This window comes from Mycolicibacter kumamotonensis (assembly GCF_002086285.1).
In the GTDB taxonomy this organism is placed as follows: domain Bacteria; phylum Actinomycetota; class Actinomycetes; order Mycobacteriales; family Mycobacteriaceae; genus Mycobacterium; species Mycobacterium kumamotonense.
On the sequence record NZ_MVHU01000009.1, the window covers coordinates 56,676 to 112,903 of the forward strand.

Sequence of the window (56,228 nt, forward strand, 5' to 3'; positions counted from 1 at the left end):
CCACCCAGAACAACCACTGTCCCGGGTTGGTGTACGCGTCGTAGTCCAGCCCGTTGAGGGTGCCCTGGCCGGGGCTCCAGTGGATCCCGAAGTTCTTCAAGACGTCGGCGATGAAGGTGTTGAGCGGGTTGACGACGGTCGGGTCATGCGCGAGCTGACTGTTTCCGATGCCCAGCTTCTCCAGAAGGTCGACGAGCCACTGCGGCAACCCCAACGGGTTGTCACCACCGTCGTCACCACTGCCGGACTCCTGGGCGTCGGATTTCAGGATCGGCGGTGCCGCCGAGGGTTTCGGCATCGCTGCCAGCTCGGCTTCGGCAACCGCCTCGTAGGTGGTCATGGTGGCGGCGGCCTGGATCCACATCCGTACGTAGTCGGCTTCGTTGATCGCGATCGGAATGGTGTTGATGCCGAAGAAATTCGTCGCCATCAACGTCGCGTGGGCGGCGTGGTTGGCGGCCAGCTCGGCCAGGCTCGGCATCGCCGCCAGCGCGGTGGTGTACGCCGCCGCCGCCGCTTCATGCCGAGCGGCAGCGACCGTACCCTCGACACTGGACTGCTCCAGCCACGCCAGATAGGGCTGGTGGACGGCCACGTACTCTTCGGCGCTGGGCCCTTGCCACGCCCCGGCCTGTATCGCGGCCAGCGTCGCGTCCAGTTCGGCTGCCGTCGAGGCATATTCAGAGCTCAACAAGGACCACGCCGCACCGGCCGCCAGCAGCGGCCCCGGACCGGGACCGGCCGACAACAACGCCGAATGCACCTCGGGCGGCGAGGCCATCCACACCGGAGCCGTCACCGCGAGCCGGCCCCGATGCGCCGGTGTACACGGTGCAGTCGGGCCGCGAGGGCCTCGATCCCGTTCCCGTCGATGACCCTGCGGCGCTGGGCGCTGCGCCCCAGCCGGATACGGTGCGCGGACACCGGACCCCCTCTCCCCGATAATGGGTTATTGAAAATCATTGTCAATAAGAGTTCCGGCCGAACTGTACCGCGCGCAGGGTCTTATTGACAATGATTTTCATATACGGGTGGCGCCGGCGCGCCATAACCGCAGGGCCGCCCCTCGCCCGGCTCGACTTACCGGACTTACCGGCGCTCCCCACCGAAGAGCACGGCCGCCATCAAGGTGTTGACCCGGGAGCGTTGCTCCGCAGTGTCGTCGAAGTTAACCAGCCGTCCGAGATCGACCACGAGAGCAAGTGCCGCGTGGACCCGGAAGACCGCCTCGGCCTCGGGCGTGCCGATCTGACAGAGCAGGTGGGCCCATTCGTTGACGTTCTGCCGCTGCAGCCCGCGCAGGTGCACCCGGTCTGATTCGGGCAGGTTGGCGAACTCGGCGAAGTAGATGTTGATCAGATCCGGCGCGGCGAACGACAGCGCGGTATAGCGCTCGGCGATGCGGGTGGCCGCCTCACGCGGGTTGCTCGACTCCGCCAGGGCATCGGTGATCATCAGTAGCACCCGGTCGGCGGCCCGCTGGAACGCCGCAGCGAGCAGAGCGGCCTTGCTCGGGTAGTAGCGGTAGGCACTGGAGCCGTTCAGGCCGGCGGCGCTGCCGATCTCCTCGATACTGGCTTCGTAGAACCCGCGCTGCCCGAACACCCGGATGGCCTCGGTGAGCAGCCGTTCCCGCTTGGAAGTGCTCGGCAGGCCCCGCTCGCCCCGCCGTGGTGCCGGATCCAGCGGCGCCGGTGGCAGCTCGGCGGTCAGCACCGACCAGCACAGCTCACCCAGCAGCGAGTGCAGTGTGGTGGCGGCCAAGCGGGTCCGGTGCGCCGAGATACTGCCGATGACGCTCAGCGCCGCCACGACCAGCATCGTGGTGTCCGCAGCGGGCAGCCCGGGGCGCAACGCGCCCAGCGGTTCGGCGATGGCGGCGTTCAGGGCGTCGTAGCTTTCCCGAATGCGCTTGCGGTCCACCGGTTGCAGGTAGCGCCGCTCCCACCGGTAGAACGCGCCCTCATGTCGCGTCCCGATGGTGGTCTCGATGAGTGAGGCGATGATCGCGCGCAGCCGTTCGGGTGCGGGGAGGACCGGGTCGTCGGCGCTACGGGTTGCTGTCAGCAATGACTGCACAGCGTAGTCGGCCGCCGCGACAAGCAACGCGTACTTGTTGGCGAAATGCCGGTACAGCGCCGGCCCGGAGATACCGACTTCGGCGGCGATCTCGTCGACGCCGACCGCGTGGTAGCCGCGGTCGCTGAAGGCGCGCGCCGCGGCTCGGACGATCTGCGCCTTGCGGTCCTTGGGGCGCCGCCGCGCGGGGGTTGTGGCCGCGGATCCACCGCCGGTGGACGCTGGCCGTCCCGTGTTGTTGACAGTTCCGCCCGACACCCCATAAGTTAACCACAATTTACATTTCTGTCTGCGGAGGATGCGACGTGCTGCAAACCCGGTTCACCGACATGCGGAGCTGTCCATGACCGAGAACGCCCCCAAACTCACCGCGACCCGCGAGGGCCGGGTTCTCCACGTGACGGTGACCAATCCCGCGCGGCTCAACGCGATCGACTACGCCACCATGACGGGCCTCGGCGACGTCTTCACCCGAGCCGGCGACGATCCGTCGGTGCGGGCGATCGTCATCACCGGTGAAGGCAAGGCATTCTGCACCGGCGCCGACCTGTCCGCCATTTCCGGCGAGGTCACCCCCGAAGAGGTGATGGATTGCGCCTCCCGGCTGGTGACGGCCATCGTCGAAACCCCGGTGCCGGTGATCGCCCGGGTCAACGGCCCGGCTGCCGGTGTCGGGGTGGGAATAGCGCTGGCCGCCGACCTGGTCTACGCCGCCGAAAGCGCCTACTTCCTGCTGTCGTTCACCAACATCGGGTTGATGCCCGACGGCGGCACCACCGCCCTGATCGCCACCGCCGCCGGGCGAGCCCTGGCCAACGAGATGGCGCTGCTCGGGGAGCGGCTTTCGGCGACAGCCGCCCGCGATGCCGGTCTGATCAACGCGGTGCTGTCCCACGCCGACTTGGACACCAAGGTGCGCGAGGCCACCGAGAAGCTGGCCCACGGACCGCGTCGCGCTCTGGAATTGACCAAACAAGCCCTCAACGCCACCAGCCTTGCCTCCCTCGGCGCCGCACTGGCCCGGGAGAAGGCCGGCCAGATGGAGCTGTTGGGTTCGCCGGACTTCATCGAAGGCGCCACGGCGATGCTGCAGAAGCGAAAGGCGGTGTTCGCCGAATGACCGGCCAGCCACTGCGTTCCCGACGCAATCACTGGATGAATCAGGTGGCGATCCACGCCGAGATGCGCCCCGATGCGGTGGCATTTCGCTGCCGCGGCATCGACACCACCTGGCGCCAGCTGCATGACCGCTCGCAACGGCTCGCGGGCGCACTATTTCGCCGGGGGATCTCCTTCGGTGACCGCGTCCTCATCGTGATGCTCAACCACACCGAGTACATCGAGTCGGTGTTGGCGATCAACGCCCTGGGTGCAATCGCGGTGCCGGTCAATTTCCGTCTCACCGACCCCGAGATCAGCTATATCGTCTCCGACAGCGGCGCCAAGGGCGTCATCACCGACCAGCTGCTCGCACCGCTGATCGACGCGGTGCGCAAGAACACCGTCGGGCTCGAGGTGGCCGTCGTACTCGGCGATGACTACGAGTCGCTGATCACCGAACCGGGGGCACCGCACCCCGGCGCCGATATCCGCGAAGACACCCCGGCGTTGATCATGTACACGTCGGGCACCACCGGTAGCCCCAAGGGCGCCGTCCTTTCCCATTCGAACATGCAGGCCCAGGCCCTGACTTGCATCCAGGCCCTGCACACCCGCCCGGAGAGCGTATATTTCTGCGCCGCACCGATGTTCCACATCGCCGGTCTGGGCAGCATCGCGCCCAACCTGGTGGTCGGCACCAAGACGGTGATCCACCCGCTGGGCGCGTTCAACGCCGCAGAAACGCTCGACGCCTGGGAGCGCGAGCGTGCCACCTCGGTTTTCCTGGTTCCGGCGCAGTGGCAACTGATCTGCGCGGACCCGACTGTGCGGCAACGGGATCTGGCCCTGGAAGTGATCAGCTGGGGCGCCGCACCCGCGTCGGACACCGTATTGCGGGCGATGGCGGAGACGTTCCCGGATGCCCTCAACGTGGCGGTGTTCGGCCAGACCGAGATGTCGCCGATCACCTGCGTGCTCAACGGCGCCGACGCCATCCGCAAACTCGGTTCGGTGGGCAAGGTGATCCCGACCATCGCGGCACGGGTGGTCGACGACGACATGAACGACGTGCCCCCCGGCGAGATCGGCGAGATCGTCTACCGCGGGCCGACGATGATGCAGGGTTACTGGAACAAGCCGGAGGCGACCGCCGAGGCCTTCGCCGGCGACTGGTTCCACTCCGGTGACCTGGTGCGCGTCGACGACGAGGGATTCGTCTACGTCGTCGACCGCAAGAAGGACATGATCATCTCCGGCGGCGAGAACATCTACTGCGCCGAGGTGGAGAACGTGCTATTCGAGCACCCACAGATCCGGGAGGCGGCCGTCATCGGGCGCGCCGACGACCGGTGGGGTGAGGTCCCGGTGGCCATCGTGGCCCTCACCGGCGCGGAGCCACTGACGCTGACCGAGCTGGAACCCTTCCTCAACGAGCGACTCGCCCGGTACAAGCACCCGAAGGACCTGGTGCTGGTAGAGGAGTTGCCCCGTAATGCCAGCGGTAAGGTGATCAAACCGCTGTTGCGCAAGACCTACTCCTAGGAGCGGCAGTGGATCTCAATTGGTCGGCCGAAGAGGCAGCGTTCCGCGACGAAGTTCGCGCGTTCCTCGAAGAGAACCTGACGCCGGACCTGCGTCGCGCGGGACAGCTGATGACCAGCGTGTACGCCGATCACGACGCGAGTATGCGCTGGCAGGCGATCCTGCACGAACGCGGTTGGGCCGCGCCGGCGTGGCCGGTCGAATACGGCGGCTGTGACTGGACGCCGTTGCAGCACTACATCTTCAGTCGTGAATGCGCGCTGGCGGGTGCGCCGATGCTGTCCCCGATGGGGATCAGGATGGTGGCGCACGCGATCATCGGCTTCGGCACCGACGAGCAGAAGGACTGGTTCCTGCCCCGGATTCTCACCGGCGAGGTGTTCTTCTGCCAGGGCTACTCCGAACCGGAGTCCGGCTCGGATCTGGCCTCGCTGTCCATGGCGGCAGTGGATGACGGGGATGAGCTGGTGTGCACCGGCAGCAAGATCTGGACGACCCACGCCGTGCAGGCCAACTGGATCTTCTGTCTGGTCCGCACCTCACGCACCGGACGCAAGCAGGAAGGCATCACCTTCCTGCTGATCGACATGACCACACCGGGTATCGAGGTCCGGCCACTGGTGATGACCTCCGGCGAGGAGGTGCAGAACCAGGTGTTCTTCGACTCGGTGCGAGTGCCCAAGGCCAACGTGCTGGGCCGGATCGACGACGGGTGGACCGTCGCGAAATACCTGCTCAACTTCGAGCGGGGCGGTGCGATGGCCCCGATGCTGCAGGTGTGGGCGGACGCGGTCGCCGAACAGGCTGCCGGACAACCCGGTCCGGACGGCACCCCGCTGGCCGACGATCCGGGATTCCGGCTGCGGCTGGCCGATGCCCGGGTCCGCACCGACATCTTGGAGATCCTGGAGTTCCGCACCATCGCCGCGCTGGCCAAGGGCCACAATCCGGGACCCGCGGCCTCGATGCTGAAGATCCTGGGCACCGAGCTGAGCCAGGCGATCACCGAACTGGCGCTGGAGGCGGCCGGCCCGCGCGGCCGGATCTACCAGCCGCACGCGACCATGCCCGGTGGTCCGGTGCCCGACTACGTCCCGCCGGCAAGCGGCTACGTCAGTGGCCAACCGTGGCAGGCGGTGGCCCCGCTGCGCTATTTCAACGACCGTGCCGGATCGATCTACGCCGGAAGCAACGAGATTCAGCGCAACATTCTGGCCAAAGCAGCACTGGGGTTATAGATGGACTTCTCCTTCACCGATGAGCAGGAACTGCTGCGAGCGACCGTCGGCAAGTTCCTCGCCGAACGCTACGACTTGGAGAAGAGCCGGGCAGCCGCCAAGACGGGAGCCGGCTGGCAACCGCACATCTGGCGCGCCTTCGCCGAGGACCTCGGCATCCTCGGCGCGACGCTGCCCGAGAACGTCGGCGGGCTCGGCGGCGGCCCGGTCGAGCTGATGATCATCACTGAGGCGCTCGGGCACGCGCTGGTGATCGAACCCTTCGTGGAGACCGTCGTTCTCGCCGGCGGGCTGCTGCAAGGCGTCGGCGGTCCGCGGGCCGAGCAGCTCTTGGAGCGGATCGCGAGCGGGCAGGCCGTCGTTGCGGTGGCCGCCGAGGAGCCGACGTCGGCGGGGACGTGGCATGACGTGGCCACCACCGCACGCTGCGACGGCGACCACTGGGTGCTCGACGGAGCCAAGGTCGCGGTGTCGTCGGCACCGATCGCCACCCATCTGCTGGTGACGGCGCGGACGTCGGGCGCCCAGCGCGATACCAGCGGGATCTCGCTGTTTCTGCTCGAATTCGATGCCACGGCACCGGGTCTCGGCGTCGAATCGTTGCGCACCATCGACGACCGTCGCGCCGCCGATCTGGTGCTCGACGGACTGCGCCTGCCCGCTGAGGCACTGCTGGGCACCGCGGATCAGGCCTGGCCGGCGCTGGAGCACACCATCGATGTGGCCACCGCGGCGATCGTGTCCGAGGCGGTGGGCTGCCTGCGGCGGGTGCTGGCCGACACCGTCGACTACACCAAGCAGCGTCAGCAGTTCGGCCAGCCCATCTCCTCGTTCCAGGTGTTGCAGCACCGGATGGTGGACATGTATCTGGAGGTCGAGCAGGCCGTCGCCGCACAGCACTTGGCGATGATGAAGCTCGACGCGGACGGGCAGGACCGTGCCCGGGCGGTCTCGGCGGCCAAGGCGACGGTCGCTCGTGTCGCCCGGTTCGTCGGGCAGAGCGCGGTGCAGCTACACGGCGGGATGGGGATGACCGAGGAATTGGCGGTCGGCCATTACTTCAAACGGCTCACCGCCATCGAGTATCAGTTCGGTTCCCGCGACCGGCACCTGTCCCGGTATGCGGCTCTGACGGCAACCCGGTAACGCACCGTTCCTCCGGTAACGTCGGTGCATGGGCCTGGTCTATTCCAGCACCGTCGAGGCGTCACCGACCGAGGTCTTCGCCTGGCATGAGCGGCCGGGTGCGTTCAGCCGGTTGAACCCGCCGTGGCAGGCGATGCATCTGGTCACCGAAGCCGCCTCGCTACGCGATGGCACGGCCGAGCTGGCGCTTCCGGGCGGACTTCGCTGGATCGCCGAGCACCAGCCCGAGGGCTACGACCCGCCGCGACGTTTCGTCGATGCGCTCGGCGGCCGCGGCCTCGCGTCGCTGCCGGCCCGGTTGGCGGTGAAGTGGCGGCACACCCACCAGTTCGACGATCTGGGCGACGGTAGAACACGGATGACCGATGTGGTCGACACCGCGGTGCCCGGGTCGCTGCTGCGGCCGATGTTCGCCTATCGGCACCGCCAGCTTGCCGACGACCTCGACGCCCACCAGCGTGCCACCGCAGCGGGCCTGCCGCCGATTACGGTGGCGGTTACCGGCTCATCGGGGCTCGTCGGTTCGGCCTTGACCGCGTTCTTGAGCACCGGGGGCCATCGGGTGATCCGGCTGGTGCGACATGCGCCCGGCCATCCCGGCGAGCGGCGCTGGAACCCCGACGATCCAGATCCTGACCTGTTGGCCGGTGTCGATGCGGTGATCCATCTGGCCGGCGCCTCGATCGCGGGACGGTTCACCGCCGGGCACCGCCGTGCGATCCGGGACAGCAGAATCGGCCCGACCCGCAAGCTCGCCGAGTTGGTCGGCGGGCAGACGCCCGGACCGACCGCGCTGATCTGCGCATCAGCGGTCGGTTACTACGGCTACGACCGTGGCGACGAGATCCTCACCGAAGACAGCCGGCGCGGGGAGGGATTTCTCGCCGACGTCGTCGCGGACTGGGAAGACGCCCTGGCCCCGGCCGAGCAGTCCGGCACGCGTGTCGTGCGGATCCGCACCGGCATCGTGCAATCGCCGCGGGGAGGGACACTGCGCCTGATGCGGCCGCTGTTCTCCGCGGGGTTGGGCGGTCGACTCGGCGACGGCAGGCAATGGCTGTCGTGGATCGGGATCGACGACTTGGTCGATATCTATCACCGCGCCCTATGGGACACCGGTCTGTCCGGGGCGGTCAATGCCGTCGCCCCGAATCCGTTGCGCAACAGTGACTACACCAAGACACTCGGCCGGGTGCTGCGCCGGCCCACGATTCTGCCGGTCCCGGCGCTGGGGCCACGATTGCTGCTCGGCGGTCAGGGCGCGCGTGAGCTTGCCTGTGCGAGCCAGCGGGTACTACCGGGGCGCCTAGGCCATGCCGGACACCGGTTCCGCATGCCCGAACTCGAACAGGTGCTGCGGCATCTGTTGGGCCGGGCCACTACGGCCGGCGATGCTAGGGACGGCGATTGAGTACCGCGATGTGCCCGGACAGCACGGTGGCAAATGCGCACCACATCGGATACAGCACGAGTGGTAGAGCACGCGCGCCCCGAACAGCGATCGCGCGGCGCGCCAGATCGGCGCTGCTCGCCGTCAGCGCCGCACTGACCAGCGCCGACGACCCGAAGCGGCGCTGATTGAAGAACACCCACGACCAACCTGCATTGAGAATCAGGTTCATCACCAGCGCGATCTGGTACGCCCGACGCCTGCTGACCGCGCCTCGCGTGTTCAATTGATCGATGGTGGATGCCGACACGGCGGCGATGTCGGCGTACAGCGCCGGCCAGACCACCGGGAAGGCTTGGGGCGGTGGTTGATAGGCGGGCTTGCGCAGCTGCCTATACCAGCCGGATCCAACCTCCGGCGTGGTAGCGCGGGATCCGACGGCAGCGGCCACGGCCACTGCCGAACCGGTGCCCAGCAAGGTGGAAATGCGCACGTGGCTCCTTAAGGTCAATGATGTTTCGTTACGGGTACCGCAATCTCGTTGCGGCGAAACAACGGAATGGTTGTGCAGTGTCGGCCGAGCCGGTCAGGCCGGCGAGAGTGGCAACCGCAGCGCGCCGGGGGCGTGCTCGGGCACGGTCGGGAATCGGGGAAACACCGGCGCGATGCGCCGGTAGGGCTCTCCGAGTGGCGGGCGGGGGTCCGGGTCGCCGTTGTTGGGCCACAACGCCATGGCGCGTTCAGCTTGCGCGGTGATAGTGAAGGAGGGGTTGACGCCCAGGTTGGCGGTGATCGCCGACCCGTCGACGACGTGGATTCCGGGGTGTCCGTACGCCCGCTGGTAGGGGTCGATGACACCGCTTTGCGCGGACTCACCGATCGGGCAGCCACCGATGAAGTGCGCGGTCAGCGGGATGTTGAGCGCGTCGAGGTAGGTGCCGCCGGCGAACCCACCCACCTTTTCGGCCATCCGGCGTGCGACATCGTGGGCGATCGGGATCCAGTCCGGGTTCGGCTCCCCGTCCCCCTGTTTGGTGGTCATCCGGGTGCCGAACACGCCGCGCTTGCGGTAGGTGGTCAGCGAGTTGTCCAGTGACTGCATCACCAGGATGATGATCGAATGTTCCGAGGCGCCGCGCGGGAACATGCTGCGCAGCAGCAGACCCGGGTGCCGCATGATGGTCAGCAGCAGCCGCGCGAAACGCCATGGGCCGCCGTCGATCAGATGGGTCCCCATCATCGAGAGCAGGTTGGATCCCTTGCCGTAGCGGCACACTTCGACGTGGGTGTTGGCCTCGGGGTGGATCGACGAGGTGATCGCCACCCCCTGGGCGAAGTCGTTTCGGTCGGGTGCCAGAACGACCGGCACCTCTTCGGAGTTGGTGCGGGTCAACTCTCCCAGCCGCGGCGACAGGTGCGGCAGTGATCCGGTGTCTCGCAGCTTGTGCAGGAGCCGCTGGGTGCCCAGCGACGCCGCGGCGAAGACCACCTGGCGTGCGGTGAAATCCCGTTTGTGCCTGCGTATCCACGCCCCGGTCCGCACGGTGCTGATGACATAGCCGCCGTCGCGCGGGCGCACGTCGGTGACCATGGTCAGCGGGTGGATCCGGGCTCCGGCGTGTTCGGCCAGATACAGGTAGTTGGTCTCGGTGGTGTTCTTGGCGTTGTGCGGGCAGCCGGTGAAGCATTGCGCGCAAGCGATGCAGCCGGTGCGGGCGGGCCCGGCGCCGCCGAAGAACGGATCCTCGACGGTCTTGCCGGGCTCATCGCCGAAGAACACCCCGACGTTGGTGGGGTGGTAGGTGTCTTCGACCCCCAGATCGCGGGCCACCGCCAGCAACACCTCGTCGGCCGGGGTGGTGTGCGGGGTGGGCGTCACCCCGAGCATCCGCCGCGCCTGCTCGTAGTACGGTGCGAGCTCGGATTTCCAGTCGGTGATGTGTGCCCACTGCGGGTCGGTGTAGAACCGTTCCAGCGGTTCGTAGAGGGTGTTGCCGTAGATCAGCGACCCACCGCCGACTCCGACGGCGCTCGCGATGAACGTCTTGCCGAGCACGGTAAGGCGTTGCGGGCCGAAGCAGCCCAGTCTCGGCGCCCACATGGCCTTGCGGACGTGCCAGTTGTTGGGCGGGAAATCGGTCAGCGCCCACCGCCGGCCCATGTCCAGCACGCCGACCCGGTACCCCTTCTCGGTCAGCCGCAGCGCCGCCACACTGCCACCGAAACCGGAGCCGATCACCACCACGTCGTAGTCATATGTCATTGCGGTCCTCGGTGGCGTGGCTGCGTGCGGGGATGAGCAAGAGCAGCGACAGCACCAGCAGCAGGCTGAGACTGACCACGTTGAGCACCGCGTCAAGCCGGCCGTACATGTGCAGCATGCCGAGGTGGTAGATCAGGTGCAGCACATTGAAAACCGACCAGCTCACCGCCGTGATCACCACGACGGGGCGGTTGCGCAGGTAGTACAGCGCCAAGGCGCTGAGCGCCGCGAAACCCAAGAAGAGGGAGCCGACGTCCTTGACGAAATGCTCGTTGTACGGGCCGAGCACCGGCAACCAATGCATGCCCATTCCAGGAAACGTGCTGTACCAGTTCAGCGGCGCGAAATAGGCCCAAACACCCAGGCTGAGCGCGACGATCGTCAGCAGGATCAGGCATACGCGATGCACGATGAGGTTCATACCGTGCATCATGTCTTGCCCGCTCCGCCGGTAAGGGCGATATTCAGGGGATTCGTCTGGAGGATGCCATGACCGACCGCTATGCCATCCCGCCCGCCGACGTGTTGCGGGCGCGCGAGAAGCTCGTCCTCGACCACTTCCACGACGAGGTCCGCCATGCCTGGGATGACGTGCTGGCCACGTTTCCGCACCCGCACTACGAGATCATCCCGACTCTGACCGTGCACGACGGTGACGCCGAGGTCCGGGAGTACTACCGCGACACCCGCGTCGCCTTCCCCGACCAGGACCACGAGATGATCGCGCTGCGGCACAGCGCCGACGCGGTGATCGTCGAATTCTGGCTTCTCGGCACGCATTTGGGGCCGCTGGGCGATATTCCGGCAACCGGCTCACGGCACCGCACCCGGATGACCGCCTACTTCGTCTTCGACGAGAACGAGAGCCTGGTCGCCGAGCGGATCTACTTCGACACGTTGTCGATGCTCAAGCAGCTCATCGGAGGGCTCAACCTACGCGATCCGCGCAACTGGCCGTTGGTGATCCGCGGGGTGCGCGGCCTGCTCAGGATGTCCGCCGAGCCCGCCCCGGTGCTGGTGAACACCCCGGCCGTCGACCTGGCGGGATGAAATGGCCTGCTCCAGCAGCGCCGAACAGGCGCTGACGGCCGACCATCACCGGAGTGGCTGACACCAACGCCCGCGTAGCAAGCGGTAGCACCAGGTAGCACAACCACGTATAGTTGTTCCATGCCCGCTCAGCCTGAGATCACCCAACGTGACCTGCGGAACCGGTCGAAGGAGATCATGGATGCCGTCCAGCGCGGCCAAGCGTTCACCGTCACCCGAGATGGTCATCAGATCGGCGAATTGGTTCCGCTACGCGGCCGTAAGCGGTTCGTGTCCCGCACGGAGTTCGCGGCGATGTCACGCGGCGCTCCGGCCATTTCGATAGACGCATTCCGCGCCGACCAAGATGCCCTGGCCAACCAGGATGTAAGCGATCCGTATGCCCGCTGAGCATGAACAGGGACTCCTCGACACCAACATCATGATCCTGCGCCGGTGGATCGACCCGCAGCAGCTACCCGAGGCGATGGCGATCAGCGCGATAACCCTGGCGGAGCTGTCGGCTGGACCGCACGAGGTGCGCCGAAACGACGAGCAGGACGAGTACGACGAGCCCACCGAGCGGGCCCGCCGCCTAGACGTGCTCCAGCGTGCCGAGAACGAGTTCGACCCGATCCCCTTCACCGCGGAGTCCGCACGGATCTACGGCCGGTTGTGCGCTGCGGTCATCAGTGCGGGGCGCAAACCGCGCCGCCGAGTCGCCGATCTGATGATCGCCGCAGTTGCGGTCGCCGAAGATCTTCCCTTGTTCACCACCAACGCCGAAGACTTCCGGGGGCTGGACGAATTGCTGACTGTGGTTCCGGTATCACGGCCCGATGTGTCGGGACGTCACACGAGCTGATCCGAACCGCAGGCCCTGATCCCCACCCCCCGGGCTCTGGGGTACCGCAATCCAAGCGAGTTCTCAGTCGAGGACCACCACCATCTTTCCGCCGGCTTCCCCTGCTTCCATGACCCGATGCGCCTCGCGGATCTGGTCGAAGGAGAAGACATGCGAGGGGGCGGCCTGCAAGCGGCCGTCGCGCACCTTGTCGGCGATGTCCTGCAGCGGGACATCCGATAACGCGAACCCCGGGGTGCCGAACACGAAGCTGCCGAAAAAGCTGAGATTGACCCCGCTGGCCATCTGCAGCAGCGGGTTGAAGTCCGCGATCGGGTCCAGTCCGCCGAGCCAGCCGGCCAGACACGCCGTGCCGCCCCGGCGCAGCATGCTCAAGGAGTCCAGAATCGTGCTGTTGCCCACGAGATCGAGGACGGCGTCCACCTGTTTGGCTTCGGCGATGTGGGCACCCAGATCGGGAGTCTCCAGCTCGGCACGGTCAGCGCCGAGCGAGGTCAGCAGCTCGAATCGGTCGCGGTTACGCGTGGTTGCGATGACGTGCGCTTGCGCTTCCACGGCCAGTTTCACTGCCGCCTGGCCGAAAGACGATGTCGCCCCGCGAATCACGATGGTCTGCCCCGCGGTCAGGCTGAGGTTGCGGAACAGGCAGGTCCAGGCGGTGGCGTAGGTTTCCGGCAACGCGGCGAGCTGATCCCACGGCAGTTCTGATTCGATCAGCGCGACATTGCCGGCGCGCACCCGGGTGAATTGTGCGTAGCTGCCGTTGATGGTGCGGCCGAGCCCGCCCATCAGGGCCGCGACCTTGGCGCCGACCGGGAATTCTCCTCCGGGGCAGGAATCGACGATGCCGACGCACTCTATGCCGCTGACTTCTGCGGCCTCGGCCCATTCGCCCCGACGCATGTGCATTTCCGCGTGGTTGATGCCGAATCCCTTGACCCTGATCACCACCTCACCCTGTTTGGGCAGGGGCTTGGGGATCTCGGTGTAGGCCAAAGCCTCCAGTCCCCCGAAGCCGTTGAGCACAATCGCCCGCATGGTCGGGCCGCCGGCGGCTTCTCGCACCACCGCGGGTTGAGTCGGGATCGTTGAGGTCGTAGCCATGGTGGATCTCCTCTGAATAGTGTTGATGTGCTCTATTTTTGGAAAATTTGTGCCAGTTGCCGGGCCAGATCGACGAGATCGCCGGCGATGACGTCGGGTTGGTGGATGCCATCGGCTCGGAGTGGCACGTTGCCGGGGCGCGCGATCAACGCGCCGCGGAATCCGGCCGCCTGCGCGCCGATGGTGTCCCACACGTGTGCGGCGACCATCATGCAAGCCTCTGGCCGCGCACCCATTTCTCGTGCCGTGTGTTGATACAGCTCCGTTGCGGGCTTGAAGACCCGCAGCTCGTCGACGCTGAACAGGTGCTCGAAATAGTCGCCCAGGCCCGCATTTTCCAGCGCCGTCGGACGATCGGCGTGGGTCGGCGAGTTGGTCAGCGCCGCCAACCGGTAGCCGTCGTCGCGCAGTCGTGACAGCCCTTCAGCGACGTCGGGATGTGCCGGTATGGCGGCCATCGCGTCGGTCAGGGCCGCCACGTCCTCGTCGGCCAGCTGCACACCGTGTATGTCGGCGAGCATCCGCACCACGGACCGCCCGAGGGTGAAGAAGTCCGTATAGCAGTCCGCCAAGGACACGGCCATCGAATACATGACAAGTTGGCCGAACCATTCCCGATGCATTCCGGGACGGCCGAAAAACCTTGCGAACAGGGGCTCTAAGGCTTCGATGTCCAGGAGCGTCTCGTTGACGTCGAATACCAGGACCGCGGGCCGATCGATGTCGGCCATGCCGGTCACAGCCCGTCGATCCGGTGCAGGAAGTCCTTGACCAATCGCGCGACCTCATCGGCGGCGGTCTCCAGCAGGAAGTGGCCGCCGTCGAGCAGATGGATTTCGGCGTCGCGCGCGTCGCGGCTGAACGCCCGGGCTCCGTCTGGGCCGAAGATCGGGTCCCCGTGTCCCCAGACGGCCAGGACCGGGACTCCACTGGTGCGCAGGTAGTCGTGCAGCGCGGGATACATCGGCGGATTGGTGGCGTAGTCCCGAAACAGCGCGAGCTGAATCTCGTCGTTTCCCGGGCGCGACAGCAGGGAGCTGTCCAGCGTCCACGCGTCGGGGCTGACCAGGGACTCATCCGGTGCACCGGTGAGGTACTGCCATGCGACCGACTCCGGTTCCAGCGCCGTGCGGATGGCCGCCTCCGTCTCGGCCGTCTGGTCACGCTGGTAGTCCCAGACGGTCTTCCAGAACCCCTCGATGAAGCCCTCGTCATAGCCGTTGCCGTTCTGCGTGACGATCGCGCTGATGGAGTCGGGACGGCTGAGCGCCAGTCGCCAGCCGATCGGCGCGCCGTAGTCCTGAACGTAGATCGCGTAGCGGTTCAGCCCGAGCTGGTCCAATAGCCGCTGGGTGAGCTGCGCGAGATTGTCGAAGGTGTAGTCGAATTCGGTCACCAGCGGCATGTCCGAGTAGCCGAACCCGAGATAGTCGGGGGCGATCACGTGGTAGTCGTCGCCGAGGTGGGTGATGAGGTCCCGGAACATGTGGGAGCTCGTGGGAAAACCGTGCAGCAGCACGATCGCCGGTGCATCGGCGCTGCCCGCCTCGCGGTAGAACAACCGGCGACCGTCGACGGTGGCGTAGTGGTGTCGCACCGTGGAAACCATGGCTAACTCCTTAAATAGATTTTGATAGTTAGGAGTCAAGCACCTCTGGTGTAACCTGTCAATAGATTTTTGGAGGTTATATGGATATCGTTGCGGCCGGACCCGGCGACGAAACGCTGCTCTTGGACTTGCTCAACTCCACCCCCGTCATCGACGGCGTGGCCCGCGACGAACTCGAGGACCCGGTCACAGCACAAGCCTGGTTGGATTCCCACAACGCCGGCCCGGCAAACGAACAGCAGCTACAGGAACTCATCGACGTGCGGGATGCGCTGCAAGACGTGGTGCGCGGGGACCGGACGCCGCAGGCGTTGGCGCCGTTCCTCACCGGAGTCGGGCTGTCCCCCACTCTCAGCGACGAGGGCCTCACCTGGACACTGACCACCCGCGGAACGTCGCCGGTCGCGGCGCGGGCGTTACTGGCCTGGGACGCGTTGCGGATCTCCAGTCCCAAACGACTTCGCCCGTGCGCCAACGACGAATGCCGGCTGTTCCTGATCGATCGCAGCAAGCCCAACACCGCGCGGTGGTGCTCCATGGCCATCTGCGGCAACCGCATGAAGGCGCGTCGGCACTACCAGCGGACCAAGACCACGACCGGCGATTGAGCTTCGACGACGACCTGGCGCCCACCCCCGCCGCCATGCACTAGATTCTCAACGCCTCTCCCTGCTGGTCACGCGCCCCCGGGGACGTGTCGAAAACCTCAGCATCGCTGATCAGCATCGGTTGACTTCCTGGCCTCGGAACGCGAGGACACCGATTCCGGAACGCGCGGTCAGCAACCATCCCGTCGGGTCGGCCGCGCGTTTGGCGGCGACTGACGCAAAGCATGATCCGTTCACGCACGCCGGGATAAGCCCTGATGGTGGCAAATGCCGAGACACTTGATAGCGAATCCACTATCATGGAGCAATGGTGAAGGCCGGAGTTCCAACCTCGAGCGAGACCGCCGCGGCGCTCGTGCGTGAAGCCCGCCAGCGGCGGAACATGTCGCAGCGCGATCTGGCGCACGCCGCTGGCGTGCCGCAGTCGACCGTGGCGAATGTTGAGTCCAATAGGCAGCAGCCTTCTGTTGCGATGCTTGAGCGCCTTCTCACCGCGGCAGGTTTTCGGCTCGAACCGCGGCTAGTCAACACGGTGCGACCCGGTCAGCTACTGGAGCGGCACCGCGATGGGGTCGCACGCCTACTCGGACGCTACCCTGTCGCGCGCGCCTGGGTCTTCGGTTCCGTGGCGCGCGGTGATGATCTCCCCGGCTCCGACCTCGACCTATTGATCGAGCTGACGCCCAACGCTTCCTTCGCCGATTACGTCGGCCTTGAAGACGAACTCACCGAGCTCTTGGCATGCCCAGTCGACGTCGTCACCACCAGGGAGCTGGAGTCCAATGACCTGTTACGGCGCCGGGTAAACCTTCACCGACGCCGGCTGGACGTCGCGGCCTGAGATGGACGACCGTAACGCCGAACAGCTGCTCTACATCGACGCGACACTGGCCGAGATGATCCAGCTTGCGTCGCGTGGCCGTCAGGCATACGACTCCGATATCGCGGTCGCCCGCGCGTGCCAGTACAACATCATCCGGCTCGCGGCCGACCTCGAACGCCTCGGTGAAGAATGGATCGCAGCCCGTCCCGGCATCCCCTGGCGCTTGATCAAAGGCATGCGCAACCGCATCGCCCACAACTACTGGACCGTCGATAACGACATCGTCTGGGCGGTCGTGGACCAGCATGCCCGAGACCTGAGCACGGTCCTCGCCGACGAGATCGAAGCCGCTCGCTCACAACTCAACGCACAAAACGACGAATCCGGGCCAGGCTGACCCACCGAGCATCGGCGATGAAGGCCGCGTCGACATGATCGACTGCGTAGTCGCCGACCCCTACGTGCGCTGCGACGGCGCCTTCCGCGACACGCACAGCGACCAACTCGGCGCGCCGCCACCACCGCGCACATCGCGCCGCAACGATCCACTAGAGTTCTCAACGCCTCTCCCTACAGGTCCCGCGCCCCCGTAGCTCAGGGGATAGAGCACGGCTCTCCTAAAGCCGGTGTCGGCAGTTCGAATCTGCCCGGGGGCACCACGCGTTGCATGACGCGGCCCCTACTTCCAGAAGGCGTTCATCGGTGTGGCGTACATGTCGTTGTCGGTGAGCGGGGCCAGCGTTCCGGGCGAGGTACGCAGGGCGTCTTCGATAGTGGCCATCAGGCTGTACTGGTTGTAGTAGTCGTCGGTGGTGAAGTTGCCGGACTGCATTCCGCCGAGCGTTATGGCGCCCTGGTTGGGGATGACGATCATCGGGACGTGATTGCCTTCGTTACCGAAGCCCAATGACAGGTTGTTGTTGTCCTCATCGAACGTGATGATGATCGCGTCTTTCTCGTTCGGGTCGGTCCACGTCGCCGAATTCTCGATGGTGGACACCTGCTGCTGCACGAACTGATCGCCGGCCGCGACGTTGTACTGGTGGTCGGTGAACTGGGTGGCAATGAACTGGAGAACGCCGCTGAGCGTATCGACCGGGCCTTCCATGTTGTTGTCCTCATTGGCGGCGATCCAGGTGAATCCCGGGAATGTGCTCGGGTCAGCAAGGTCGTCAGACAATTGCGTCAGCGGCAGCAAATGCTCCTGCAGGTAGTCGGGAGTGTTGCCGTAGACATAGCCGAATTGGGCAAAGGGCAGCTCATCGGCGGAGTAGTCACCCGATGACACGAGGTCGCCCGCCGACGGCATGCTCTGCGCGTAGCCGGCCCACGAGATGCCCGCCTCATCCATTTCCTGCATCAGGCTCGGGGCGTCGATGGAATTCAGCGGGGAGTTGTAGTCGATGCCGAAGTCCGAGCCACCCAAGACGCGGAAGTAGTTGGGATCGCTGGGATGGCTCAGCGCGTAGAAGTTGTCCGCATAGCCATAGGTGTTGATCAGGCTGTTGATGTACGGCGCGTTGGAGCTTCCGACGATGTCGTCGCTGCCCTTGTTCTCCATGTAGATCACGAACACGTGATCCAGTTGGCCGACATCGGATGTCGGCGGGGTCAGCGGCGCCGGGGCGAGGTTGGGATCGCCGACGGTGAACGACTCGTTGTCCGCGTAGGCGCCGTTGTAGTTGCCCAGGTACTGGTTTTCGTCGGTGAAAGTGGTGGTCACCGTCGCGGACACGGCGCCCTCCGGGACGGTCCCGGTGATCTCGCGTTCCTCAAAACCGGTGAAACCCCAGCGATCCCATACCGTGACGGGATCGAGCGAGCCGGTGCCCACCACGTTGCCGTTGGCATCGAGGAAGTTGACCTGCACTGTGGCGTACGACGGGTTCCACGTCTGGCCGCCGAGATCCGCGCTCAGCGCGTACGGCGTTCCGGCCGCGCCGGTGATGTCGACGGTCTGGCTGATGCTGGACGTGGCCACCGGCCCGCCGCCGGCGAAATTGTCGCCGCCGCCCGGAGGCGCGTCCTGCGGAAAGCCGAACAACCCCGACACCGTCGGTAGCGGAAAGCCCACCGGGGAGGGATAGCCGACCGGTGTGCCGTAGGCAATCACGGTCGGGGTGCCGGTCTCGGTCCAGCCCGGTATGGTCACCCCGCTGTAGCCCGACCCGGATGGATCGGCTGTTTCGAAGCCGGGGTTGACCAGCAGGTTCGGACTCATCGGCAGCGCGTCAAGGGCGACCGGGGCAACCGGATCGAGACTGTGCAGCCAGGTGATGAGCTCGGTGTCGAGCTGCGGACCCAACACGGCGCTGACCGAGTCCTGCTCCAGGAAACTGGTAATCGAACTGAGAACCTCGTCGATGATCACGTCGAACTCATCGGCATGGGCCTCGGGGCTGGCAGCCAGCTGGCCCAGCCCCAGGCCCACAAACGCGCTGACCGCTCCCGTTGCCCCCACAGCACGTCGTCGGCGGCGGGCCGTCGCTCGACGTGTGGTTGGCTCTTCCACCCTGAGACGTTGACGAGTCATGGCCTAACCTTCCCCGAGGCAAAGGCAATAAAACGGCAAGTTACCAAGCGGAGACGCTGCCCGACGGCGGAAAAAACCCAATACACAGCACCCTGCCAGGTGGCCCGCCGATCAGCCCCCGAACAGGTCGTTCAGGTCCCAACTCGGCGTATCGGCGATCAGGTCCGCCATGTTCGCCCACTGCTGGGCGGCCTGCTCACCCAGTTCGGTCGGCCAGGCGTCGTTGGCGGTCAAGATCACCGTCGCCAGGTCGTCACGGGCGTTGAGCAGACCGGCCAAGATGCTGGTGTTCGGATCGAACAGCGCGCCGTTGATGGCGGGGATCAGCAGCTGGGGCATCACCACCGACAGCGCGGTCTGGGCCAGCGCCAGCGTGATCGGCAGGTTGATGTCGCTGGCCAGCAGCGGCAGGTTGTTCCACACTGCGGTCAAGCTTTCGGCGGGGTGCTCGAAGAAGCTGTTCATCACCGCATCCCAGTTCGGGCTGAGCGCGTCGGTGAATCGCAGGGCGATCGGGGTGAAGGGCTCGCTGCCGAAGACCGCGTCGTAGTTCTCGTTGCCCATCAGGCCGGCCAGCCCGTTCATCAGCAGGTGCTGGGTCACCCAGTCGGGCTGAGCGTGCATCCGGGACACGTCCAGGGCATAGCCGTAGGAGAACACCCGCTGGGCCATGTCGGCGGCGTATTCCTCGGGGCTGACGGTGGGGGTGTCCGGCGGCAGGTAGCCGGCCACATCGTCGAGCGGGACCACCTGTGCCGTGACGCCCTGGCCGATCGCGGCGTCGGGATCGGTAACGTTCTCGAACCGAGCGAAGATCTCGCCGCGGGTGATGCCACCGGTGTCCAGCCAATTCGCCACGCCCGGATTCGTGCCGGCGACAACGTAATAGGTGTAGCCGTCGGCATCGTGGTAGGTGGTGGTGTGGTTGAGCGTGGTCTGCGCCATCACGTAGGGCAGCGCGCCGCCGTAGACGTTCATCAGCTCGATACCGCTATAGGCCGAATCCACGTTGGGCACCTTGATGATCAGCGCCTCATCGGGTTGCAGGTCGAAATTTCCGCCGGTGACGACCGCACTGGCCAGGCCGGCCCCGTAACTGGTCTCCGGGCCCAAGTCGTGCATGGTGTTGGCGGGGATGTTCATGCCCACCGACGCCCCGCCTTCGATGGCGCGCTGGTTGAACGGGCCGACGATCTGAGCGAAGGCGCTGAACAGCGTGGTGAGCATCGAGTCGATCGACGTGATGCCATCGGAGTTTCCCACCGCCGCCGCGACGGGGTCGGCCCCGTCGTCGCTGGGGAAGAACCCGCCCTCCGGGATGGCGAAGAACGGTGGGCAGTCCGAAACACATTGCAACGTGACGCTGCCCGGCCCCTTGGCCCAGTCGCCGAGCATGTCGCGGATCAGCAGGGACGCAGACCCGCCGACGGTGGCGTCGGTGGAATCCATGAAGTTCAGGGCGCCGGGCGGGGCCTCCGGACCGATGTACACCGTGAAGGTGCCGTCGGGGTTGAGCACCAGGCCGTGGCCGAGTTCCAGGTCCTCGATGGCCTGCGCCGATCCGCCGGTGATGGCCTGGGTGCTGATCGAGAAGTGCTCGGTGCCCCCGCCGAGGGTTCCATGCAGCACATAGGTCGCTCCGGGCGCCAGACCGGCGGTCACGTGGTAGTAGATGTCGGGAGTGAAGTAGTCGAAATACTGCCGGGGGTCGGCGGCATTTCCCGCGATCACCTCGGGTGATTGAAAAAAGACCCCGTTGAACAGTTCGGTGACTCGCGACAGGCCCGCGGTGAGCAATTGGTAGTTGGTGTTCTGCAGCATCGCCATCAGGTTGTCTTCGCTGCCGGGCACCGCATACGGCAGTGCCATGTCGTAGGCGACCGCCTGATTCATCGCCGCAATCAGCTCATCGACGGCCGGCTGGAAGGCAGAGGTCGACGCCAACGCCACCGCGGGCCCGACGGTCACCGGCGAGGTGGCCACCGCCAGCGTCAGCGCGCTGCCGAGTACTGCCGCGGCGGTGGCGACGCCCCCGCGCCGCGCCGAAGCGGAAACCCGGCTCGCGACAGCGGATGGACGCTGAACCCCGACGCTTCCACTAGCGGGCACAGACCCTCCCCGATTTTGTTAACTTCTACTTGTTTTATTCACGGCGAATTCTCATGTCGAACCCTATGTCCGGGCCGGAGCCGATGCAACCGTTCCGCCCCCGGACACCGTCGGCCATGACCGCGAAACCTTTTGCCGACATGGGCCGGTGCCGACAGGTAGGTTGCGCTGCATGTCGAAGCGATGGCTTACCGCGTTCGGCCTGGCGGCGGTGCTGGCATTTTCCGGATGTGGCCTGACGGTGACGAAGTCCAATCCAGACCCGCTGGCGAACCAGGCGCCCCGCAGCACCCCCAACGGCATGGTGCTGGTCTCGCCGGACAACTTCGTGCGTGCCGTCACCGACCAGGAATTCACCAATGTCGTCAACGAGAACGGGTTCGGCCGGTTCTTCCACCAGCGTGATGTGACCCCGATCGACCGCCAACTGGTGGTGCGGTCCAACCGCGACACCTTGTATTCCGCGGCCGTGTTCGACCTGCAGGCCGCTCCCGTGACGATCACGCTGCCCGACCCCGGTGAGCGGTACATGTCGGCGCAGGTGATCAACCAGGACGAGTACGTCACCGACATGTTCTACGGCAGCGGCGACCACACTCTGGACCAACAGCAGGTCGGCACCCGCTACGTCATGGTCGCCGTCCGCATCCTGGCCGACCCCAAGGATCCGGCCGACCTGGCGAAGGCTCGCCGCCTGCAGGATCAGATCATCGTGAGCCAGGAGGACTCCGGCAGCTTCGAAGTGCCGCGGTGGGACCCGGTCAGCCAGAAGAAGGTCAGCGACGCCCTGCTGACCCTGGCCGAGACCATCCCCGACACGCGGGGCATGTTCGGCACCCAGGACGACACCGACCCGGTGCGGCATCTGATCGGCGCCGCCGCCGCCTGGGGCGGCAACCCCGAGTCCGACGCGCTGTACCTCAACGTCACCCCGGCCCGCAACGACGGCAATACCGTGTACCGGCTGACCGTCAAAGACGTTCCGGTGAAAGCCTTCTGGTCGGTCAGTGTCTACAACAAGAACGGCTACTTCACCGAGAATCCGCAGCAGGCCTATTCGGTCAACGACATCACCGCGACGAAGACGCAAGACGGATCGGTGACCGTGCAGTTCGGCGGGTGCCCGGCCGGCCCGGCCACCGTCGCCAACTGTCTGCCGATCACGCCGGGATGGAACTACCTGGTCCGGCTCTACCAGCCCGACCAGGAGATCCTGTCCGGCAAGTGGGTTTTCCCGGCGGCTCAGCCCGAGGAGACGGCCGGCGTCGATACCCGATCGCCCGCGCCGCCTCCGTCCGCGCCGGCACGTCCCTCCCGCTGACGCACCCGGGCACCGTTACTCTGCTGATTGTGGTGTTCATCGGGCCGATGCCGGGCTAAGTGCCGGCGACGCGGCACGCCTACTTCGCGTACGGGTCCAACCTGTGCGCACAGCAGATGGCGCGCCGCTGCCCCGAGGCGTCGGACCCCCGCCCGGCGGTGCTGGCCGACCACGATTGGCTGATCAACCAGCGCGGTGTCGCCACCGTCGAGCCGTTCCCCGGCTCACGGGTGCACGGGGTGCTGTGGTGGGTGTCCGATCGCGACCTGGCCGCGTTGGACAGGGCCGAGGGCGTTCCGGTGCGCTACCGCCGTGATCGGCTGACGGTGCATACCCTCGACGGGGTTTCGCCGGCGTGGGTGTACATCGACCATCGGGTGCAGCCCGGTGCACCGCGGGACGGCTATCTGGAGCGCATCATCGGCGCCGCTGTCCAGCACGGGCTGCCCCCGGGGTGGATCGACTTTCTTCGCCGCTGGGATCCGATCCAGTGGCCGCTGCGTACCCCGCCCGCTAATGACGCGGCGCCGCAGTCACTCTCAGAGCTGTTGGCCGATCCCGACGTCGTCGAGGAGAGCCGATTGCGGTCGCGGTTCGGATTCCTGGCCATTCACGGCGGGGGCCTGGAGCAGATGACCGACGTGATCGCCGAACACGCCGCCGAAGCCGCCGATGCGTCGGTGTATGTGGTGCGCCATCCCGACGGCTACCCGCGACACCTGCCCTCGGCCCGCTACCTCGCCGCGGAGTCCGCGCGGCTCGCCGAATTCCTCGACCACGTCGACGTCGTGGTGTCGCTGCACGGGTACGGCCGGATCGGACGCAGCACGCAACTGCTGGCGGGCGGGCGCAACCGTCGGCTGGCCGCCCACGTCGCCCGATGTGTGGATCTGCCGGGCTATCAGGTGATCACCGATCTGGACGCGATCCCGCTGGGCCTGCGGGGGCTGCACCCGGCAAATCCGGTGAATCAGGTCCGGGGCGGAGGGGCCCAGCTGGAACTGTCACCGCGGGTCCGGGGCATCAGTCCGCGCAGCCAGCCCCCCGGGGAGGACGGCCTGTCGCCGGTCACCTCGGCGCTGACGCGCGGGCTGTCGGCCGCGGCCCGCTCCTGGCGGCTGCAGGACTAGGAGGTAGTCGGTGGACAAACAGTTTCGCTTCGGGGTGGGTCTGCACACGGTGCGGTCTGCAGCTGCGCTGGCCGAGACCGCACGACGGTTGGAGGGATCCGGGTTCGACGTACTGCACGTGCCCGATCATCTCGGCGCCCCGGCACCCTTCCCCGCGCTGGTCGCGGCCGCGGCAGCCACTACGACGATCCGGTTGGGCACCTACGTGCTCAACGCCTGCTTCTACAAGCCGGCGCTGCTGACCCGCGATATCGCCGCCACGGACCTGTTGTCCGGCGGCCGGCTGGAGATCGGGCTGGGCGCGGGCTATGTGCAAGCGGAATTCGAGGCCGCCGAGCTGCCGTTCCCCAATGCCGCCCGGCGCATCGAGTACCTCGAACACGTGACGACTTACGTGTCCACCCACCAGCCGCGGGTGCCGATCCTGATCGCCGGCAGCGGTGATCGGCTGCTCAGGGTGGCGGCCCGGCACGCCGACATCATCGGGCTGACCGGCGCACCGGTGGCCGGCGCCGATGACGCCCTGGCGGAGCGGGTTTCCTTCGTCCGCGCGGCGGCCGCCGACCGGTTCGAGGCCGTGGAACTGAATCTGGCCGTCACGGCGGTGCCCACCGACGCCTCCGGGATGCCCGACCTGTCGCTGACCCGCCAGTTCGCCCCGACCCTGTCGGATCAAGAGCTGCTGGCCATGCCCGCTGTGCTGTCCGGGTCACCGCACGAGATGGCCGACACGTTGCGGGAATACCGCCGCAGGTACGGGTTGAGCTATTTCACCGTCCAGCAGAATCACGCCGAAGCGTTCGCGAAAGTCATTGCCGCACTGCGATGACCACCCGGACTCAACGCGGGCCCGGCCACCCCGCCAATGCGGCGTCGGCCAGCGCGTGCAGATCCACGCGGCTCGCTCCGCTGCGCGCCTGCACCGCGATGCCCTGACACACCGCGGCGATCCAGCGCGCGAGCACCATGGTGTCGACACCGGACAATTCACCCTCGGCCACCGCGACGTCGAACCGTTCGGCGATCTGATGCACTGTGTCCTCGCGTATTTGGGCCAACCCCGGCCCGTTATCGACAGTCAGGCAGCCGTGCGGGTCACCACTGGTCGCCTCGGCCGCACCGTGGACCATCGCTTCGGCGACACCCCGGGCGGTCGGCAATGCCAGCGCCTCGACGACATAACCTCCCTGACCGGCGAGGTAGCGCTGGACGGCCCGCCGGTAGAGCTTCTCCTTCGAACCGAATTCGGCGTAGATGCTACGGCGGTTGACCCCGGCGGCGGCACTGACGTCGCTGATCGAGACGCTGTCGTAGCCGTGCGCCCAGAACAGCGTCATCGCCGCCTCTTCGACCTCGGCGGGATCGAACTCCCGCGGCCGTCCCACCACCATCGCGCCGCCTTCGTGTGACTCCGGTCACGCCGGGAATGTATCAGACGTTTCACGCCTTGACCTGACCAAACTAAGTAACACATCGGTTCGTAACTAGCGGGAGAGGCCACCACATGAGCACAGCACCCCTGACCGGACGGCGGGCACTGGTCACCGGAGGTTCACGCGGCATCGGCGCGGAGACCGTGCGGCGGCTGGCGGCCGACGGCGCCGCGGTGGCCTTCACCTATTCGGCCTCGACCACCGACGCCCAGAAGCTCGCCGCCGACGTCGCCGCGACCGGAGGAAAGGCCGTTGCGATCCAGGCCGACTCCGCCGACCGCGCGCAGGTCGCGGCCGCCGTCGAGCAAGCCGTCACCGAACTCGGCGGCTTGGATGTGCTGGTCAACAATGCCGCCGTCGCTCATGTGGCGCCCATCGATGAGTATCCGGCCGAGCAGTTCGACCGTCTTGTGGCGATCAACATCGGCGGAATGTACTGGGCGGTACGCACCGCGGTGAAGCATCTGGGCGAGGGCTCCGGATCATCAATATCGGCAGCATCAACGCCGATCAGATTCCGGGCCCGGGCCTTTCGGTCTACGGCATGACGAAGGGAGCGGTGGCGTCGTTCACCCGGGGCCTGGCGCGCGACCTCGGCCCACGCGGCATAACCGTCAACAACGTGCAGCCGGGCCCGATCGATACCGACGCGAATCCGGACAACGGCGGTGACTTCCCCGAGAGCCTGAAGAAGGTGACGGCCCTCGGTCGCTACGGGCAGGTCGGTGACGTCGCCGCCGTCGTGAGCTTTCTGGCGGGCCCGGAATCCGGATTCGTCACCGGGGCGAACTGGAACGTCGACGGCGGCTTCACCGTCTAGCGACTTAACGCGGTGCGTCAGCCCCGACGCAGCGTCGACACCAACGCCCACAGCGAACAGCCCAGCGCCCCGGCAACACTGACCGCGCCGAGGCCCAGCCCGTATCCGACCGTGATCGGAGCGACGACATTCAGCCGGTAGTACCAGACCACCAGCCCGGCGATACCCAGCGAGATCACCAGGGCCGCAACCGATGCCAATCTACTGAAGAGTCCCCGACCGATCATCGCACCGGCCACCAGCAGAACCGCCGCCAGCAGCACGATCAGCTGACCGACGCCGAAGCGCGGCGGCAGCACGATACTGCCGACACTGCCGCCGATCGCACTGGCATGCCCTCCACCGTTGGCCGAGGTCGTCAGCCACGGCAGCCACGCACTGACCGACAGGATCACGGCGAACAGCGCGATGAGCCAACCGGGCCGCGAGTGAGTCATGCCGTGACATTAACCCGCCTCGATGAGTTCACCGCGGTGCGGCATCCTCAGCGTCCGGGTCAGGCCGAGCCGGGCCAGGAAGGCGTCGTCGTGGCTGACCACGATGAACGCGCCGCGGTAGCCGGCCAGGGCCTCGACCAGCTGGTCCACGCTGGCCAGATCGAGGTTGTTGGTGGGTTCGTCGAGCAGCAACAGCTGCGGCGGCGGGTCGGCGAGCAGCAGCTGGGCCAGCGCGACCCGGAACCGCTCACCGCCGGACAGCGTGCCGATCGGGCGGGCCACACCGGCGGCGTCCAACAGGAACCGGGCCAGCTGGGCACGCACGGCCCGCGGCTCGCTGCCGGACACCGCCGACACGGCATCGAACGCGGACACCGTGTCATCGAGGTGATCAAGGCGCTGCGGAAGATAGCCGACCCGATGGGTCAGCAACCGTCCGCTTGCACCGGCCAGCAGCGCCTCCAACAGCGAGGTCTTGCCGACCCCGTTGGGCCCGTCCAGGGCGATCCGTTCCGGCCCTTGCACGATCACCGGCCCAGCGCCGCCCGGCAACTCGGCCAACCGGCGGCTGGACGGCACATCCGGGTCCGGCAGCGTGACGCGGATCCGCTCATCGTCACGGACCCGGACCGAAGCGGCGTCGAAGCCGGCTTGCGCGTCGCGCACCCGCCTGTCGAGACCGGTGCGCAGCCGGCCGGCCGAAACCTGTGCGTTCGAAGCGTTCTGGTTCATGACGATCTTTGCGGCCCGCTTGTTGTCGTAGGAGGACCGGGTCGCCCTGCTGCGTCGGGCGAGTTTGGTCTCGGCCTCGACTCGCTGCCGCTTCTCAACCTTGACCAGCTGTTCGGCGGCGCGGGCGGCCGCCCGCGCGGCCGCCTGCTCGGCGTCCAGATGCGCCCGCCACGCACTGTAGGGGCCGCCGAAGCCGGCCAGCCGCCCGTCGTACAGCTCGGCGATATTGTCCATCTGCTCCAGCAACGCGGTATCGTGGCTGGCCACGATGAGAGCGCCGGGCCACGATCCGACCAGCTGCGCCAACCGTTCCCGGGCGGCGCGATCGAGATTGTTCGTCGGTTCGTCGAGCAGGGTGATCGGGGCGGGCTGCAGACACAGACCGGTCAACGCCACCGCCATCGCCTCGCCCCCGGACAACTCGCCGGCTCGTCGCTCGAGATCGGCCGAACTCAGGCCGATCGGGCGCAGGGCCGCGTCGGCGCGGGCTTCGATGTCCCAGGCGTCACCGAGGATCTCAAAGTGGACCGCGTCGGCGTCACCGCGTTCGATCGCGCGCAGTGCGACGAGTTGCCCGGCGACACCGAGCAATTCGGCGATCGACACACCGACATCGAGCGTGAGCAGCTGCGGCAGGTAGGCCACCTCGCCCACTGTGGCGATCCGCCCGGTGGTGGCGGTGAGCTCCCCGGCGATCAGGCGCAGCAGGGTGGATTTTCCGGCGCCGTTGGCACCGACCAGGCCGGTGCGGCCGGGGCCGAATACACCGTTGACGCCGGCCAGCGCGGTGGTGCCGTCGGGCCAGCTGAAGCCGAGATCGGTCAGGGTGACAACGGAACTGAAGTCAGCAGAGGGTTTGGACATGAGGTCTCCGGAAGAGTCAGCGGGTGCGCTGACAACCGGGGACGCGACTGGGGCGATGCGTCGGTGATCAGCGCGCGGACAGCGGCGCGAGACCGGCGATGCCTGTCACTGTCCAGACCTCCTGTGCGGGGACGCCCGCCACCCTAGCGGTGGGAAGGCGTGGCGTGCAACCGATCAAGCCGGCGCGAAAACCCTGACGAACTTGTGCAGCGACTCGTTGATGTCGCTCTTCAGCGCCGCGGCCACCAGCATGCCGATCGGACCGAACAGCGCCGGCCCGCCCAGGTGGACGTCGAAGCTCACCTTGGCGCCGTCGCCGGCCGGGGCGACCTTGGCCAGCAGCTTGATCTTGACGCCGCCCTTGCCGTCGCCGTTGAGGGTCATCCCCGTCGGGGGCTTGTAGTTCACGATCGTCCACTTGATCCGGTTGGGCATGCCTTTGACCTCGACGATCGACTCGAGCGTCGTGCCCTTTTCCAAGGTCTCGGGCAGCGCACTGCGCCACACCCGGTGGATGGTCAGCCACTCTTTGTAGCGCGACAGATCCGAGGCGTGCGCCCAGGCCTCCTCGGGAGGCAGTGGGACGTCAATGGATCCGGAGAGCTTGGCCATGTGATTCTCTTCTCCTCATATCCCCTTATCGGTGGGTCATTGTGGTCGTTGCCGGCTCCCGCCACAACTTGGGCCGCTCACCGAGCATCGCGCCGCGCGCCCACCACATCGCCTCGATGGCGGCGGCACCCACGGCCCCGACCCCCAGTGCCAGCGACGTCAGCGCGACGTTGGAGGGATCCAGCAGGAACTTCTCCCGCGCCAACGGGATCGCGAAGATACCCACATAGGCCAGGCCGCAGCCGATGACCAGCGCCAGCCGCCACCACTGATAGGGCCGCGCCACCACGGCCAGCACCCAGCCCGCGGTGGTCAGCAGCGTGATCAGCGCGGTGGTGGACGCCTGGATCTGCTGCACCGCGGTGGCCTCGCTACCGCGATAGGCCAGCAGGTAGGAGCTGAATGTTGCGATGCCCACCACCAGCCCGGCCGGCAGTGCTCCGCTCATCACCCGCCGAACGAATCCGGGATGTGCGCGTTCGTTGTTCGGCGCGAGCGACAGGATGAACGCCGGGATGCCGATGGTGAACCAGGCGGCCACCGTGACGTGGATCGGCTGGAACGGATACAGCAGCGGCTTGGTGCCGAACAGCGCCGAAGCCAGCCCGACCAGGCCGACGAGCAGGGCGAGCAGCACCGAATACACCGTCTTGGTCAAGAACAGGTTCGCCACCCGTTCGATGTTGCCGATCACCCGGCGACCTTCGCCCACCACATAGGGCAGGGTGGCGAACTTGTTGTCCAGCAACACGATCTGTGCCACCGAGCGCGCCGCCGAGCTGCCCGCGCCCATCGCGACACCGATATCGGCGTCCTTGAGCGCCAGCACGTCGTTGACGCCGTCACCGGTCATGGCCACCGTGTGGTCACGTGCCTGCAGGGCGCGCACCATGGCCCGCTTCTGATCCGGGCGCACCCGGCCGAAGACGGTGTGCTCCTCCAGCGCGCCGGCCAGCCGCTCCGGATCGGTGGGCAGCTTGCGGGCGTCCATCGCAGCCCCGGACAGTCCCAGTTCCTCAGCCACCGCGCCCACCGAGACCGCGTTGTCCCCGGAGATAACCTTCACCGAAACTTCTTGCGCAGCAAAATATTCCAAAGTGGCACGGGCATCGGGCCGTATCTTCTGCTCCAGCACCACCAACGCCACCGGGGTGACCTGCCCGGGCGCGTCCGGGTGGTCGACGGGCCGGTCGCTGGCCCCCAGCAACAGCACCCGCAGCCCGCGCGCCCCGATCTGCTCGGCCTGTTCGGCGGCCTCCGAGGACGGGTCGAGCAGCACGTCGGGAGCTCCGATCACCCAGTCGCCGTGCTCGGAGAACGACACGCCGCTCCACTTGGTGGCCGACTTGAACGGTGCGCACCCGCTCGGCTCCCAGCCCGGCGGTGTCGGGAACGCCTCGGCGATGGCCTGGATGCTGGCATTGGGGCGGGCGTCCTCGGCGGCCAGCGCGGCCAGCCCCTCGTGCACCGGAAGTTCTTCGGCGCCGGGAAGTTCGGCGACCTCGGCCACCCGCATCCCGTTCTCGGTCAGGGTGCCGGTCTTGTCGGCGCAGACGACGTCGACGCGGGCCAGCCCCTCGATCGCGGGCAGTTCCTGCACCAGGCACTGCCGCCGCCCGAGGCGCACCACCCCGACCGCGAAGGCCAGCGACGTCATCAGCACCAGACCCTCGGGAACCATCGGCACCAGCGCCCCGACCATCGCCAGCACCGAGGCCCGCCAGCCCACGTCGGTGGTGAACAGCTGCGTGTAGATGATCAGCAGACCGGCCGGGATCAGCAGGTAGGTGATGAATTTCAGGATCTGGTTGATGCCGTTGCGCAGTTCGGATTTCACCAGGGTGAACTTGCTGGCCTCCTCGGCCAGTTTTGCCGCGTAGGCCTCGCGGCCCACCCGGGTGGCCCGATAGGCACCGCTGCCCGAGATCACGAAACTGCCCGACATCACCGCATCGCCGATGGTTTTGCCGACCGGGTCGGCTTCACCGGTCAGCAGGGACTCGTCGACCTCCAGATCGGACACCTCGACGACTTCGCCGTCCACGACGATCTGGTCGCCGGGGCCGAGTTCGATGACATCATCGAGCACCACCTCGCGGGCCGGCAGCGACACCGTCCCGGATTGTCTGCGCACCAACGGTTTCGCCTGGCCGACGATGGCCAGCTTGTCCAGTGTCTGCTTGGCCCGGATCTCCTGCACCATGCCGATGACGCTGTTGAAGACGATGAGCAGGCCGAACAGCCCGTTGATCAACGATCCGGTGGTGAGCACGATGACCAGCAGCACGCCCAGGATCGCGTTGATCCGGGTGAACACGTTGGCCCGGACGATCTCGCGCACACTGCGTGCGGCGCGCACCGGGATGTCGTTGGCCTGCCCCTGCCCAACCCGCCGGGCGACTTCGGCGTCGGTGAGACCGGCGGCGCCCTGGGTGACGGTCAAGATCGCCACCACGGCGTGACGTCGCCGGTTTCCTGCGGCGGTTCCAGCTTCGCCTCTCCTCCGTCGAACCTCACTGAACCGCCGGTTTCCTGCGGCGGTTCCAGCTTCGCCTCTCCTCCGTCGAACCTCACTGAACCGCCGGGAGGCGGGACGGCCACCGCGACGCCGGCGGTCTGTGCGGCGGTCAGCAGCCGCTCCACCGGCTCGTTCCACCGGTGCGGCGCCAGGCGGAACGTGCACCAGTGGATGGGCACCAGCGTGCCGCCGTCGAGGTCCTGGTGGGCCCGGACCGCCTCTTCGGGGTTCATGTGGACGTCCGGCCACGCGGTGTTGTAGGCGCCGATCGGCAGCAGGGCCACATCGAACGGTCCGTGCTCGGCGCCGATCTGGTTGAAGCTTTCGGTGTATCCGGAGTCGCCACCGAAGTACACCCGGTGATCGGGTCCGGCGATCACCCACGAAGCCCACAGCGTCAGGTTGCGGGTCAGGAACCGGCCGGCGAAGTGCCGGGCCGGGGTGCAGGTCAACGTCAATTCGCCGAGCGCGGCGTGCTCACCCCAGTCCAGTTCGACGACCCGTTCGGCGGGAATCCCCCACGCCCGCAGGTGCGCCCCCACCCCGAGCGGGACGACGAACGGCGCCCACTGGCTGCGGGCGAGCCCGGTGATGGTGTCGATGTCGAGATGGTCGTAGTGGTCGTGGCTCACCACGATCGCGTCCACCGCGGGCAGCGCCGCCAGCTCCACCGGCGGCGGATGCAACCGCCTTGGACCGACGGCGTCAGACGGCGAGCAGCGGTCGCTCCACACCGGGTCGGTCAGGATGCGATAGCCGTCGACTTCGACCAGCGCCGTGGCGTGACCCAGCCAGGTGATCGACAGCGGTTCGGCGGCGCTGGCGAAATCGGGGACCACCAACGGGATGGGCTCCGAGCGCCGTCGCGCGCCGCGGTCGGCGAACAGCTCCCGCAGCATCAGACGCTGTTGTTCGCGGTCCATGTTGACCGCCGCGACGCGCTCGAGGTTGTGGAAGACCCCGTCGTGGTGGTGCGGCGAGCGGGCGGTCACCGCGGCGATGGCCTGCGGTGCGGCACCCAGCGCGGCGGGCGTGCCGCGCAGCGCGCGAAGCGTCCAGCCACCGGCGGCCAGGGAGGCGGCGCCCCCCAATATCCGGCCCAGCCGAAGTGCTCCGCGCAGCATGCCGCCGAGTCTATGGCGGTGACCCGCTGCACCCGGCTCCGCCGCGTTTGCGATCACCGCTGCACCCAATGGCGGTGACCCGCTGCACCCGGCTCCGCCGCGTTTGCGATCACCGCGCTAAGCGCCCTGGAACTTCGGTGCCCGCTTCTCGATGCGCGCCATCTGGGCCTCGATGACATCCTGGCTGGCCCAGGCCCGGTCGAACAGCTCCTTGTGGATCGGCTCCTGCTCCTGCAGGGCGCCGTCATCGTTGAGCACCCGCTTGGCGTGTTGCAGCGCCAGCGGCGCCAGCTCGGCGATCTCGTGCGCCCAGGCCTGCGCGTCGGCCAGGCCGCCGATCCGGTTGACCATGCCGGTCTGCAGCGCCGTCTCGGCGGTCAGCTTCTCGGCGGTCAGCAGCATCGCGCGGGCCCGCCCGTAGCCGGCCAAGGTGGAGAGCCGGCGGATGCTCCAGTTGTCCAACGCCAGCCCATACTTGGCCACCGGGAACTGGAAATACGCCTCAGGGGTCGCCACCCGCAGGTCGCAGACCATCGCCAATTGCAGGCCGGCGCCGATCGCGGCCCCGTTGATCGCACCGATCACCGGGACCGGGACATCGCCGATGGCCGTGTGCAGTGCGATCAGCTTGTCCGGATAGTCGGCCGCGAACGCGTCGCCGGACAAGTCGGCGCCGGCGCAGAACACGGTGCCCTGCCCGGTCAGCACGATCGCCCGGACGTCGTGGGTGGCGGCGTCGACGATCGCCGCCCGCAGTTCGGTGACGAGCTGGGAGTTCAGTGCGTTTCGCCGCTCCGGGCGCTGCAACTCGATAGTGGTGACGGCTTCGTCGCGGGTAACGTCGATCATGACGCACCAGCCTATTAGCCTCGTGCTGTGAGCAGGACCGGGGCCGACGAACTGCGCGACGCGGTGCTGGACAGCGGATCGTTCATCGGCTGGGATGACGAGCCGATGGCGGTGCCGGTCAGCGAGACCTACGCCGCCGAGCTGGCCGCCGCCCGGGCCGCCACCGGCCGCGACGAAGCGGTCATCACCGGCGAGGGCCGGATCAACGGGCGGCGCGTCGCGGTGATCGCCAGCGACTTCGACTTCCTGGCCGGTTCGATCGGGGTGGCGGCCGCCGAGCGGATCACCTCGGCGATCCAGCGCGCCACCGCCGAGGGACTGCCGTTGCTTGCGTCACCGAGCTCGGGCGGAACCCGGATGCAGGAGGGCACCGTCGCCTTCCTGCAGATGGTCAAGATCGCCGCAGCCGTCGAGCTGCACAAGCGCGCCCACCTGCCCTATCTGGTCTACCTGCGCCATCCCACCACCGGCGGGGTGTTCGCCTCCTGGGGTTCGCTGGGCCACATCACGCTGGCCGAGCCCGGGGCGCTGGTGGGCTTTTTGGGGCCGCGGGTCTACGAGCAGCTCTACGGCGCTCCCTTCCCGCCGGGCATTCAGACCGCCGAGAATCTGCAAGCCCACGGGGTGATCGACGGCGTGCTCCCGGTGAAGTGGCTGCGCCGCACCTGCGCCCGGGCGCTCAAGGTGATTCTCGACGAGCCCGGTCCCGCACCGGGCCGACCGCCCGCCGAGCCGATTCCCGACGTTCCGGCGTGGAACTCGGTGTGCGCGTCGCGGCGCCCCGACCGACCGGGCGTGGGCTTGCTGCTGCGGCACGGCGCCACCGAGCGGGTCTTCTTGTCCGGCACGGGAAGCGCCGAACGGACTGCCAGCATGGTGCTGGCGCTGGCCCGCTTCGGTGGCCAACCGGCCGTCGTGCTGGGGCAGCTGCGCGGCCCGGATCGCCTCACCGACCCGGCTGCGCTGCGAGACGCCCGCCGCGGCATGGCGCTGGCCGCGGGCCTGCGACTGCCGCTGGTCCTGGTCATCGACACCCCGGGTCCCGCCCTGTCGGTGGAGGCCGAACAGGGCGGGCTGGCCGGACAGATCGCGGCCTGCTTGGCCGAGCTCGTCACGCTGGAGGTGCCGACCGTGTCGGTCTTGCTCGGCCAGGGCAGCGGCGGGCCCGCATTGGCGATGGTGCCGGCGGATCGGGTGCTGGCGGCGCTGCACGGCTGGCTTGCGCCATTGCCCCCCGAAGGCGCCAGTGCCATCGTGTTCCGCGACACGCAGCACGCGCCCGAACTGTCGGCAGCGCAGGGCATCCGATCGGCGGATCTGCAGGCGCACGGCATCGTCGACATGATCGTGGCCGAGCACCCCGACGCCGCGGCGGAACCGATCGACTTCACCAAACGGATGTCGGCAGCCATCGCCGTAGAGCTCGACGCATTGCGCTGGGTGCCGTCTGAGCAGCGTATGGCGGCCCGCTTGCAGCGCTATCGCCGGATCGGGCTGCCGGGCTGATCGGCTAACCGGTGATCAGCGCGACCGCCACCGCGGCGAGCACCATTCCGGCCACCTGACGGGGACGCACCCGCTCCCGCAGTACGGTCACCGCCAGGACCACGGTCGCGGCCGGGTACAGCGAGATCAGCACGCTCGCCAGTGACAGCAACGACAGCTGCAGCGCGAACAGCATCGTGACGTTGCCGGCGGTGTCGAGCAGTGCGATCACCAGGGCCAACCGCAGCGGGTTGCCCGTCGGCGCCCGGAGATTTCGGCTCGCCGCCGCGACCACGATCACCAGTGCCGTGGCGGCGCCGCGCGCGAACAACAACGGCCACAGCCCGGCGTCCGGCGGAGTGCGATCCAGGAAGACAAAGTTCAAACCCAGCGCCACGCCCGAGCCGATCGTCAACCAGATCGCTCCGCCGGTCAGCCCCGGCCGGAAGCCACCGTCTCCAGCGTGCCAGCTGATCAACACCACGGCGGCCAAAGCCACCGCGATACCTACGCTGGCGAGCATTCCGGGCCGCTCGCCCAGCACCCGGCCGAAGCAGACGGGCACGCCGGCGTCGACCACCGCCGCCAGCGGCGAAACCACCGAAATCGGGCCGACCGCCATCGCCGCGTAGAACCACCAGATACCAAGGAGCTGGCTGAGTCCACCGAGCACGCCCAGAACCACCGCCGCCGTCGTGACGTGTCCACCGCAGATCAGGGCAAGCACTCCGAGCATCACCATCGACACCGGGGTAGACACCAACACCACCCTCAGCGCGGCGACCCGTCGCGACGCGACACCTCCGACGAAGTCGCTGATCCCGAAACTAGTAGCGGACGCCAACGCCAGCCCTTGGGCGGCCGGCGACCCGATCACGCCCCGGTCCTCAAGGCCTTAGCGTTCGATGTGACCATCACGGCGAGAAGATTAAGTGCGCGTTGAACCTCGCAGCACCGGCGTTTGCGGGATCTTTGCGGTCGAATCGCTGATGTTCGCCTGTCGTTCAATTCGAATTTCGCTGCGCTTAACTGCTCATCGGGCACCCGGCAGGGCCGCTCAAGCCAGCGACCGCTGCCAAGCCTCGTGCAGGGCGGCGTAGTGTCCCTCGGCGCGGATCAACTCGGCCGGCGGCCCGTCTTCGACAACGGCTCCGCCCTCGATGACCAGCACCCGGTCGGCGATCTCGACCGTCGAGAGCCGGTGGGCGATCACCAGGGCGGTCCGGTGCGCCAGCACGCTGCGCAGCGCCCGCTGCACCATCCGCTCGCCCGGGATGTCCAACGCGGATGTCGCCTCGTCGAGGATCAGCACCGCCGGGTCGGCGAGGAACGCGCGGGCGAAGGCGACCAGCTGACGCTGTCCCGCCGAGAGCCTGCCACCGCGCTTGGCCACGTCGGTGTGATAACCGTCGGGCAGGCCGGCGATGAACGTCTCGGCGCCCACGCTCGCCACGGCGGCGGCCACTTCGGCGTCGGTCGCCCCGGGACGGCCGAAGCGGATGTTGTCGGCCAGCGTCCCGGAGAACAGGAAGTTCTCCTGGGTGACCATCACCACGTGCCGGCGCAGCTCTGCCTGGGTGAAGTCACGCAGGTCGATGCCGTCGAACGTCACCGATCCCGACCCCGGGTCGTAGAAGCGGGCAATCAGCTTGGCGATGGTCGTCTTACCGGCGCCGGTGCTGCCGACCAGCGCCACGGTCTGACCGGCCGGGATGCGCAGCGACAGCCCGTTGAGCACCGGCGCATCGGCCCGATACCCGAAACACACGTCGCGCAGCGTGATCTCACCGCGAACCTCACCGGGGGCGGCCGGGGTCGCCGGGTCGGTCACCGCGGGCGTCTCGGCGAGTACTCCCGCCAGCTTCTGCAGCGCCGAGGTCGCTGACTGGAAGGTGTTGAGGAACTGGGTGATCTCCTGCATCGGTTCGAAGAACATCCGCAGGTAGAGCAGGAACGCGGTGAACGTCCCGATCGTCATGTGCCCGTGCAGAACGCGCCAGCCGCCGTAGAGCAACACCACCCCGGTGGTCAGGTTGCCGACCAGTTTGACCCCCGGGCTGAAGACGGCGACCAGTTTGAACGCTTTTTCGTTGACGGCGCGGTAGCGGTCGGCGACGTCGGCGAAGATCTGCTGGTTGCGTGCTTCCCGGCGGTAGGCCTGCACCGCCTTGATCCCGGTCATGGTCTCGACGAACTGCACGATCACCCGCGCGGCGTGTTCCCGGACCGCGGTGTAGGTCTTCGACGACTCGGCCCGGAACCAGCGCAGCAGCGCCACCAGCGGCGGGAAGGCGGCCAGGCACATCAGGCCCAGCCGCCAGTCGAGCACGACCAGCAGCACCGCCGTGCCCGCCAGCGTCAGTGCGGCGCTGACCAGACTGTCGAACCCGCTCGTCAGCATCTCTTGGATCGCGTCGATGTCGTTGGTCAGCCGGCTGACCACCCGGCCCGAGGTGTAGCGGTCGTGGAAGCCGATGTCGAGGCGCTGGAAGTGACGGAACACCCGCTGGCGCAGCTCCAGCAGCACCCGCTGACCGATCCGTCCCGACCACTGCAGGAACAGCAGCCGACTGCCGGCCTGGGTGAGCACGACGGCCCCCAGCGCGACCACGATCACCGTCAACACCCCGGTCGAGCCGTCGGCGGCGATCGGTGGGATTCCGCGGTCGATACCGCGCTGCGCCAGCACCGGAACAGCAAGGCGGGCGGCGTTTTCCACCACGACGATCAACGCCAGCAGCACGACCGCGACGCGGTAGGGGCGCAGCAGCGACCACAGCAGGGCGCGGGCGGCGGCCCGACCGGTATCGGCCGTCACCGCCGGGCCCAGTCGACGAGGTGTTCGGCGCCGTCGTCGATCTCGTCGTCGGCGGCCAGCAGGTAGCGGTAGCGCGGCACCGCGGCCAGCAGTTCGGCGTGGGTACCGACCGCGGTGATCGCCCCCTCCTCCAGCAACGCCACCCGGTCGGCCAGCGCCACGGTGGACGCCCGGTTGGCCACTACGATGCCGGTGATCGGCTCCGGGCCGTCCCGCAATACCCGGCGCAGCGCATCGGTCACGGCGGATTCGGTGTGCACGTCCAGCGCCGACAGAGTGTCGTCGAGCACCACAATCGTCGGTGCGGCAACCAGGGCCCGAGCCAGCGACAGCCGTTGACGCTGCCCGCCCGAAAGGCTCATCCCCTGCTCGCCGATGCGGGTGTCGAGCCCGTCCGGCAGGTCGTAGACGAAATCCGCCGACGCGGTCGCGAGGGCACGGGCCAGCTCCGCGTCGCTGGCATCCGGGCGGCCCAGCCGCAGATTCTCGGCCACCGACATGGAGAACAACGTCGGGTCGTCGAAGGCGGTGATCACCGCCGAGCGCAGCGCCGCCAGCGTCAGCGAGCGGATGTCACGCCCGCCGATGAGGATCTGGCCCTCGGATGCGTCGTAGAGCCGCGACAGCAGCATCACCAGCACCGACTTGCCCGATCCGGTAGCGCCCACCACGGCGACGGTCTCGCCGGGTTCGACGGTGAGGTCGACTCCGCGCAGCACCCACGTGTCGTTGAAGCGGAATCCGACGCCGCGCAGCTCCAGTCGCCCCGACGGCGGCACCGGGTCGTCTCCGTCGGTGATCTCGACGGGCGCATCGAAGATCTCGGTGATCCGGTCGGCGGCCGTCATCGCCTCCTGGGTAGCTGAGAGCAGGAAGCCCAGCGACGACACCGGCCAGACCAGCGACAGCATCAAGGTGATGAACGCGACCAGGGTGCCCATGGTGACCTGGTGGTGCCCGGCCGCGTACGCACCGATGGCCAGCACCACGATCAACGTGAGGTTGGGAATCACCTCCAGCAGCGTCCAGAACCTTGAGGACACCACCACCTTGTCGATGCCCAGGTCGCGCAGGGTCTTGGCCTGCGCGTCGAAGTCGGCGATGACGTAATCCTCACGGCCGAACGCCTTGATGGTGCGCAGGCCCAGCGCGGACTCCTCCACAACGGTGGCCACCTGGCCGGCCTGGTCCTGCGCCCGGCGGGACAGCCGGGTGTACTGCCGCCGGAAGTGCTGCACCACCAGCGTCACCGGCACCATCGACACGGCCGCCACCACGCCCAGCGGCCAGTACAGCAGCAGCAAAATGGTGGTCACCACCACGATCTGCAACGTGTTGAGCAGCAGGAACACCACCACGAACGACAGGAACCGGCGGATGGTCGCCAGATCGTTCATGATCCGCGACAGCAGCTGCCCGGACTGCCAGCGGCCGTGAAACGTCATCGGCAGCACCTGCAGCCGGGCGTACAGCTCTTTGCGGAGGTCGGCTTCCACGCCCATGGTGGCGTGCGCGACCAACCAGCGCCGCACCAGCCACAGCACCGCCTCGCCGACCCCGAGTGCGGCGGCCGCCGTCCCCAGCACCCACAGTCCGCGCTGGTCCCCATGCGCCACCGGCCCGTCGATGACGGCCTTGGTCATCAGCGGGATCGCCACCGTAGCGCCGAGGCTGACGATGGCCACCGTGATCATGCTGATCCACCTCGCCCGGTAGGGCCGCAGGTACGGCAGCAAACTGCGCAGCGCGGAGGCCGGATTCACCCCATCGACCCTAGAACCAAGTCACCGCCCCGCGGCGCATCCCGCGCTTAGCCGCGACATTCAGGCAAAATGGCGGCCATGAACAACCCCGCCAACGCCGCTGCCTCCCCTCGGGTACTGGTAGTCGACGACGACTCCGATGTGCTCGCCTCCCTGGAACGTGGACTGCGCCTGTCCGGTTTCGAGGTGGCCACGGCGGCCGACGGCGCCGAGGCGTTGCGCAGCGCCAAGGAGACCCGCCCGGATGCCATCGTGCTCGACATCAACATGCCGGTGCTCGACGGCGTCAGCGTGGTGACGGCGCTGCGGGCGATGGGCGATGACGTGCCGGTCTGCGTGCTGTCCGCTCGCAGTTCGGTCGACGACCGGGTCGCCGGGCTGGAGGCCGGCGCCGACGACTACCTGGTCAAGCCGTTCGTGCTCGCCGAGCTGGTGGCCCGGGTGCGGGCGATGCTGCGGCGGCGCGGGTCGTCGGCCAGCTCGTCGTCGGAGACCATCACCGTCGGCCCGCTGGAGGTCGACATCCCGGGCCGCCGGGCCCGGGTCAAGGGCGTCGACGTGGACCTGACCAAACGGGAGTTCGATCTGTTGGCGGTGCTCGCCGAACACAAGACTGCGGTGTTGTCGCGCGCCCAACTCCTCGAGCTGGTCTGGGGCTACGACTTCGCCGCGGACACCAACGTCGTCGACGTGTTCATCGGCTACCTGCGACGCAAGCTGGAAGCCGGCGGCGCGCCCCGGCTGCTGCACACCGTACGCGGAGTCGGCTTCGTTCTGCGCACGCAGTGAGGACCACCATGAACGTCATGAACGCGCTGCGGCGCCTCTTCGCCCGCACGCCGTCGCTGCGGACCCGGGTGGTGCTGGCGACCGCCATCGGCACCGCGATCGTGACGGTCATCATCGGGGCCATCGTGTGGGTCGGGATCACCAACGACCGCAAGTACTGGCTGGACCGCAGGCTTGACGAGGCGGCCGGTCTGACGGTGCCGCTGATCGGCCTGGGTGAGCTGCCCCGATCGGCCGCTGCCACCGACGCGGTGATCACCCTGCGCCGGGCGGGTGAGGTGACGTCGAACTCCGCGGTGGTGCTGCCGCAGCTGGAGCCGGGCTACGCCGACACCGAGATCGACGGGGTGCTCTACCGGGTGCGGACCGTCGACATCCCGGGTCCCGGGCCGCGGTCGCTGGCGGTCGGCGCCACCTACGACGCCACCGTGGCCGACACCAACAACCTGCACCGGCGGGTGCTGTTGCTGTGCACGTTCGCGATCGGCGCCGCCGCGGTGCTGGGCTGGCTGCTGGCCGCGTTCGCGGTGCGGCCGCTGCGCCGGCTGGCCCAGCAGGCCCGGTCGATCGACGCCGGCGACGAGCGCCCGGAGATCGAGGTGCGCGGCGCCAGCGAGGCCGTGGAGATCGCCGAGGCGATGCGCGGCATGCTGCAGCGGATCTGGACCGAGCAGGACCGCACCAAGGAGGCGCTGGCCTCCGCACGCGACTTCGCCGCGGTGTCCTCGCACGAGCTGCGCACCCCGCTGACCGCGATGCGAACCAATCTGGAGGTGCTGACCACCCTGGATCTGCCCGACGATCAGCGCAAGGAAGTCCTCAACGACGTGGTCCGCACCCAGACCCGGATCGAGGCCACGCTGTCCGCGCTGGAGCGGCTGGCCCAGGGCGAACTGTCGACGGCCGACGACCAGGTTCCCGTCGACATCACCGAGCTGCTCGACCGGGCCGCCCACGACGCGATGCGGGTCTTCCCCGACCTGAACGTCTCGCTGGTGCCGTCGCCGACGTGCATCATCGTCGGGCTGCCGGCCGGGCTGCGGCTGGCGGTGGACAACGCGATCGCCAACGCGGTCAAGCACGGCGGCGCAACCCAGGTGCAGCTGTCGGCGGTCACCTCCCGCGCGGGCGTCGAGATCGCCATCGACGACAACGGCGCCGGGGTTCCCGAAGAGGAGCGCCGGATGGTGTTCGAGAGATTCTCCCGCGGGTCGACGGCCTCGCATTCAGGCTCCGGCCTAGGGCTGGCCCTGGTGGCACAGCAGGCCGGACTGCACGGCGGCACGGCGTCGCTGGAGGACAGCCCGATGGGCGGGGTACGGCTGATGCTGCGGCTACCGCCGCCGCGCTGACCCGGTGATCGCCTACTTCGTGCCGCCAGCATCCCAGCGGGTGAAGCCAGCCGCCTCGGCCGTCTGCTCGTCGGCGAACCACACCTCGGCGATCGTCTGCCCGTAGGAGGGGCTCTCCGGGCCGTGGTAGAGCATCGAGTCCTCATTGCCCTTGATCGTCCAGCCCGCCGGACCGCTGCCGTCCTCACCCGGCCGCGCTGAACCTTCGCCGTAGGGTGCACCGCCGACCGGGATCACGGTGGTCTCGGCCTCTGTCGACACCGGAACCTCGCGGGTGACCCACCGGATGCTGAACGCGAATGTCAGCAGCAGGCCCAGCACAAAAGACAAGCCCATCAACCAGCCATTGACGCCATGCATCAGTCGGTTCCTATCTCCCGTGAGCCGGGTAGGGCCGCGATGGCATCTTCTCGGCTGATGCGACGGATCGAGACGACCGTGAGTAGCCAGGCGATCGCCGAACCCGCCACGAACGCCAGCAGGTACCACAGCCAGTGAATGACGAAATTCATCGGACTCTCCTTAGCTAACGGTGATCACGACCCGGCGGTTTTGGGCGCGGCCGTCCGGTGTCGCGTTGCTGGCGACCGGGTCGGCCGATCCGAACCCCTTGGCGGTGACCCGGTCGGCGGGCACGCCCTGCGCCACCAAGAAATCGGCGACCGCCTTGGCCCGGCTGGTGCTCAGCGGCACGTTGATACCGTCGTTGCCGGTGTTGTCGGTGTAGCCGCTGACCGTCACCTGCAGGCCGCGGCAGCCCTTCAGCTTCTCCGCGACCCGGCTCAGTTGCTGTCGGCTGCCCGGCGACAGGGCCTGACCGTTGGTCACGAACGTGATCGGGGTGCTCATCAGGGCGGTGATGTCGGCTTGCAGGTTGCCGCAGTCGCCGGCCGGGCTCGCCGTGGGGGTGCGGGCCGGCGCAGGAGCCGGAGAAGCGCTGGGCGACAACGGACTCGGCGTCGGCGGTGGCGGGACTTCGGGCCTACTCGGGGCGGCAGGTGCGCTCGGCGCCTCGACCGCATCGGGCAGGACCACAATGTTGTTGGCCAGCTTCAGGTTTGGCCAGGCCGCTTTCGCGGCCGCCCCGACGGCTGATTTGACCGCACCGGACGTGGCGGTACCGATCAGCGTGACGGCATCACCATTGATTTTGAATTTGAAGTCCGGCATGGTCACTGCGGCTTTGAACACCGATGCCAGGGCGGCGGAATCGGGCACGGCGACGCCCTGCTTAATGATGAGGTTGTCGACGAGTTCCACATCGCTGCCGTACACGCCCGTGAGCATGTCGAGCAGCCATGTCCGCGTGGCGATGTCGGGCAGTTCACCGTTGAGGGTGATGACATTGCCGTTGCGCAGAATCGACAACGGGGCGAACAAAAACCGCTGCGGACTCACGCTGGGCGCCACAGTCGACGGCGCGGCGACGCTGGGTGCATTCGTCTCGAGTTTCGAGCGGTCCGCCATTCCGAGGCCGATCATGGCCAATAGCAAGGGAATTGCCGTCAGGGCGAGGAACCAGCCGACACCGGGAGGTCGACGGTAAAAGCGGGATACCTTTCGCCATGCCGTCAAGGTAGATGTTTCGGGGCCCGGCATGGATCCTCCTAGAAGATCGACAAAGCACCTCGGTGTCCACGACACCGCGAGTGTAGGGGCTTGCGATCAGCTACCGGAGGTATTCAGCCTATTTCGCGCTCTGGCCCGGCGACGGCGCGGCGATCACAAACTTGTCGACGATGTCGGCCCGCGGCCAGGCGCCCCGCGCGGCGTCTGCGACAGCAGCCGCCTCTGACGCCCGCGTGGCGGTGCCGGCCAGCGTCACGGTGTCGCCGGCGATGCTCACTTCGTAATCGCCGATCACCGCCGCCGCTTCGAAAACCGGAGCCGACATGGTGAAGTCCGGTGTGGTGGCGCCGGGCGCCAGACCGAGCCGGTCGACGACGGTGACATCCTCGCTCGAGGTGATCACCGCGTCCAACAGCGCCCGCTTGGCCGCCGGGTCCGCCACATCCCCGGTCACGGTGATCTCGGTGCCGCGGCGGATCACCGAGACCGGCGCAGCGGCACCGGGATCAGTGCCGTCGGGCGAACCTTCCCGCAGCCCACAGCCGATCGCGCCGAGCAGCACCGCAACCAGCGCTGCCGCGATCAACCAGGCGCGCACTCAGCGGGTGCCGAGCAGATCGATCACAAAGACCAGGGTCTTGCCGGCCAGTTGGTGTCCGGCGCCGGCCGGTCCGTAAGCCAGCTCGGGCGGGATCACCAATTGGCGCCGGCCGCCCACCTTCATTCCCGGGATGCCGTCCTGCCAGCCCGCGATGAGCCCGTCGAGCGGAAACTCCAACGACTCCCCGCGGTTCCACGAGCTGTCGAACTCCGTACCGGTGTCGTAGTCGACACCCAGGTAGTGCACGTTGACCAGGGCGCCGGGGGCGGCCTGAGCGCCGTCTCCGACCACGATGTCCTCGATGACCAGTTCGGTCGGGGGCGGGCCGCTCGGGACCGTGATCTGGGGCTTGGCCGAGTTCGTCATGGCGGTTACCGCCCGCCGATGGTGACGTAGTCGCGTTCGGTGTAGCCGGTGTAGAGCTGCCGCGGGCGGCCGATCTTGGAGTCGCCCTCGTCGTGCATCTCGCGCCAGTGTGCGATCCAGCCGGGCAGCCGGCCCAGCGCGAACAGCACGGTGAACATCCGGGCCGGGAAACCGATCGCCCGGTAGATCAGGCCGGTGTAGAAATCGACGTTGGGGTAGAGCTTGCGCTCGATGAAGTAGTCGTCGGTCAGCGCGGCCTCTTCGAGGTCCTTGGCGATGTTGAGCAGTTCGTCGTCGCCGCCGAGCTTGCCGAGGATCTTGTCGGCCTGCTCCTTGACGATGCGCGCCCGCGGGTCGTAGTTCTTGTAGACCCGGTGGCCGAAGCCCATCAGCTTGACACCGTCTTCGCGGTCCTTGACCTTGCGGACGAAATCACCGACGTTGCCGTGCTCGTCGCGGATCTTCTCCAGCATCTCCAGCACCGCCTGGTTGGCGCCGCCGTGCAGCGGGCCCCACAACGCGTTGATGCCACCGGAGATCGAGGTGAACAGGTTGGCCCGCGACGAGCCCACCAGCCGCACCGTCGACGTCGAGCAGTTCTGCTCGTGGTCGGCGTGCAGGATGAACAGCATGTCGAGCGCCCGGACCACCTCGGGGTCGACCTCGTAGGGCTCGGCCGGCAGGCCGAAGGTCATCCGCAGGAAGTTCTCCACCAGGCTCAGCGAGTTGTCCGGGTACAGGAACGGCTGCCCCTCGGACTTCTTGAAGGCGTAGGCGGCGATGGTGGGCAGTTTGCCCAGCAGCCGAATGGTCGAGACCTCGACCTGCTCGTTGTCGGACGGGTCCAGCGAGTCCTGGTAGTAGGCGGAGAGGGCGTTGACCACGCTGGACAGCACCGGCATCGGGTGGGCGTTGCGCGGGAAGCCGTCGAAGAACCGCTTGAGGTCCTCGTGCAGCATCGTGTGCCGCTGGATCTTGCCGGTGAACGTCGCCAGCTGCTCGGCGGTGGGCAGTTCGCCGTAGATCAGCAGGTAGCTGACCTCGATGAAGGTGGACTTCTCGGCGAGCTGCTCGATCGGGTAGCCGCGGTAGCGCAGGATGCCGGCATCGCCGTCGATGTAGGTGATGGCGCTCTTGACGGGCGAGGTGTTGGCGTAGCCGTTGTCGAAGGTGGTGTAGCCGGTCTTGGCGAGCAGCGAACCGATGGCCAGAGCGTCGGACCCCTCGGTGGCGTGGACGATCGGCAGCTCCAGCTCGCCGCCCGGGTACTTCAGGGTGGCGGTTTCGTCGGTTGCGGCCACAAGGAACCCCTTTGCGCTATTCGGCTAACGAGTCGATTGGGTGTGTATAGGAAAAGGTAGTCGGTTGAGGGCCGGCGCGCCCGCCCGGGGCCGGGTATCGCGGCACGTTCACCGCGCCTCCCCCGGTCCCGGCCGACGGTAGCCGATGAAGGCCGGCGCCACGAGCGCGGCGAGCAGCACTCCGACGATCACCAGCACCCCGCCCCCGGCCGCCGCGGCAGCCGTGCCCACCACCGCGCCGGCCGCCCCGTGCACGGCGTCGGCGAGCCGGGGACCACCGGCGACGATCACCGTGAACACCCCCTGCAATCGGCCCCGCATCTCATCGGAGGCGACCTGCTGCAGGATCGTCGACCGGAACGCCGCCGACACCATGTCGGCGGCGCCGCCGACCGCCAGAAACGCCAGCGCCACCCACAACACCCGCCCGGTGTGGCCGTCCGCGCGCCCCACCGCCAGCCCGAAACCGGCCATCGCCGCGCCCCAGACCGCGATCGAGACGACGATCGCCAGCCCCTGGCGGGTGATCCGCGGCAGCCAGCCCGAAAACACCCCGCCTGCCACCGCCCCGACCGCCATCGCCGCGGCCAACAGCGCCATGGTGGTGCCACCCTCGACCGGCCCGCCGAAGTCCGCGGCGGCGATCTGCGGAAACAACGCCCGGGGCAGACCCAGCACCATCGCGATCACATCCACCACGAACGACATCAGCACCACGGTGTTGCCGGCCAGAAAGCGGAATCCGTCCAGCACCGCCGCCACCCCGAAGCGGGAGCTGTCGGGCGAGCCTGCGGGCGGCATCGGGGCCAGCCGGAACGTGGCCCAGATGGGGAAGAGACACGTCAGCGCATCGATCAGGTACAGCGTGGACAGGTCCACCCAGCCGAGCAGCAACCCGGCCAGCAGCGGCCCGACGATCGCCCCGAACTGCATCACGGTCATGTTCAGCGAATTGGCGGCGGGCAGGTCGCCGCCGGCCACCAGCCGCGGAATCGCCGCGGACCGGGTGGGCGAGTTGATGGCGTAGAACGCCTGCTGCACCGACAGCAGGCCCAGCACCAGCCATACCCCGCCGCCGAGCACCGCCTGCACCCACAGCAACAGCGACGCCAGCCCCAGCCCGCAGGAGGCGAAGATCAGCAGTTTCCGGCGGTCCATCGCATCGGCCCAGGCCCCGCCCAGCAGTCCGAACACCACCAGCGGCACCAGCGCGAACAGACCGGCCAGCCCGACGTAGGCCGAACTGCCGGTCAGCGCGTAGATCTGCACCGGGACCGCGAAGATCGTCAGGTTCGCGCCGATGACGGTGGGAATCCCGGCCAGCCACAGCCGCCGGAAGTCCGGGCTGCGCAACGGGGTGGTGTCGGCGAACAGTCTCACGCCGGCCGATCCGGGCTCAGGGCTGCAGACGCTCGATGCGTCCGCCGGTGACCCGAATCCTGTTGTGCAAACGGCCTTCCCGGCCTTGCCAGAACTCCACCACCTCGGGCGCGATCACGTACCCGACCCAGGTGGGCGGGACCGGAATCTGCTTGAGGCCGGCGAACTGGTCGGTCACCGCGGCCAGCTGGTCCAGCAGCGCCGCCCGCGACGCGATCGGCCGGGACTGCTGCGACGCCCAGAAGCCCAGCTGCGATGCCCGGGGCCGGTGCGCCCAGTATTCGGCGGGGATGGCGGCGTCGGTCTTGGTGACCCGGCCACGGATGTGCACCTGCCGGCCCAGCTGATACCAGGGAAAGGTCGCCGAAGCGTACGGTGTCGCGGCCAGCTGCGCGGCCTTGGCCGAACCGTCGTCGGTGAAGAAGGTGACACCGTTCTCGTCGAGGTTCTTGCACAACACCGAACGGCTGAACGGCATGCCGTTTTCGACCGTGGCCACCACCATGGCGTTGGGTTCGGGGATCCCGGCGCGTTCGGCGTCACCGATCCAGTTGCGCAGCAGAACCTCCCAGCCGTCCTCGAGCCAGTCCACGTCGAGGTCGCCGCTGTTGTCCTTCTCCCGGTATTCCACTCGCATCGCCGCCAGGTGCTCGTTGTCGGGGCCCGTCCTGTGCACCGCATAACGCTACGCCCCGGCGCATCCCGGTCGGTGTTACCGGCCGGTAGCCGCCGTCGCGGACCCGAGTGGAAGAATCGGATGCATGACTGCTGCAGTCCCGGATAACTTCGTCGCCGGCCTGGAGGGCACGGTGGCCTTCACCACCGAGATCGCCGAACCTGACAAGGACGGCGGCGCGCTGCGCTACCGCGGCGTCGACATCGAGGATCTGGCCTCCCGGGTCAGCTTCGGCGATGTGTGGGCCCTGCTGGTCGACGGCGACTTCAATCGCCCGCTGGCCCCGGCCGAGGCCATGGAACTGTCGGTGCGCACCGGTGACGTGCGGGTCGACGCCCAGGCCGCGGTGGCGATGCTGGCACCACAGTGGGGCTTCAAGCCGCTGCTGGACACCGACGACGCCACCGCCCGGGACCAGTTGGCACGTGCGGCGGTGATGGTGCTGTCCTACGTCGCGCAGTCGGCTCGCGGCTCGCAGACCGCGGTGCCGCAGTCGGAGATCGACGGCTGCGCCACCATCACCGAGCGGTTCATGACCCGCTGGCGCGGCGAACCCGACCCCCGCCACGTCGAGGCGATCGACGCCTACTGGGTGTCGGCGGCCGAGCACGGCATGAACGCCTCGACGTTCACCGCCCGGGTGATCGCCTCCACCGGCGCCGACGTCGGCGCGGCGCTGTCCGGCGCGATCGGCGCGATGAGCGGCCCGCTGCACGGTGGCGCCCCGGCCCGGGTGATCCCGATGATCGCCGAGGCCGAGGATTCCGGCGACGCCCGCGCGGTGGTCAAGGGCATCCTGGACCGCGGCGAGAAGTTGATGGGCTTCGGACATCGGGTGTACCGCGCCGAGGACCCGCGCGCGCGGGTGCTGCGCGCCACCGCCAAGCGGCTGGACGCGCCGCGCTTCGAGGTAGCTGCGGCGCTGGAGCAGGCGGCGCTGACCGAACTGCGGGAGCGCCGGCCGGACCGGGCCATCGAGACCAACGTCGAGTTCTGGGCGGCGGTGATCCTCGACTTCGCCGAGGTGCCCCCGCCGATGATGCCGGCGATGTTCACCTGTGGGCGCACCGCGGGCTGGTGCGCCCACATCATGGAGCAGAAGCGGCTGGGCAAGCTGGTGCGTCCCTCGGCGATCTACGTCGGGCCCGGGCCGCGCAGCGCGGATTCGGTCGCCGGCTGGGACAAGGTCGCCAAGGGCTGAACCGGTCGGCCGTCACGCCGAACGTGTAATCAGCGCGAATTGAGGCGCGATTTTTCGATCTGAGTACACGCTCGCCGCAAGGCGGATCGGTGGCGGGCTGGGACCAGCTGGCCAATGCCTAACAGCCACCGTCCGACTGCGCCCGCTCGGCCGTCAACACCCCCAGCCAGTCATCTGTAGAGCACCACGGCCGTCCGTTTGGGGCATACCGCCTGGCCAGGTCGGTGACTCGCGCTTGGTCACGCACGACGAAACCGGCACCGTTTAGGGCATAGGTCAGCTCGGCAATGGACATGGCGGTAAGCCACGGCTCGCCACGACGGCGTACCAGTCGGGCGGTACGGCGAGCGCCGGCGAGATGATGCTTTCCCGTGATCGTCTCGGGTTCGCCGAAGTCAGTCACCAGTAGACTTCCGGGCGCGCAGATGTCGGCCAGATCCGCCAAAGTCTGGCCAATCGCCATCCGGGTGAGGTACACGGACACACCGATCCAGACGGTGACGCATGGCCTTGTCGAGTCGAATCCGACCTGATCAAGACGCTCCGCCAGACGATCAGACTCGAAATCGCACGGAACCCAGTGGACCCCCGGCCCAACTGTGCGATTGGCGCGCTCCAGTAACCGCTGCTTTTCCAGCTGGGTGGTCGGGGCGTCGACCTCGAAAATCGCCGGACCGGAACCGGTGCCAGGGACGCGCAGACTGGTGGTGTCAAACCCGGCTCCCAGTAGCACGATCTGATCGATACCCGCCGAAATAGCCTGTTGGAGCACATCATCCGTGTACCGGACACGAAGGACGATGTAGACATGCAACCCCGGCAGATAGCTGTCGAGAGCACGCAGCCATGTCCTGGCGATGACCGGCCTGGCCAACAGCGGAGCGTATCCGCCGGCCAACACCGCCGAGTCGGGGTCGTCGAGCAAACTGCGATGAGGCGGTTGGAGAGATTCGGCAGCCCGCTCGAGCGCGCACGTCTGCGCGGTCAGACTGGCATCGCGTTCACTCGGCGACGAGGCACGGGTTCAACGCCGCCGCAGCGCGCTGAGCAGGTTCTGCAGCAGCGGCACACCGGAGTAGTCCTCGACCTGCTCGAGCATGTCCGGCACCCGGGTGAACTTCACCCGGGGCCGATTCTGCGCGTCGCCGCGGGCGATCTCGGCAGAGTCGATGGCCTTCCAGCCCGCGGCGTCGATCACCTCGGGCTGACGGGCGTGCACCATCCGCGCTACCGCGCGCGGCCCGCCGATCGGCTCACTCAACTGCCCGGCGTTGTAATCGGCCACCAGGGCCTGGATCGTGTTGAGCGAGTCGGACTTGTTGGTGCCGATGAAGCCGTTGGTGCCGCGCTTGATCCAGCCCGAGACGTACGCTCCCGGCACCGGCTGCCCGGTGGCCGGGTCGATGACACGGCCGCCCTCGTTCGGCACGACACCGGCGGCGTCGTCGAACGGCAGGTCGGCGATCGGCGTGCCGTGGTAACCGATCGAGGTCAGCACCAGCCCGGCATCGATCCGGTGGACCTGATCGGTGCCGGTCACGGTGAATTCCACTGCGGCGGCACGGTTCTCACCGAGCACCCGGGCCGGGGTCAGCTGGTAGGCGAACCGGATGCGGGGCCGGGTGGGTTGCGCCGTGGCGCTGTCCACACTGCCCAGCTTGGCCAGGATCTCCAGTTTCTGCCGGGTGAAGTCGTCGCGCACGGTGGCCAGGTCGTTGCGGACCCGGGCGTGGTCCTCGGCGTCGAGTACCACTTCGGCGGTCTGGGTCAGGCCGACCAGCTCCGGCAGGGTGAACGCGGAGTCGATCGGCCCGCGGCGCGCGGCGATCACCACTTCCTGCACCCGGGAATCGCGCAGCACCGCCAGGGCGTGATCGGCGATGTCGGTGCCGGCCAGCTTGTCGGGGTCGGAGGTGAGGATGCGGGCCACGTCCAGTGCCACGTTGCCGTTGCCGACGATCACCACCCGCTCGTGGCTGAGATCGACGGGCAGATCAACGAAATCGGGGTGCCCGTTGTACCAGCCGACCAGCTCGGTGGCGGTGCCGGTGCCGGCCAGGTCCATGCCGTCGACCTCGAGCCGGCGGTCGTGCAGCGCGCCGGACGCGTAGAGCACGGCGTGGTGGTAGTCCAACAGGTCGGCATGGCTCAGGTGCTTGCCGACCTCGACGTTGAGGAAGAAGTTGAAGCCCCGCCGCCGGGAGATCTCGTCGAACAGTCGGGTGACCAGCTTGGTGCGCTGGTGATCCGGGGCGACCCCGGCGCGCACCAGCCCGTAGGGCGTGGGCAGCTTCTCGAATACGTTGACCAGCACGCCGGGCTGGGTCAGCAGTTCGTCGGCCGCGTACATCGCCGCCGGGCCGGAGCCGACGATGGCCACCGTCAGCGGATGCCTGCCGCGCTTGTGCACCTCGGCAGCGGGCAGGATCGGCGCCAGCTTGGAGGTCGGCGGCAGCTTCACCCCTTCGGGGCGCTTGGGGTAGTAGGACTTGTTGATCTCGATGAACGGCAGCTGCTCGGCCGGCAGCGCGGTGTCGGGGTAGATCGCACCGACCGGGCAGGCCCGGACGCAGGCGCCGCAGTCGACGCAGGCGTCCGGGTCGATGTAGAGCATCTCCGCGGTGGCGAAGTCCGGTTCATCCGGGCTGGGATGAATGCAGTAGACCGGGCAGGCGAAGACGCAGGACGCGTCGTTGCAGCATGCCTGACTGATGACGTGCGGCATGAGACGGCGGTTCGCTGACTTATGCGACGCGCGACAGGTGGGCGCGCTGCGGCTGGGCCCGGAAGCGCGACGGCGCCCCGTTGATCCGGCACATCCGCCACACCAGCTTGGCGACCGGGTTCATCAGCCCGGTGTCGTGGCAGAGCATCCGCACATCGGCGAACATGTCCGACAGCATCCGGCGGGCATCGGCCGACCCGAAGAACACGTCCTTGCGCACCGAGCGGGGGATGTCGAACTCCACCCAGAACTCCTTCGGCGGAACGACGATCGCCGAGCACAGGATCCGCATTGTGACCGGCACGAACAGCGAGAGCCAGAACCGCTTGCGGCGCGGCAGGTGCGGGATGCGCTTGTTGAGGTATTCGTGGGCGAAGGAGATGTGGCGCGCCTCTTCGGCGACGTGGATCGCCATCACCTTCTCCATGATCGGGTGCAGCGTCTTGCCCTCGCGCAGGATGTCCTTCTGGATGTGGTCGATGGGTTCCTCGCCGGCGAGGATGCCGAACCAGAACGGGATCGGCAGCGGGCCGGCGACCAGCGGAATGAACGCCGCAATCCACTTGAGGAACCGCGGCATGCCGGGCACGTCGGCGCCGATGTGGTTGACCATCTCCTGAAACATCAGGGTGTGGTTGCACTCCTCGACCGACTCGTGCAGGCAGTACCGGTACTCCGGTGAGCCGTTGGGCACCCAGAACGCGTAGTTGAGCAGGCCGCGAATCAGGATGGACTCGAAGTGCAGGCCGACCTTGGCCACGTTCGCCTGACGCCACATGCCGATCTTGATCTGGCGCTCTTCGGGCTGCGCCTGGTACCAGGCGTGCTTACCCAGCGGGTCGGTGGCCGGCAGGATCCACCGCGGGTCATTCTCGGTGACCTTGAATTCCGGGCTGTCCCAGTCGATGTCGACGTACGGGTTGAAGTGCCGCCGCACCGAGCCCTCCGAGAGGGTGTTGAGCATGTCGACGTACTTGGTGTCGTCGGACACTTCCATGTTGGCCCGCCAGCGGCGCACCAAGCGGGTTCGAGCCGGTTTTTGAGCCGTTTTCTGAGCCATCGGAGACACCCCACTGACGTTTACATTTGGCCTTCGTATGTACAACGGTACCGCAGGTATCGGGTACCGTCTAGGGCTTGAATACCCCTTGTGGCCGTGACAGGTGTCAAGTGTCTCATGTGATTTATGTCACATGAAACCTGCCGTGCAGGCCTCCGCCGGACGCTGTCTACGCTAGAGACCATGCCTGAGCAGCTCACGATCCCGGACAACATCAAGCCCGCCGACGGTCGGTTCGGCTGTGGGCCCTCCAAGGTCCGGCCGGAGCAGTTGAACGCGCTGGTCACCACGGCGGCGCCGCTGTTCGGCACCTCGCACCGCCAGGCGCCGGTCAAAGACCTGGTCGGCCGGGTCCGCAGCGGGGTACGCGAGCTGTTCTCAGTGCCCGACGGCTACGAGGTGGTCCTGGGCAACGGCGGCTCCACCGCGTTCTGGGACGCCGCGGCGTTCGGTCTGATCGACAAGCGCTCCCTGCACCTGACCTACGGCGAGTTCAGCGCGAAGTTCGCCTCGGCGGTGGCCAAGAACCCCTTCGTCGGTGACCCGATCATCATCAAGGCCGATGCGGGCAGCGCCCCCGAGCCGACCTCCGACCCGTCGGTCGACGTGATCGCCTGGGCGCACAACGAGACCTCGACCGGGGTGGCGGTGCCGGTGCGCCGGCCCAGCGGCGCAGGCGACGCGCTGGTCGTGATCGACGCGACGTCGGGCGCCGGCGGCCTGCCCGTCGACATCACCGAAACCGACGCCTACTACTTCGCGCCGCAGAAGAACTTCGCCTCCGACGGTGGCCTGTGGCTGGCGATCATGAGCCCGGCCGCACTGGCCCGCATCGAGGCCATCGCCGCTTCGGGCCGCTGGGTGCCGGAGTTCCTGTCCCTGCCGATCGCAGTCGACAACAGCACCAAGAACCAGACCTACAACACCCCGGCGATCGCCACCCTGGCACTGATGGCCGAGCAGCTGGACTGGCTGCTGGGCAACGGCGGGCTGGACTGGGCGGTCAAGCGCACCGCGGATTCGTCACAGCGGCTGTACTCCTGGGCGCAGGAGCGATCCTTCACCACGCCGTTCGTCGCCGACCCGGCACTGCGCTCGCAGGTGGTGGGCACCATCGACTTCGTCGAGGGCGTGGACGCCGCCGCGGTGGCCAAGGTGCTTAGGGCCAACGGCATCGTCGACACCGAGCCCTACCGCAAACTCGGCCGCAACCAGCTGCGGATCGCGATGTTCCCGGCCGTGGAGCCCGACGACGTCAGCGCGCTGACGCAGTGCGTGGACTGGGTCGTCGAAAGGCTCTGAGCACAGCCCCGGGCTCCCGTGATCAAGTCGTTATAACCCCAGCGTGTCACCGCGGCCGAGGCCGCTCGCTGCACTAGAGTCCGCAGGTAACCGGGCCTTCGCGAGGAGAAGTCATGCGGGAATTGACAGTCGTAGGTCTCGACGTCGACGGCAAACACATCATCTGCGAGAGCGTCTGCGGTGACGACGAACGCGCCGACATGTTCCGGCTGCGCATCGACGACCGGATGCGTTCCGCGGTGCGCGGCGAGGGCAATCGCGTCGGGCAGACCCAGATCGATCTGGGCGCCACCATGCTGCGCCCGAAGGACATCCAGGCCCGCATCCGCGCCGGCGCGTCGGTCGAGCAGGTGGCCGCGGCGGCCGGGGTCGACGTCTCCCGGGTGGAGCGGTTCGCCCACCCGGTGCTGCTGGAGCGGTCGCGCGCCGCGGAGCTGGCGGCCGCGGCCCACCCGGTGCTGGCCGACGGGCCGGCGGTGGCGACCCTGCTCGAAGTGGTCACCAGCGCGCTGATGAGCCGCGGCCTCAATCCCGATCAGAGCAGTTGGGACGCGTGGCGCAACGAGGACGGGCGCTGGACGGTGCAGCTGGCCTGGAAGGCGGGACGCTCCGACAACGTCGCCCACTTCCGCTTCGCCCCGGGAGCACACGGCGGAACGGTGACCGCCGTCGACGACTCGGCGATGGAGTTGATCGACCCGGACTTCGACCGTCCGCTGCGGCCGGTCGCCCCGGTCGCCGAACTGGAGTTCGAGGAGCCCGCCGCCGCGCCGGTGGTGGACGACGAGCCGGTGCGCCAACGCCCGACGACCCGGCCGTCCCGGCGCAGCAAGCCTTCCGTTCCGGGTTGGGAGGACGTGCTGCTCGGGGTGCGCTCGACCGGCTCAGCCGGTCAACGCTGAGCGACCAGCACCAACAGCACCAGCCACGCCCCCGCCACGCCGAGTCCGGCGCCCAGCGCCAACCATCGCAACACCGGGGTGCGCCGCCAGCCCCACACCGTGGGCGCCAGCCCGCCCACCGCGATCAGGTTGAGGGCGACCGCCACCGCCGGGTGCACCCGCATCAATCCCAGGCTCAGCACCGCGATCGCGGTCCCCGACACCGCCGCGACGAACGCCGCCACGATCAAACCCGTTGCCCACGGCGTGGTTTGGGTCGGACTCATTCCGGCAGCCTAGTGCGCTCGTAGAACGCCAGCGCTGCCGCCGTCGCGACGTTGAGGGAGTCGGTGCCTCGCGACATCGGAATGCGCACCCGCAAGTCACTGGCCCGCATGGCCTGCTCTGACAGACCCGGCCCCTCCGCCCCGACCAGCACGGCCACCGGCTCGTCACGCACCTTCGCCATGGCCGTCGACAGCGCTTCGGCCCGCGGATCCGGAGTCATGGCAAGCAGGCGAAACCCCCGCTCGCGCAGCATTGTCAGATCCGCCGGCCACTCCGCCGAGCGGGCGAACGGCACCAGCAGGGCATGCCCCATCGACACGCGCACCGCACGGCGGTACAGCGGGTCGGCGCAGCCCTGGCCGAACACCACCGCGTCGACGCCCAGGCCGGCGCCGTTGCGGAAGATCGAGCCCAGGTTCTCGTGATCGTTGACGCCCTCGAGCACCGCGATGGTCCGGGCACCGCCGATCAGCTCCGCCACCGTGGGCTCGGGCACCCGCGATGCGGCGGCCAGCACACCGCGGTTGAGGTGAAAGCCGACCACCTCGGCCATCACCTCGGCCGAAACCCGGTAGTAGGGAACCCCGCATACCCCGGCGAGGTCCGGTGCCAGCTCCGTCAGCCGGCGGTCGGTCCCCAGCAACGCCCGGGGCGTGAAGCGCGAGGCCAGCATTCGCTGCACCACCAACACCCCTTCGGCGATCACCAGCCCCTTGCCGGTGGGCAGATCCGGGCGACGGTCGATGCTGTTCAGATCCCGGAAGTCGTCCAGCCGTGAATCGCGGGGGTCCTCGATATCGACGACGTCGATAACCCTGGCCACTTTCCGAACATTACCGGCGGGGCGCTAACGTCAACGGCGATGACCCCCCACCCGCCGCCTGGGCTGGCCCCCGAGCCACCACCGCTGCCACCCGCCCTGCTGCGGGTCTGGCCGGTGATCGGCGCCGGCGCCGGCGGCTTCGGCTGCGCGACCGTCGCGGCGTTCGCGATACCGGCCCTGGAGTCGTGGCGGCCGGTGAGCGTCGCCGGCCTCGGCGTGGGTGTACTGGGCACCACCATCTTTCTGTTGCAGCGCAACGCGGCACGACGCGGCATGCGCGGCGCCCAAACCGGACTGGAACACGAATAGAGTTGCGGCCGAACCAAGGAGGAATGAGATGGCAGCCCCGCTGTTGAAGGCAGAGATCGACATCAAGGCACCGGTCACCGAGGTATGGAACCTGATTTCCGACTTCCGGCGCATGCCCGAGTGGAGCCCGCAGTGCCGGTGGATGAAACCGCTGGGTGCGCTGCGCGCCGGCACCCGCACCATCAACGTCAACCGGCGCGGCCGGCTGTTCTGGCCCACCACCTCCGTGATCACCGAGTACATCCCGGAGCGCAAGCTGG

The 56,228-nt window shown here is 67.9% G+C and carries 55 protein-coding genes, 1 tRNA gene and 1 pseudogene (2 of these 57 cut by a window edge); 24 read left to right on the forward strand and 33 right to left on the reverse strand.

Annotation, left to right across the window (positions count from 1 at the left end):
- Together BST28_RS08400 and BST28_RS08405 are read right to left on the reverse strand one after the other, a co-directional pair.
- Positions 1-799, reverse strand: partial view of a PPE family protein gene (locus tag BST28_RS08400; RefSeq protein WP_083080653.1) — the 5' end (the start) only. It extends 839 nt beyond the left edge of the window; 799 of the gene's 1,638 nt are visible here — the first part of the coding sequence; it begins with the start codon at positions 797-799; its stop codon lies beyond the left edge, outside the window.
- Positions 800-1,089: 290 nt separating this feature from the next.
- Entirely contained in the window at positions 1,090-2,337 is a 1,248-nt protein-coding gene (locus BST28_RS08405) for a TetR/AcrR family transcriptional regulator (protein WP_019738538.1), read from the reverse strand.
- A gap of 85 nt (positions 2,338-2,422) precedes the next feature.
- Here BST28_RS08405 and BST28_RS08410 point away from each other — a divergent pair, with 85 nt between their 5' ends.
- From BST28_RS08410 to BST28_RS08430, 5 genes are read left to right on the forward strand one after another with little or no spacing between them, the layout of a single operon-like run.
- Positions 2,423-3,199 carry an enoyl-CoA hydratase gene (locus BST28_RS08410; protein WP_019738537.1) on the forward strand — a complete coding sequence of 259 codons (777 nt, stop codon included), beginning with the start codon at positions 2,423-2,425 and terminating at the stop codon, positions 3,197-3,199.
- Positions 3,196-4,722 carry a fatty-acid--CoA ligase FadD5 gene (gene fadD5, locus BST28_RS08415; protein ID WP_019738536.1) on the forward strand — a complete coding sequence of 509 codons (1,527 nt, stop codon included), beginning with the start codon at positions 3,196-3,198 and terminating at the stop codon, positions 4,720-4,722. The genes BST28_RS08410 and fadD5 overlap by 4 nt, the downstream gene beginning before the upstream one ends.
- 8 nt (positions 4,723-4,730) lie before the next feature.
- Positions 4,731-5,960: an acyl-CoA dehydrogenase family protein gene (locus BST28_RS08420; RefSeq protein ID WP_019738535.1), complete on the forward strand. Its 1,230-nt coding sequence runs from the start codon at positions 4,731-4,733 to the stop codon at positions 5,958-5,960.
- Entirely contained in the window at positions 5,961-7,106 is a 1,146-nt protein-coding gene (locus BST28_RS08425; RefSeq protein WP_083080654.1) for an acyl-CoA dehydrogenase family protein, read from the forward strand.
- A gap of 28 nt (positions 7,107-7,134) precedes the next feature.
- Complete coding sequence (locus tag BST28_RS08430; RefSeq protein ID WP_083080655.1) at positions 7,135-8,517, forward strand: TIGR01777 family oxidoreductase; 1,383 nt, start codon at positions 7,135-7,137, stop codon at positions 8,515-8,517.
- On the opposite strand, the gene BST28_RS08435 is transcribed toward BST28_RS08430, so the two are convergent.
- From BST28_RS08435 to BST28_RS08445, 3 genes are all read right to left on the reverse strand, one after another.
- A complete protein-coding gene (locus tag BST28_RS08435) occupies positions 8,501-8,989 on the reverse strand; it encodes a TspO/MBR family protein (protein ID WP_065286876.1) in 489 nt (162 codons plus the stop codon). The two genes, BST28_RS08430 and BST28_RS08435, sit on opposite strands and share 17 nt — an antisense overlap.
- Before the next feature lie 93 nt (positions 8,990-9,082).
- Positions 9,083-10,759: a GMC oxidoreductase gene (locus BST28_RS08440; RefSeq protein ID WP_083080656.1), complete on the reverse strand. Its 1,677-nt coding sequence runs from the start codon at positions 10,757-10,759 to the stop codon at positions 9,083-9,085.
- Positions 10,749-11,180: a hypothetical protein gene (locus tag BST28_RS08445; protein WP_165758063.1), complete on the reverse strand. Its 432-nt coding sequence runs from the start codon at positions 11,178-11,180 to the stop codon at positions 10,749-10,751. The genes BST28_RS08440 and BST28_RS08445 overlap by 11 nt, the downstream gene beginning before the upstream one ends.
- A gap of 68 nt (positions 11,181-11,248) precedes the next feature.
- Here BST28_RS08445 and BST28_RS08450 point away from each other — a divergent pair, with 68 nt between their 5' ends.
- The 3 genes from BST28_RS08450 to BST28_RS08460 all read left to right on the forward strand — a co-directional run bounded on the left by BST28_RS08450 (position 11,249) and on the right by BST28_RS08460 (position 12,653).
- The gene (locus BST28_RS08450) at positions 11,249-11,809 is read left to right on the forward strand and encodes an ester cyclase (RefSeq protein WP_019737659.1); all 561 of its coding nucleotides are present in this window, start codon (positions 11,249-11,251) and stop codon (positions 11,807-11,809) included.
- Positions 11,810-11,929: 120 nt separating this feature from the next.
- A complete protein-coding gene (locus tag BST28_RS08455; protein ID WP_019737660.1) occupies positions 11,930-12,199 on the forward strand; it encodes a type II toxin-antitoxin system Phd/YefM family antitoxin in 270 nt (89 codons plus the stop codon).
- Positions 12,189-12,653, forward strand: coding sequence for a type II toxin-antitoxin system VapC family toxin (locus tag BST28_RS08460; RefSeq protein WP_019737661.1), 465 nt, complete (start codon positions 12,189-12,191; stop codon positions 12,651-12,653). The genes BST28_RS08455 and BST28_RS08460 overlap by 11 nt, the downstream gene beginning before the upstream one ends.
- Positions 12,654-12,716: 63 nt before the next feature.
- Here BST28_RS08460 and BST28_RS08465 read toward each other — a convergent pair whose 3' ends face one another.
- From BST28_RS08465 to BST28_RS08475, 3 genes are read right to left on the reverse strand one after another with little or no spacing between them, the layout of a single operon-like run.
- Positions 12,717-13,757: a zinc-binding alcohol dehydrogenase family protein gene (locus BST28_RS08465; protein WP_083080658.1), complete on the reverse strand. Its 1,041-nt coding sequence runs from the start codon at positions 13,755-13,757 to the stop codon at positions 12,717-12,719.
- 32 nt (positions 13,758-13,789) lie between these two features.
- Positions 13,790-14,488, reverse strand: a complete 699-nt coding sequence (locus tag BST28_RS08470; RefSeq protein WP_043337074.1) for a haloacid dehalogenase type II — start codon at positions 14,486-14,488, stop codon at positions 13,790-13,792.
- Between the two features lie 5 nt (positions 14,489-14,493).
- On the reverse strand, positions 14,494-15,366 hold the full coding sequence (locus tag BST28_RS08475; protein WP_083080659.1) for an alpha/beta fold hydrolase: 873 nt from the start codon (positions 15,364-15,366) through the stop codon (positions 14,494-14,496).
- A gap of 80 nt (positions 15,367-15,446) precedes the next feature.
- Between BST28_RS08475 and BST28_RS08480 the strand changes: the two genes are divergently transcribed.
- The 4 genes from BST28_RS08480 to BST28_RS08495 all read left to right on the forward strand — a co-directional run bounded on the left by BST28_RS08480 (position 15,447) and on the right by BST28_RS08495 (position 17,456).
- Positions 15,447-15,974: a CGNR zinc finger domain-containing protein gene (locus BST28_RS08480; protein WP_065286873.1), complete on the forward strand. Its 528-nt coding sequence runs from the start codon at positions 15,447-15,449 to the stop codon at positions 15,972-15,974.
- A gap of 307 nt (positions 15,975-16,281) precedes the next feature.
- On the forward strand, positions 16,282-16,815 hold the full coding sequence (relB, locus tag BST28_RS08485) for a type II toxin-antitoxin system RelB family anti-toxin (protein ID WP_083080660.1): 534 nt from the start codon (positions 16,282-16,284) through the stop codon (positions 16,813-16,815).
- Between the two features lies 1 nt (position 16,816).
- On the forward strand, positions 16,817-17,194 hold the full coding sequence (locus BST28_RS08490) for a HepT-like ribonuclease domain-containing protein (protein ID WP_019737667.1): 378 nt from the start codon (positions 16,817-16,819) through the stop codon (positions 17,192-17,194).
- Positions 17,195-17,380: 186 nt separating this feature from the next.
- A tRNA-Arg gene (locus BST28_RS08495) sits at positions 17,381-17,456 on the forward strand.
- A 20-nt stretch (positions 17,457-17,476) separates the two neighbouring features.
- Here the strand turns inward: BST28_RS08495 and BST28_RS08500 are convergent.
- Positions 17,477-19,258: an alkaline phosphatase family protein gene (locus BST28_RS08500; protein WP_234808230.1), complete on the reverse strand. Its 1,782-nt coding sequence runs from the start codon at positions 19,256-19,258 to the stop codon at positions 17,477-17,479.
- A gap of 183 nt (positions 19,259-19,441) precedes the next feature.
- Positions 19,442-21,439 (reverse strand): hypothetical protein, encoded by a 1,998-nt coding sequence (locus BST28_RS08505; RefSeq protein WP_234808231.1) that lies wholly within the window; start codon positions 21,437-21,439, stop codon positions 19,442-19,444.
- 301 nt (positions 21,440-21,740) lie between these two features.
- Here BST28_RS08505 and BST28_RS08510 point away from each other — a divergent pair, with 301 nt between their 5' ends.
- The 3 genes from BST28_RS08510 to BST28_RS08520 are packed head-to-tail and all read left to right on the forward strand — an operon-like array spanning position 21,741 to position 24,719.
- A complete protein-coding gene (locus BST28_RS08510; protein WP_234808237.1) occupies positions 21,741-22,760 on the forward strand; it encodes a DUF1214 domain-containing protein in 1,020 nt (339 codons plus the stop codon).
- Between the two features lie 59 nt (positions 22,761-22,819).
- Entirely contained in the window at positions 22,820-23,890 is a 1,071-nt protein-coding gene (locus tag BST28_RS08515; protein ID WP_083080661.1) for a poly-gamma-glutamate hydrolase family protein, read from the forward strand.
- Between the two features lie 10 nt (positions 23,891-23,900).
- Positions 23,901-24,719, forward strand: coding sequence for a TIGR03621 family F420-dependent LLM class oxidoreductase (locus tag BST28_RS08520; protein WP_083080662.1), 819 nt, complete (start codon positions 23,901-23,903; stop codon positions 24,717-24,719).
- A 10-nt stretch (positions 24,720-24,729) separates the two neighbouring features.
- Here the strand turns inward: BST28_RS08520 and BST28_RS08525 are convergent, their stop codons facing one another.
- Positions 24,730-25,281: a TetR/AcrR family transcriptional regulator gene (locus BST28_RS08525; RefSeq protein ID WP_083080663.1), complete on the reverse strand. Its 552-nt coding sequence runs from the start codon at positions 25,279-25,281 to the stop codon at positions 24,730-24,732.
- Between the two features lie 113 nt (positions 25,282-25,394).
- Between BST28_RS08525 and BST28_RS08530 the strand changes: the two are divergent.
- A pseudogene (locus BST28_RS08530) lies at positions 25,395-26,143 on the forward strand (SDR family NAD(P)-dependent oxidoreductase).
- Between the two features lie 17 nt (positions 26,144-26,160).
- On the opposite strand, the gene BST28_RS08535 reads toward BST28_RS08530, so the two are convergent.
- The 6 genes from BST28_RS08535 to BST28_RS08560 all read right to left on the reverse strand — a co-directional run bounded on the left by BST28_RS08535 (position 26,161) and on the right by BST28_RS08560 (position 33,279).
- Entirely contained in the window at positions 26,161-26,580 is a 420-nt protein-coding gene (locus BST28_RS08535) for a hypothetical protein (protein ID WP_083080664.1), read from the reverse strand.
- 9 nt (positions 26,581-26,589) lie between these two features.
- Positions 26,590-28,176, reverse strand: coding sequence for an ABC-F family ATP-binding cassette domain-containing protein (locus tag BST28_RS08540; RefSeq protein WP_083080665.1), 1,587 nt, complete (start codon positions 28,174-28,176; stop codon positions 26,590-26,592).
- Between the two features lie 174 nt (positions 28,177-28,350).
- Positions 28,351-28,788, reverse strand: coding sequence for a type II toxin-antitoxin system Rv0910 family toxin (locus BST28_RS08545; protein WP_019734661.1), 438 nt, complete (start codon positions 28,786-28,788; stop codon positions 28,351-28,353).
- A 25-nt stretch (positions 28,789-28,813) separates the two neighbouring features.
- Positions 28,814-31,243, reverse strand: a complete 2,430-nt coding sequence (locus BST28_RS08550; RefSeq protein WP_207570065.1) for a cation-translocating P-type ATPase — start codon at positions 31,241-31,243, stop codon at positions 28,814-28,816.
- Positions 31,228-32,430 (reverse strand): MBL fold metallo-hydrolase, encoded by a 1,203-nt coding sequence (locus tag BST28_RS08555; protein WP_083080666.1) that lies wholly within the window; start codon positions 32,428-32,430, stop codon positions 31,228-31,230. The genes BST28_RS08550 and BST28_RS08555 overlap by 16 nt, the downstream gene beginning before the upstream one ends.
- A gap of 117 nt (positions 32,431-32,547) precedes the next feature.
- Positions 32,548-33,279: an enoyl-CoA hydratase gene (locus BST28_RS08560; protein WP_083080667.1), complete on the reverse strand. Its 732-nt coding sequence runs from the start codon at positions 33,277-33,279 to the stop codon at positions 32,548-32,550.
- Between the two features lie 27 nt (positions 33,280-33,306).
- Between BST28_RS08560 and BST28_RS08565 the strand changes: the two genes are divergently transcribed.
- Entirely contained in the window at positions 33,307-34,785 is a 1,479-nt protein-coding gene (locus BST28_RS08565; RefSeq protein WP_065286864.1) for an acetyl-coenzyme A carboxylase carboxyl transferase subunits beta/alpha, read from the forward strand.
- A gap of 4 nt (positions 34,786-34,789) precedes the next feature.
- On the opposite strand, the gene BST28_RS08570 is transcribed toward BST28_RS08565, so the two are convergent.
- From BST28_RS08570 to BST28_RS08580, 3 genes are all read right to left on the reverse strand, one after another.
- On the reverse strand, positions 34,790-35,641 hold the full coding sequence (locus BST28_RS08570) for a DMT family transporter (RefSeq protein WP_207570066.1): 852 nt from the start codon (positions 35,639-35,641) through the stop codon (positions 34,790-34,792).
- Between the two features lie 180 nt (positions 35,642-35,821).
- Positions 35,822-37,582: an ABC transporter ATP-binding protein gene (locus BST28_RS08575; RefSeq protein ID WP_234808232.1), complete on the reverse strand. Its 1,761-nt coding sequence runs from the start codon at positions 37,580-37,582 to the stop codon at positions 35,822-35,824.
- On the reverse strand, positions 37,579-39,276 hold the full coding sequence (locus BST28_RS08580; protein ID WP_234808239.1) for an ABC transporter ATP-binding protein: 1,698 nt from the start codon (positions 39,274-39,276) through the stop codon (positions 37,579-37,581). The genes BST28_RS08575 and BST28_RS08580 overlap by 4 nt, the downstream gene beginning before the upstream one ends.
- Positions 39,277-39,423: 147 nt before the next feature.
- Here BST28_RS08580 and prrA point away from each other — a divergent pair, with 147 nt between their 5' ends.
- Entirely contained in the window at positions 39,424-40,134 is a 711-nt protein-coding gene (gene prrA / locus BST28_RS08585) for a two-component system response regulator PrrA (protein WP_019738851.1), read from the forward strand.
- A 17-nt stretch (positions 40,135-40,151) separates the two neighbouring features.
- Positions 40,152-41,486, forward strand: coding sequence for a sensor histidine kinase (locus BST28_RS08590; RefSeq protein WP_065286983.1), 1,335 nt, complete (start codon positions 40,152-40,154; stop codon positions 41,484-41,486).
- Positions 41,487-41,498: 12 nt separating this feature from the next.
- On the opposite strand, the gene arfC is transcribed toward BST28_RS08590, so the two are convergent.
- The 8 genes from arfC to pdxH all read right to left on the reverse strand — a co-directional run bounded on the left by arfC (position 41,499) and on the right by pdxH (position 47,379).
- Positions 41,499-41,846, reverse strand: coding sequence for a channel accessory protein ArfC, sunset domain variant (arfC, locus tag BST28_RS08595; RefSeq protein WP_019734903.1), 348 nt, complete (start codon positions 41,844-41,846; stop codon positions 41,499-41,501).
- Positions 41,846-41,998, reverse strand: coding sequence for a channel accessory protein ArfB (gene arfB / locus BST28_RS24025; RefSeq protein WP_019734904.1), 153 nt, complete (start codon positions 41,996-41,998; stop codon positions 41,846-41,848). Before arfB ends, arfC begins: the two co-directional genes overlap by 1 nt.
- A 10-nt stretch (positions 41,999-42,008) precedes the next feature.
- The gene (gene arfA, locus BST28_RS08600) at positions 42,009-43,085 is read right to left on the reverse strand and encodes a channel-forming protein ArfA/OmpATb (RefSeq protein ID WP_065286861.1); all 1,077 of its coding nucleotides are present in this window, start codon (positions 43,083-43,085) and stop codon (positions 42,009-42,011) included.
- A gap of 88 nt (positions 43,086-43,173) precedes the next feature.
- Entirely contained in the window at positions 43,174-43,653 is a 480-nt protein-coding gene (arfA, locus tag BST28_RS08605; RefSeq protein ID WP_019734906.1) for a channel-forming protein ArfA/OmpATb, read from the reverse strand.
- On the reverse strand, positions 43,654-44,022 hold the full coding sequence (locus BST28_RS08610) for an FKBP-type peptidyl-prolyl cis-trans isomerase (RefSeq protein WP_083080670.1): 369 nt from the start codon (positions 44,020-44,022) through the stop codon (positions 43,654-43,656).
- A gap of 5 nt (positions 44,023-44,027) precedes the next feature.
- Positions 44,028-45,323, reverse strand: coding sequence for a citrate synthase (locus tag BST28_RS08615; RefSeq protein ID WP_019738807.1), 1,296 nt, complete (start codon positions 45,321-45,323; stop codon positions 44,028-44,030).
- A 108-nt stretch (positions 45,324-45,431) separates the two neighbouring features.
- Entirely contained in the window at positions 45,432-46,703 is a 1,272-nt protein-coding gene (locus BST28_RS08620; protein WP_065286859.1) for an MFS transporter, read from the reverse strand.
- Between the two features lie 16 nt (positions 46,704-46,719).
- Complete coding sequence (gene pdxH / locus BST28_RS08625) at positions 46,720-47,379, reverse strand: pyridoxamine 5'-phosphate oxidase (protein WP_272937534.1); 660 nt, start codon at positions 47,377-47,379, stop codon at positions 46,720-46,722.
- Between the two features lie 85 nt (positions 47,380-47,464).
- Here pdxH and BST28_RS08630 point away from each other — a divergent pair, with 85 nt between their 5' ends.
- Entirely contained in the window at positions 47,465-48,580 is a 1,116-nt protein-coding gene (locus BST28_RS08630; RefSeq protein WP_019737422.1) for a citrate synthase 2, read from the forward strand.
- 118 nt (positions 48,581-48,698) lie between these two features.
- Here BST28_RS08630 and BST28_RS08635 read toward each other — a convergent pair whose 3' ends face one another.
- The 3 genes from BST28_RS08635 to BST28_RS08645 are packed head-to-tail and all read right to left on the reverse strand — an operon-like array spanning position 48,699 to position 52,365.
- A complete protein-coding gene (locus tag BST28_RS08635; RefSeq protein WP_083080671.1) occupies positions 48,699-49,568 on the reverse strand; it encodes a class I SAM-dependent methyltransferase in 870 nt (289 codons plus the stop codon).
- Between the two features lie 36 nt (positions 49,569-49,604).
- Positions 49,605-51,305 carry an FAD-dependent oxidoreductase gene (locus BST28_RS08640; protein ID WP_019737424.1) on the reverse strand — a complete coding sequence of 567 codons (1,701 nt, stop codon included), beginning with the start codon at positions 51,303-51,305 and terminating at the stop codon, positions 49,605-49,607.
- A gap of 19 nt (positions 51,306-51,324) precedes the next feature.
- Positions 51,325-52,365: an AurF N-oxygenase family protein gene (locus BST28_RS08645; protein ID WP_043336847.1), complete on the reverse strand. Its 1,041-nt coding sequence runs from the start codon at positions 52,363-52,365 to the stop codon at positions 51,325-51,327.
- Between the two features lie 183 nt (positions 52,366-52,548).
- Here BST28_RS08645 and serC point away from each other — a divergent pair, with 183 nt between their 5' ends.
- Both serC and sepH read left to right on the forward strand, forming a co-directional pair.
- Positions 52,549-53,667, forward strand: a complete 1,119-nt coding sequence (gene serC / locus BST28_RS08650; protein ID WP_083080672.1) for a phosphoserine transaminase — start codon at positions 52,549-52,551, stop codon at positions 53,665-53,667.
- A gap of 113 nt (positions 53,668-53,780) precedes the next feature.
- A complete protein-coding gene (gene sepH / locus BST28_RS08655) occupies positions 53,781-54,569 on the forward strand; it encodes a septation protein SepH (RefSeq protein WP_065286856.1) in 789 nt (262 codons plus the stop codon).
- Here sepH and BST28_RS08660 read toward each other — a convergent pair.
- A complete protein-coding gene (locus BST28_RS08660; RefSeq protein WP_019738567.1) occupies positions 54,560-54,835 on the reverse strand; it encodes a DUF2537 domain-containing protein in 276 nt (91 codons plus the stop codon). The two genes, sepH and BST28_RS08660, sit on opposite strands and share 10 nt — an antisense overlap.
- On the reverse strand, positions 54,832-55,659 hold the full coding sequence (locus tag BST28_RS08665; protein WP_065286855.1) for a TrmH family RNA methyltransferase: 828 nt from the start codon (positions 55,657-55,659) through the stop codon (positions 54,832-54,834). Before BST28_RS08665 ends, BST28_RS08660 begins: the two co-directional genes overlap by 4 nt.
- 39 nt (positions 55,660-55,698) lie before the next feature.
- Here BST28_RS08665 and BST28_RS08670 point away from each other — a divergent pair, with 39 nt between their 5' ends.
- The gene (locus BST28_RS08670) at positions 55,699-55,968 is read left to right on the forward strand and encodes a DUF2530 domain-containing protein (RefSeq protein ID WP_019738565.1); all 270 of its coding nucleotides are present in this window, start codon (positions 55,699-55,701) and stop codon (positions 55,966-55,968) included.
- 28 nt (positions 55,969-55,996) lie between these two features.
- A protein-coding gene (locus BST28_RS08675; RefSeq protein ID WP_019738564.1) for an SRPBCC family protein crosses the window boundary here: on the forward strand, positions 55,997-56,228 show its 5' portion. Its footprint extends 224 nt past the window's final position; the window shows 232 of its 456 coding nt (coding positions 1-232); it begins with the start codon at positions 55,997-55,999; its stop codon lies beyond the right edge, outside the window.

Bases quoted from the DNA above. Each gene is read 5' to 3' on its own strand.
- BST28_RS08465 (WP_083080658.1), bottom strand. From the start codon at position 13,757: ATGGCTACGACCTCAACGATCCCGACTCAACCCGCGGTGGTGCGAGAA.
- relB (WP_083080660.1), top strand. From the start codon at position 16,282: ATGGTGAAGGCCGGAGTTCCAACCTCGAGCGAGACCGCCGCGGCGCTC.
- BST28_RS08540 (WP_083080665.1), bottom strand. From the start codon at position 28,176: ATGTCCAAACCCTCTGCTGACTTCAGTTCCGTTGTCACCCTGACCGAT.
- BST28_RS08450 (WP_019737659.1), top strand. From the start codon at position 11,249: ATGACCGACCGCTATGCCATCCCGCCCGCCGACGTGTTGCGGGCGCGC.
- BST28_RS08475 (WP_083080659.1), bottom strand. From the start codon at position 15,366: ATGGTTTCCACGGTGCGACACCACTACGCCACCGTCGACGGTCGCCGG.
- BST28_RS08445 (WP_165758063.1), bottom strand. From the start codon at position 11,180: ATGAACCTCATCGTGCATCGCGTATGCCTGATCCTGCTGACGATCGTC.
- BST28_RS08545 (WP_019734661.1), bottom strand. From the start codon at position 28,788: ATGGCCAAGCTCTCCGGATCCATTGACGTCCCACTGCCTCCCGAGGAG.
- arfA (WP_065286861.1), bottom strand. From the start codon at position 43,085: ATGCCGGGCCCCGAAACATCTACCTTGACGGCATGGCGAAAGGTATCC.
- sepH (WP_065286856.1), top strand. From the start codon at position 53,781: ATGCGGGAATTGACAGTCGTAGGTCTCGACGTCGACGGCAAACACATC.
- BST28_RS08640 (WP_019737424.1), bottom strand. From the start codon at position 51,305: ATGCCGCACGTCATCAGTCAGGCATGCTGCAACGACGCGTCCTGCGTC.
- BST28_RS08410 (WP_019738537.1), top strand. From the start codon at position 2,423: ATGACCGAGAACGCCCCCAAACTCACCGCGACCCGCGAGGGCCGGGTT.
- arfB (WP_019734904.1), bottom strand. From the start codon at position 41,998: ATGAATTTCGTCATTCACTGGCTGTGGTACCTGCTGGCGTTCGTGGCG.
- BST28_RS08440 (WP_083080656.1), bottom strand. From the start codon at position 10,759: ATGACATATGACTACGACGTGGTGGTGATCGGCTCCGGTTTCGGTGGC.
- BST28_RS08555 (WP_083080666.1), bottom strand. From the start codon at position 32,430: ATGCTGCGCGGAGCACTTCGGCTGGGCCGGATATTGGGGGGCGCCGCC.
- BST28_RS08425 (WP_083080654.1), top strand. From the start codon at position 5,961: ATGGACTTCTCCTTCACCGATGAGCAGGAACTGCTGCGAGCGACCGTC.
- BST28_RS08660 (WP_019738567.1), bottom strand. From the start codon at position 54,835: ATGAGTCCGACCCAAACCACGCCGTGGGCAACGGGTTTGATCGTGGCG.
- BST28_RS08535 (WP_083080664.1), bottom strand. From the start codon at position 26,580: ATGACTCACTCGCGGCCCGGTTGGCTCATCGCGCTGTTCGCCGTGATC.
- BST28_RS08580 (WP_234808239.1), bottom strand. From the start codon at position 39,276: ATGATCACGGTGGCCATCGTCAGCCTCGGCGCTACGGTGGCGATCCCG.
- serC (WP_083080672.1), top strand. From the start codon at position 52,549: ATGCCTGAGCAGCTCACGATCCCGGACAACATCAAGCCCGCCGACGGT.
- BST28_RS08460 (WP_019737661.1), top strand. From the start codon at position 12,189: ATGCCCGCTGAGCATGAACAGGGACTCCTCGACACCAACATCATGATC.
- BST28_RS08560 (WP_083080667.1), bottom strand. From the start codon at position 33,279: ATGATCGACGTTACCCGCGACGAAGCCGTCACCACTATCGAGTTGCAG.
- BST28_RS08610 (WP_083080670.1), bottom strand. From the start codon at position 44,022: ATGACGAACTCGGCCAAGCCCCAGATCACGGTCCCGAGCGGCCCGCCC.
- BST28_RS08630 (WP_019737422.1), top strand. From the start codon at position 47,465: ATGACTGCTGCAGTCCCGGATAACTTCGTCGCCGGCCTGGAGGGCACG.
- BST28_RS08470 (WP_043337074.1), bottom strand. From the start codon at position 14,488: ATGGCCGACATCGATCGGCCCGCGGTCCTGGTATTCGACGTCAACGAG.
- BST28_RS08590 (WP_065286983.1), top strand. From the start codon at position 40,152: ATGAACGCGCTGCGGCGCCTCTTCGCCCGCACGCCGTCGCTGCGGACC.
- BST28_RS08645 (WP_043336847.1), bottom strand. From the start codon at position 52,365: ATGGCTCAGAAAACGGCTCAAAAACCGGCTCGAACCCGCTTGGTGCGC.
- BST28_RS08490 (WP_019737667.1), top strand. From the start codon at position 16,817: ATGGACGACCGTAACGCCGAACAGCTGCTCTACATCGACGCGACACTG.
- BST28_RS08510 (WP_234808237.1), top strand. From the start codon at position 21,741: ATGGTGCTGGTCTCGCCGGACAACTTCGTGCGTGCCGTCACCGACCAG.
- BST28_RS08525 (WP_083080663.1), bottom strand. From the start codon at position 25,281: ATGGTGGTGGGACGGCCGCGGGAGTTCGATCCCGCCGAGGTCGAAGAG.
- arfC (WP_019734903.1), bottom strand. From the start codon at position 41,846: ATGCATGGCGTCAATGGCTGGTTGATGGGCTTGTCTTTTGTGCTGGGC.
- prrA (WP_019738851.1), top strand. From the start codon at position 39,424: ATGAACAACCCCGCCAACGCCGCTGCCTCCCCTCGGGTACTGGTAGTC.
- BST28_RS08670 (WP_019738565.1), top strand. From the start codon at position 55,699: ATGACCCCCCACCCGCCGCCTGGGCTGGCCCCCGAGCCACCACCGCTG.
- BST28_RS08455 (WP_019737660.1), top strand. From the start codon at position 11,930: ATGCCCGCTCAGCCTGAGATCACCCAACGTGACCTGCGGAACCGGTCG.
- fadD5 (WP_019738536.1), top strand. From the start codon at position 3,196: ATGACCGGCCAGCCACTGCGTTCCCGACGCAATCACTGGATGAATCAG.
- BST28_RS08430 (WP_083080655.1), top strand. From the start codon at position 7,135: ATGGGCCTGGTCTATTCCAGCACCGTCGAGGCGTCACCGACCGAGGTC.
- BST28_RS08480 (WP_065286873.1), top strand. From the start codon at position 15,447: ATGGATATCGTTGCGGCCGGACCCGGCGACGAAACGCTGCTCTTGGAC.